The organism is bacterium, assembly GCA_030530825.1.
GTDB lineage: Bacteria > Patescibacteriota > Saccharimonadia > Saccharimonadales > Saccharimonadaceae > Nanogingivalis.
Genome location: JAUMUF010000002.1, coordinates 1 through 45,521 on the forward strand (window position 1 = coordinate 1; position 45,521 = coordinate 45,521).

Sequence of the window (45,521 nt, forward strand, 5' to 3'; positions counted from 1 at the left end):
TTGGATCAGCGGGTGCTGGATCTTGTGGTGCCGGTTTTGGATCAGCGGGTGCTGGTGAAGCATATTGATATATTACGCCACCATCATAAGAAGAGGTTGGTTTACCGTTAAAGTCCTCAACTGAAACTGTAGAGTTATTTGAAAGCTTGCGTTCAGTTTGATCGTTAAACCTTAAATAAATCCCCTCTAGTTCCCAGCCATCTATGTCAGGCGCTTTAACTATGTAAGGATTTTCAGAGGTTATCCAAAATTCTGAAGAGTACTCATTAAAATAAGTAATTGTTCCGTCACTATTGACTCCTTGAGCACCAGTAAGGATTGCCTTCCCTGACACCTCAGCCTTAACGACAGTTGCGCCAATAAAAGGCACTGTTGCAGGCAAGATTTGAGCCGCCCCAAGGAGAGCAACTGAAGCGAGAGCGATACCGAATTTTGCATATTTTTTAGCCATTTTAATTACCTTAACCTACCACATGGCAACGATAGGCCCTTTCTTTTAATAAAAAGACTCCCATCAAGACCACTAGCAGATAAAGATAAACTCATCTTCAACTGATAATGTTCTTGATAGGAGTCTGAAGTGAAGTGCGACATCTATCAACTGGCTTTTATATTATCACATTTTGGTTATTTTGTCAATAGTTTAATGGTATTTTATAAAATTTGAGCCAAATATTGTCCCGTCCAACTATCCTTAACTCCGGCAATCTTCTCTGGTGTACCTTGCGCGACAACTTGGCCCCCACCAGATCCGCCCTCTGGACCCATATCAATAATCCAGTCCGCAGACTTGATCACATCAAGATTATGCTCAATAATCACCATTGAGTTACCACCATCAACCAACTTGTTCAAAATCTCCAAAAGGCGCTTGGCATCAAGACCATGAAGCCCTGTGGTTGGCTCATCCAAAATATACATTGTTTTGCCGGTAGAAACTCGAGATAGTTCTGTCGCCAGTTTAATGCGTTGCGCTTCGCCACCAGAAAAAGTCGTGGCTGGCTGACCAAGCGTGATATAGCCAAGTCCAACATCAACGATAGTTTGAAGTTTGCGATGAATTGCAGGGATATTCTTGAAGAATTCCGCCGCCTGCTCTATTGTCATATCCAAAACATCCGAGATAGTTTTGCCCTTATACAGGATTTCGAGAGCCTCACGATTGTAGCGCTTGCCGTGACAGACATCACATTCAACATAAACATCAGGCAAGAAGTGCATTTCTATCTTTTTAACACCGTCGCCTTGGCAGGTCTCACATCGTCCACCCTTGACATTGAATGAAAACCGCCCCGCCTTATACCCACGGATATTAGCCTCAGGAGTAGAGGCAAACAACTCACGGATCTGAGTGAAGACGCCCGTGTAAGTTGCAGGGTTGGAGCGAGGTGTGCGACCGATGGCGGATTGATCGATGACGATGGCCTTGTCCAACTTTTCCATTCCAAGAATTTGGTCATGCTTGCCCGCCACATCTTGACTTCTGTTTTTCTTGGAAGAAAGTTCTTTGCTCAAAATCTCATTAACCAAAGTCGACTTGCCCGAGCCAGAAACACCCGAGACAACTGTCATTACACCCAAAGGAATTTCAACATCAATATCCTTAAGATTGTTCTCGCGCGCTCCGAGAATTGTGAGTTTTTCATCTTTTTGAATTTTGCGACGCTTTTTGGGTACAGGGATACTTTCTTCACCCGACAAGAATCTGCCCGTTGGAGAATCGGGGTTTTTAATAATCTCTTCTGGCGTGCCACTTGCCACAATTTGACCTCCGTGAGTACCAGCCTTAGGACCAACATCAATCACAAAGTCTGCCGCACGAATCGTATCCTCATCGTGTTCAACCACCAACACAGTATTGTTGAGATCGCGGAGATTTTTTAGTGTAGAGATAAGTTTGTCGTTATCCCTTTGATGAAGGCCAATCGATGGCTCGTCCAAAACATACAGCACGCCTTGAAGCCCCGAGCCAATCTGAGTAGCAAGGCGGATGCGCTGAGCCTCACCGCCACTGAGCGTATTGGCGGCACGGCCCAACTCAAGATAGTTAAGGCCAACATTCTTCATAAAATTGAGCCGAGAAGAAATTTCTCTAATAATCTGATGCGCGATGAACTTTTGCTGATCATTCAACTCAAAATTTTCGAAAAGATCAACTGCTTCTTCGATAGAAAGTTGGGTGATTTCGACAATGTTAAGTCCAGCCACCGTAACTGCGAGAGCCACAGGCTTAAGGCGTGCGCCGTGGCAAGTCTGACACTCACGGACGCGCATAAACCGCTCGATGTCTTTGCGCATAAACTCGCTGTCGGTTTCTTTATGGCGACGCTCCAGATTGGGAATTACGCCTTCAAAAACCACATTGAACTTCTGGCCGTTGGAAGTTCTAACTTCATACTTTTGATTGGTACCATAGAGAATGATGTCGATGGCTTCTTTAGATAATTCTTTAGTAGGAACTTTAGTCGAAAATCCGTGCTGACGGGCGATTTCTTCAAAATGCTTGATACGCCAAGATTTTTCATTGATGCGATTATATGGCCTAATTGCGCCCTCGCTGATGGTTAAATTGGGGCTAAGAACGAGATCAGGATCAATCTCCATACGCGTGCCGAGACCCGAGCAAGTTTCGCAGGCACCTTGAGGAGCGTTGAATGAAAAAAGTCGTGGCTCGAGTTCTGGAATGTTTTCTTCTGGGTGAAGATGGCAGGCGTAATTTTGGGAGTAAGACTTGACGGTGCCAGTTTGGTCGTCTAGAACTTCGATAAATCCTTTGCCAATTTCAAGCGCTTGCTCCACGCTTTGAGCAAGTCGGGTCTGAATTTCAGGACTCAAAACAAGACGATCAATCACAATCTCGATATCGTGCTTGATGTTTTTTTCAAGATCAGGAAATTCATCCAGCGCATAAATCACGCCATCAACCCGCGCGCGAGCAAAGCCAGCCCGAGAGAATTCATCTGGAATATGAGCAAATTCACCCTTTTTACTCTTGGCGATAGGCGCAAGCAAAATCAGGCGGGAGCCTTCTTCCATTTTCAAAATAGAGTCAACAATATCTTGCGGTGTGCGGCGCTTGACCGTTCTACCACAGATTGGACAATGTGGCGTGCCAATTCGCGCAAAAAGCAGGCGGAGATAATCGTAAATCTCAGTGACGGTGGCAACGGTGGAGCGCGGGTTTCGAGAAGTGGATTTTTGATCGATCGAAATCGCCGGACTCAATCCCGTGATACTATCGACATCCGGCTTATCCATCGTTCCCAAAAATTGGCGGGCGTAAGAGTTGAGACTCTCCATATAACGGCGCTGGCCCTCGGCGTAAATTGTGTCAAAGGCGAGGCTGGATTTGCCACTCCCAGAAAGCCCCGTAATCACCACCAATTTATCACGCGGGATTTTGATATCCACACCCTTCAGATTATGCTCGCGCGCGCCCTTTACCTCTAAAAACTCCGCCATTTTGCTCCATTTCGATTAAATTTGCTCCAGATATTATAGCATTTTTGAGCAGATTTTTCAATCACTTCAACTTTTATCCCAAATATGATAAAATAGATTTATGACTAAAAAAGGCTTTACCGCAATTGAAATCATCGTCGTGGCGATTTTTCTCGTAGTCGTGGGCGTGTTTTTTGTGATTCAAAAAGGCGACCTTCAGGACCGCTTCATCAACGAGAATAAAAAGTCGGCAATTAACGCGATTCACTTCAATCTTCAACATTTTTATAAGCAAAATGGCTTTTATCCGCGAGAAATTTCCGACAAAAATCTCACCGCCATCGACCCCAATCTCTTTACCGACCCAATGGGTAGAAAGTTGGGCGAGGCTGAAAGCGATTATCGCTACGAGTCAACCGATTGTGAAGGCGACAAGTGTAAAAATTACTCACTTCGTACCAAAATCTTGAATGAGAACGACTTCGTGAAAAGTTCAAAGCAATAGCAGAAAAATTCAATTTTCGAATTTTCCACAGGACTTGTCCAAGGACTTTTCGAAAATAAATTTTCTGCCAATAGACTTTCAAAAAACAGGGACCGCCAAATCCCTGTTTTTATATCAAGATTATTGAGACAGTCGCGCAGCCTCAGAGTAAATATTCTCTTCCAAGATGCGCTTGTTTTTGGCGGCCTCACAGACTTCGCCAACAATTTCTGCGAGTTTTGCGGGGCGACCAACCATCACAAAGGTATAGGTAGATTCTTCACCAACAGTCGAGAGTTTAAGCGTGCCGTAATTAAACATATGCTGAAAAACTCCCGTCTGCGTAAAACTGATGTCTTCAACGGATTCGAGATTAATAACTTGCTTCTTTCGATGAAACAGCCCACGCACAATCAATTGTATCGCCCGCTCGTTAGTGATAGTTAATTTATTAGAATTGTAAGTAGAATATCCAATCACGCCAGCCAAAATCGTCAAAAGACTAAGTGGCGCAAAAATCAACGACAAATTGCCCTTCATTGACGCAGTAAGGCCAAGATTATTGGGCGAAAACACCAACAAAATCCATGCACTCACTACCAGCACAAACATCGCCGCCGCACTCGCCACAATCGCATAAATACCAATCGCGTGGCGCGAGAGTGAAAGCACAACATACTCATCATCATCAACCGACACACTTGGATATTTTTTGAGCGAAGTTTCGCGCCTGCCGCGCAAAATCTCCATTGCCTGCTCCGCCTCAGGAGTCATTGTCTGCGACACAGCATTAAGCGCTTCGACAGCCCTTGGTACAGCACGCGGCACGACTTCCGCCTCCTGGACAGCCTCGGCGTTGATTTTTCGTTCAAATTCTTCTGCAAGATTACTCATTTTCCCATTCCTTTCCCATATGCTCGTAAGCCTTTTTAGTGATAACTCGTCCGCGTGGTGTGCGCTGAATAAATCCTATCTGCATTAAATATGGCTCATAAAAATCCTCAATTGTCGAAGTTTCATCACCTGTCAGCGCCGCTATCGTAGAGAGACCAACAGGTCGAGTCTGATAATTTTCAATTATGGCTTGGAGCAAATTTCTGTCAGCGGCGTCAAGTCCAAGATGATCGATTTCAAGAAGTTTAAGCGCTCTGGAAGCGGTTTCTTCATCTATAAAACCGTCAGTGTTAACATCCGCAAAGTCACGCACTCGCTTCAAAATCCTGTTAGCGATCCGAGGCGTTAGGCGAGCACGAGTAGAAAGAAGTTCTGCCGCACTCGGCGTAATCTGGCTCTCCAATATCCGCGCCGATCTCTCAATAATTTGCCCAATTTCTTCCGTCGTGTAAAACTCCAACCGATAAATATGCCCGAATCGATCCCTGAGTGGCGCCGCCAAACTCCCTGTCCGCGTAGTAGCGCCAATCACCGTAAACTTGGGTAAATCCAATCGCACACTTCGCGCGGCTGGGCCTTTACCAATAATAATATCAAGTTTGAAGTCCTCCATCGCCGAATACAGTATCTCTTCAACCGCCCTCGGCATCCTGTGGATTTCATCAATAAAAAGAATATCTCCAGATTGAAGATTGGTCAAAATCGAAGCCAGATCACCAGCCTTTTCGATCGCAGGACCAGATGTGATACGCAGCCCCGCCCCCATCTCCGAGGCAATTACGCCAGCCATCGTGGTCTTACCCAGCCCCGGCGGGCCATACAGCAAGATATGATCAAGCGGCTCATCACGCTTCTTGGCAGCCTCGATCGCAAGCGTAAGATTACGCTTCAAGCGCTCTTGTCCGACATATTCACCAAAAGTTTTAGGCCTGAGCGAAATTTCCACCTGCTCTTCTTGCGGCTCATCGTGAAGTTCAGCGTCCATAATTCTTTCTATCGCCATTGCTTCAATTATACCATATAATGGGCCGATTTTACACTTTTAGCAGTGTTTTTGAAAAAGTTAGAAGTTATTTCGAAGCGCCTGCATGATACGCTCTTCAGTAGAAAGATCCGCCGATACGGCTTGGAGCATTTGCGTGGCGTCATTCAAGGTATAGCCGAGAGCAATCAGCGCTTCCATTGCTTCATCCGAGCCAGTCGCAGTTGGCGCATCGGTCGCAGTATAAGCGGTCGCCAAGCCCACCTTATCTTTCAGATCAACAATCACGCGCTCGGCGGATTTTTTACCCACACCAGCGGCTTTTTGAATAAATTTAGAATTCTCATGAGCGATAGCGTTGCGGACCTGCTCGGCTTCTCCAAGGCTCATTATTGCTATGCCCGCCTTAGGACCAATACCTTGGACGGTGATTAGTAGTTCGAACAATTTCTTAGCCGCCAACGAAGAAAACCCAAACAACTCTTGGCTCTGCTCACGGATGTGGTGATAGGTGTAGAATTTTATACTTGAGTCAAGCGAAGCGGAGTCGTATTCTCCAGCCGGCACAATCACCTCGTAGCCCACACCATTAACATCAACAATCACGCTCCCTGCGAATTTTTCAACAATTTTACCTTGAATGTGTGCAATCATAGTGCTTATTTTAACATAATCTTATTCTAAGCGCAAATTCTTCAAAGGTGAACGGCGGGCATTAAGTAGAAGCGGTAAAAGGCTCGCCCCCAACCCCACGGCAAAAATCGGTAAGAAAGATAGAAGTATGACAGGCGTAAATTCTACAATTTTGAAAGTTTCAATATTTTTAAGCGAGAACATTGCTGAAATTTCTAAACTGGCAGATTCTTGGACATCTCCACTAATCCAGATTACGACAAGTAGAGACAAAATCGTCGCCAAAACTGTCACAATCAGCGAATAGATCGCAACATAAGCGATGTAAATCTGGGTAATCTCCAAACGAGAATAGCCAATCGCACGAAAGACGGCAGTTTCACGCCGAGAATCGACCATAATTCTATTTACAACAACATATATTATTATCGCTGTCAATACAGCAACTCCTGCAATTATCCAGTTCAAAACATTCTGCACAGAAGATTTGATTTCTGCAATAACGGTGGCATTATTGGGCATTTCTTGAACCGCCATCGAGAATTCTTTACCACAATAATTCTTTGCGCAATTTGTTTCTGATACAAATTTAGACAAATCTTGCGCATTAGAAAATTCGACCAAATGCATCTTATCAACTGCGACTTCTCCAAGATAACTATTTTTAATAGGGCTATTGACATTCGGTGGATTTATTATATCATGTATACGCTGATTGGTGTTTTGAGTAAGCGCATTTTGCGGAATCATAATGCCACCGCCCGCGCCAATAGTAGATGACAGCATCTGGTAAAACAGCCCTTCAAGTCCGCCGATGCTCGGAGTTCTTCCAGTCGGAAATAAACCAATCACGCGCAATTTAATAATCTGCTTATCCGGCGCAATGTATTCTGGCAACTTTTTCATCTCGGCGTCCTGCTTATCTTGAAGGATCTTCTCCTCACGCGTGCGAGTATCTTTAATTGCCTTTGAATCTCCACACGGAGTCTTGGCGATTTCATATTTAATTTTAGAGTCGGAACTTCGATTGGCGATAAACGCCCTTCTCATATTGTCGAAGTCAGCCTGATTATTACGCCAGCAAAATTCGAAGGCGTGCGAGTTGATTTTACTTCTCAATTTCTGGATGTATTCGTATTTCTGACGAGGTGGCGCAGAGTCAGCAATCGGTTTTTCGCCCAAAAGATGCGCCGCAAAATCATAATTCACAAGAGCCGGAACTTCGTCTTTCTCCAGAACATAATTGTCGTTGTAAAAGATCTTTGCTAATTCGTCATTCTGGAGACTCATCTGGGAGAAAAACGAGTCCGCTCTACCGCCAGAACCATTTTTGACGGATTCCGCCAGATTCTCCTTGGAATCTTTGACTTCAATCATTTTACCGCCAAGTGTGAGCGTTTTAGATTCAAAAACACTCTTGACGGGATATTGAGCGAGTTTTTTCTTGATAAAGTCTTCGCTAGTTTTAGGGAAATTTTGTCTTAAATATTCAGCCAAAACATTATTGGCAATTTTACTGGACAGATTGAGCGACTCCGTCTTTTCAAAACCGTCATCGTAGACTTCAATTGGGCTTTCTGCTGGATTGGGAATAAATTCTTCACCCTTTTTCCTGGCTTCTTGTGCTAGACAGCGGTTTTCTTCCGTGTAGAGATTCTTGGCTTTTGCCAAAATTTCTTGCGGCGGGTTGCTGATAATTTCAAAGGCTTTCTCGTTTTTATACGCCATCATCGCAATGTATCTACCGGATAGCCCGCGGGAAGTAACTTTTTCAAGGCTCTCGGTAGATTTTTCCAGCCCCAGATAAGCCGTAATCACAGCCGCACACAAAATCGCAATGAACACAACGCTTAATCCAAGACGCACTCGCCTAATCTTAAATTTAGTCAAAGCCAACAGGGCGGAATCTTTAATTTTCAACATTTTTCACCTTTCCGTCTTCAATTTCGATAATTCTGTCTGCTTTTTGCGCAACTCTCTCGTCGTGCGTTACCACAATCAGCGTCATCCCTGTTTGCTTTTGGATTTTTTGGAGAAGATCAATAATTTGGCTCGAATTTTTACTATCCAAATTTCCTGTCGGCTCATCTGCAAAGAGAATTTCAGGAGAATTTATTAGACTTCTCGCGATAGCCACGCGCTGGATTTGCCCGCCAGAAAGTTCTCGCGGATAAGCATTGGCGCGATCACTTAACCCAACCACGCTCGCCAACTTTTCTGCGCGGGGACTGCGGATCTTGCTCTTTATCCTCCGCGGGAGGGCGGCAACTTCGATATTCTGTCTCACGGTTAAAAACGGCTGAAGATAGAAAAACTGAAAGATAAAACCGATCTTTTTATTTCGAAATTTTGAAATTTTGCCGTCGCGAAGTCTGGAAATATTTTGCCCATCAACCAAAACCTCACCACTAGTGGACCTGTCGAGTCCGCTCAAGATATTAAGCAAAGTCGACTTTCCGCTTCCGCTCGCACCAGTTATCGCCAAAAATTCACCTCTTTTAATCTGAAGATCTTTAATATCAAGCACGGTATTTCGACCGTATTTTTTGGTTAAATTCTTTACAATAATTACCGAAGTCTCGCCCACCGTTTCCATAATTTTATTTTATCATAAACTTAATATTTTACAATCCGCGCGTCATATAAAAATGCGTGATCGCCGCCGCTAGCGCATCCGCCGCGTCATCTGGCTTGGGGGTTTGCTTGAGACCGAGTTGGGTTTTCACCATCTCCTGAACCTGCTTTTTGTCAGCAGAGCCGTAGCCGGTCAAAGTCTGCTTAATCTGATTGGGGGTATATTCAGAAACTGGAATCCGAGCAAGTTGCGCCGCCAAAATTGCCACTCCACGAGCCTGCGCCACAGAAATCGCAGTGGTGACATTCTTCGAAAAGAAGAGTTTTTCAATCGAAACTTCAGTCGGCTTAGTCTCGTCAATAATCTGATTGAGACCATTGAAAATCTCCTCCAGCCTAACCTCAATCGGCGTATGCGCCGGCGTAGAAATCACTCCGCCGGTAATCATCTTTAGTGGCTTTCCAATATGGCAATCCACCACACCAAAACCCAAAATTCCCGTTCCAGGATCAATGCCTAAAATTCTTCGTGTCATTTTTCCATTTTACCACTTTGGCTAATTTTTCTTAAACTTGGAGAAAAATCTGCCGATAGTCGCTCTAAAGTCCCCTATCAAAATCCCAATAATCGCCAAAATTACGAGAATTATCGCCCACCAGCCTGAGAATTTTTTGGAGTTTTCCACAGCGTTTTCCACAGTATCAGTTGCCGATAGGTTCTTAACGATCTTGCGACACCTGTTGGTTTCAGGATTGCGCTCATAGCCCTCTTTACAAGGGGCTGGCTCTTTGGTAGAAGTAGTAGCAATCTTCCGGCAACGGTTGGTTTCTGGGCTTCTATAATATCCCTCACGGCAAGGCGTTTGAGTAGCGACTCGGCTTGAAGACAATGTTGCTATTTTGCGACATCTACCAGTTTCTTCACTTCTGTAATAGCCAGGATTACAAGGGGTTAAGGTCGCAGTTAAATTCTGGATTTTTCGGCATCGATTAGTTTCCGGATTTCGCTCATATCCAATCTGACAATCAACTTCTGTTTTTGGAGTTTCGAGTTTTTTACATCTTCCCGTTTCCGGATTTCGAAAATACCCTATTTCACAAGGTTTTTCTTCTTTGTCAATAAACTTTTGCTTTTGACATTTATTTGAATTATTATCAAAATAGTATCCTTCTTGGCAAGTCTGCTCAATTTCTTCAATATTTTCCGCGCTAAAGGTAGAGGTTTTTACATTTTTCCAACCACTATCAAATTTAGCATATGGGACTTCTGGCTTCTGCTTATCATATTTAATACTTTCAATTTCTGCGCCACTCTCATCAAGTAGGAAAAATTCACCTGCAGTGGTTTTGGCTGGTTTGAGATTGGTTTCGCTAAATTTCAGCGCAAAATACTCACCCGATTTAAGAATTTTATCCGGTAAATCAAAAGGCTTTTTGGTGTTTTTGTAGGCAATTTTACAGTTTTCAAGATTGATTTTATGATCAGATTTATTTTGAATTTCGAAAAATCCGTCCGCAGAATTTATCAGCAATTCCGTAAATTGAAGCGCAAGACAAGAATCTTGATTCTCTTTTTCATTATCTTGCGATGGATTATTCTGGGTAGAGTCCTCCGTATCTGGATTATCTCCAGTTTTATCATCTTTTGGTGGAGTTACAGGATTTTGCGGATCTTTATCTTCTTTATTACCATCAATAGGTGGCGTAGCACTGGGTGGAGTAGACTCTTCTGTGCTATCTATCGGCGGAGTAGGAGTAGTTGGCGAAATTTGCGGGGTAGTTTTTTCTATGATTCCGCCCATATTAGGCGTCGAAATAGGCTCGCTAGAATCAATCAGCTCGAAGTCGTATTTCTTCTTCTCCATCCCAAGAGAAAATATATTAACGGCTATTTTATTGCCTTTAATATCCGTGGAATTCTTAGAAAGACCTGCTTTTTGACATTGAGCCCCGGATTCCGCACAAATAAAATTGGTTAATTTATCATTGATATTTAATTTTAGAATAGCCTTTTCACTAATATTGTTGCCGTCAAAATATCCATCCGCCAGACCGCTGCCACTTTGGCGGATTAAAATATGGCTTCCCCCTTGAAAAATAATATTTTCTGTAGAGAAAATCTCCTTATTGCCAGCGCCTTGGCTAATTGAAATTTTAGAGATTTCGGCGTCACTGCCACTGTTAAAAATCTCAATGAATTCCGCTCCATTCGTGGCATTCACTCTCGAAATAAAAAACTGCGACGAGCCAGAAGCCGCCGCAATATTCGAGAGGTGAACAAAAACAGTTGCGCAGATAACCGCCAAAGAAATTATTTTTTTGATAATTTTGTTCATTTTCGTCCCTCTTTTAATTTGTTTATGGTTAAATTTTAGCAGAAGCACCAAAATTTGTCAACGGCTTACGAACATTTTTCAAAACCACTTGCTTTGTTGGTGGCCCAGAAATCTTTGCACAATTTTTTATTTTCGCCATCAATCTGTACGGCAAAATCAGCAACTGGCAAATTTCCGTTCGAAATCTCAATCCTGCTCTCTACTCGCCTAAATTGATCATTGGCGCGCCCCGTACTATCAACCACTGGCTGAACGCCATCAAACGCCACCAACTGGCCACCGTCATAAAGCTCTACCTTAAAATTAGCCTTTTTATAAATTGGTGATAGCCTCAAATATGCCTCACTACCCGCCTTAATTTGAGTGCCAATATCAACCAAAACTTCGCAAGAATAGACGACCGATGATAAATCAGACCGACAAGTCACTCCGGTTGTATTATTCGTAGAATTAGCATCTCCCGTCCTTTTATTTTTAGGCAAACTATCCGAAGCAAGTCCAGATCGCACAGGATAGTACAGCCGTTCATCTATGCCGACACCATCATCAGAAAAGTTAGAATTCAAAACCTCAAAATTATGAGCGTCCGAGCTAAAGCCAAAGAATTGCGCCTTCATCAAAGCCGGCCTTTGACCCCACTCGCCAGACTTAAAATTAGGTTTATTGTTAACATTTCCATCTAAAAAAATACTATCCGAGTCTTTTCTAGTATGCCAACTAATTTTAACCTTATTAAAATCCGCCACCGATCTCAAGGGTATAATCTTAGACTCGCCAGAGTCAACTTCACCAAGAAAATCGAGACTATCTTTTTTAATCTTCAAACAAGTGTAGGCTTGGTTAAGTTCATTATTTCCATCAGACTGAATCAGGGTTTCACCAGTCTCAGCGCCAACCCCAACGCCTTCTGCGTAAAGTGCGTTGCAGGAGTTTGGCGAATTTTCCAAAGCACGACGCAATTTTTCACACTCGCTCGGCTCAGATCCAGCACCAAAACACTTGGATTGATACTTCGACATGAACCTTTTAGCATCTTCTACCCCCGCTTGAGCCGAGTCATATGCCGATTGCGATAAATCCTGAGTGCTCGCTCGCTCTTGATCTCTAACCATCAATCGCAAAAAACTTGCCGAAATAATCGCGATCAAAACAGTAGTCACGATCACAATAAACATCGAAACACCACCACGTCTAAAATTATTAAACTTTCTCATTTTAATACCTCACTGGTAATTCTTTATTATAGGTTGTCTTAAAATACGCATCCCCAACAAAATTCTTCAAACTCCACAGATACATATCTGGACGCTGATTATATATTTCCGCCGGAGCGTTGGAATTATTCTCACCAAAAGCCCGATAAGATTTAAGTTGGCCGGTCAAAACAGCCCCGTTGACAACTAATTTTCTACCACAATTCTCAATATTAACAAAATTTTCACTCGAAGCAAATCCATTAGAACAAGTAGAAGCACTATTTCTAGCAATCAACCACGCATCGATATTCTCTACTTCCGGAGAAATATGGATATTATTCGCCACAATTATTACTTGCTGGCCAACTTTGGAGTAATTTATATTCTTCGAAATCCTAATGCCGTCGCCATAAATTACAACTGTTTTTAGATTTTCAGGTATAGAAGCAGTCGTCAGATCATATTTTCCGGTGTATCTTTCAACGATAAGTCCGCGCGAAGGGTCTTCTTTTGCGGAACTGCCAAATTTGGATTCGATTTGATTAATGATCTGGCTGATTTGCTTGAAATTATTGGCGCCGAAATCACCTCGTCTTTTAGAGTTGTTCGAAAATGATAGATTGGTGCCTAAAACTGAGCCCTCCGAGCCGAATCGAGCAATCTCGCCGTTCGAAATTGCCTCATACTCAACCCAAGAGCCAAAATTTTGCCCATTTTTATTCACTCGACTCGTCTGAATTCCGCCTCGCGAGAAAATTCCGTTGTTCCAAATTTGGAGCTTGGGCTTTCTTACAACCAAGATACATATCGGCGAAGAATGTCGCCACAACACGGCATTCTTTTGCGTATTTTCATCCTGATTTTTAGTTAACTTGTACGGAGAAACAGACAACGCCACACAATATCGCTCGCCAACTTGCGCCGAAGCAGGCACTTCGGGGAATGGATTTTTGAAATCTTCGCCATTGTAATACTCGCTCTTACAATTGCGGGCACTTCCGTTATAAAACCTACTCGAATTATAAACGACGCATGTATCCGCATCACCAGAATCCTTCAACTCCTCTTTAGAAGTAGTAGGATTACCCTCGTTGTCTTTTGGGATTATCCAACTTGTAATTAGGTATTTAGTGTAATCTGGAGGATTGTCTCCATTCTCTTTATTTATAACACCAGAAATATCAACCTTCTCTTCTGGCTCGGCATAAATTTCACCGCCACACTTTTCACCTCCAGAGTTAACGCAAGGCTTGAGTTCATATTCGTAAGGGATATAAACACAGGCGGGAGCGCTGATTGCGCCATCACCCTCCGCTCTCTGGCCGTTTTTATTCGAAATGGACATATTTAAGTGGCCAGGTTTATAGAAAATCTGTGAACAAATACTTTTACCAACCTCAGAATTCTTAATTTTATAGCTATACTTTTCTGAAACGAATTCATTTAAATCCTGCTTAGATTTACCACTTTTAACGGCTTTATTATCAACTCTGATTTCCCAATCCACATCAGTGCCGACTTTATTTTCAATCTCAGACCAGACTTTATGCTCGAAGTTGATACTATCATTAGGCCGGGCAACTTGTTTATCGGCAGAAGTTTTTGACTCTCCCTGCCATTTTTTGGGCTCTTTGATATTAAAAGTAACGGGTAAATTAAAATCATCACAATGGAATTTACGACCACCAACATAATAATTAGCCGTCCTATTATAAGATTCCCTCTCTATTTGACCACCATATCCATTGGTATTGCCTGCATTACATAAATGTATACCCAAAGAAAGGGTCTTTTTGCCTGTACTATCCGTCAATCCATTCAAATCTACACTGACCCTAATAAAGGATCCATCATTAGCTGAATGCCTCGGATTAATAAAGCCCTTGCCGCTCACTCTGCCTCTTTCAATAAAACCGCCATTCTTGTTAGTTCTAGTCAAATGCAAGGTTGCTCTGTGCATGTCCAAGGCAGTAGTCGAAGGCTTAATATTAGTATAATGAACGCGGTAATTATCTTGGGAGCCATCCGGCGTATAACCAGTAACAAACATAGAAAAGGCCGCATAAATATCCACGCTCTGTTGGCCTTTTTCAACCTCTATGGCGTTAGGATAGTGGAAAGGGTTGGCATTACTCTGCGTAAACCACGCCCTTAAATATGTGTTGGAATTACAGCCTATAACATTATTCATATTAAATACACCCGGCCTATCCCATCCCATATGGCTTGGCTCAAACTTATCATCGATATGGTTAAAATGATAGTTGAGGCCAGCATAGCTACAACCCGCAATAGGATTAGCAACAGCATTAACCTCCCAAGAGTTTTTTGGGGCTCTATTTTTAGCTTTATACACCCCTTGAGAAGCTTTTACTTCTCCAACAGAAACAGTTAACCATATAATAAACAAAATAGCTAAAAATACCCAGCGGCGCATCTCTTACAAGCTCCTTAAGGTTTTTACGGGTATAATTCTCTCAATTCTACTATCAAATCCCGATAGCTTTAATAATTCTTCATATTTATCAATAAGGCGCCCAAATTCTTCTTTAGGTATATACTTAGTAGGCCCAAGTGTTACTGCGAATAAGATATTCAAACAGTTTATGTCTTCATCATAACCCTTCCTACTCTTTATCTCTTTAGCGAATTTAGAAATATTCTCGTTAGTAGATAGGTCTTGGTCATAGTTAATAATTTTATTAGCCTTAACCATATCGCCATCACCACAAACAGCAGTGTACTTAGCCTTGTTTTTTATTTCATATTTATCAAAAAATGCAAAACCGCCAACAATAATGAAAATGGTTAAAAATAAGATGCAGACAACTTTAAGCCATTTATATTTTTTAGATTTTTCTATTGATTGCATATTCCTCCCACTATTCATTAAGAATATTTTAACATAAGGGAAATAATTTTTCAACTAAAAACCACCCTTCTTGCGAAAGGTGGTTCTATCCAAATTTGGCTCCGGCAGCTGGGCTCGAACCAGCGACCTATTGGTTAACAGCCAACCGCTCTACCACTGAGCTATGCCGGAATACTTTTTCATTATACCGCACATTAACTCAAATTTCAAGACTTTTATTGATTTTTTGGCGGAATAGCCCTGACAAAGTTAATTTTTAGACCTGCACCAACAAAGCGCTCTTCGTAAGTAGTCATTACTTTATAGTTATCATTCAGATCACTCTCATGAAGATCAAAACTAAGTCGATCTATAGTCCAACCTTCCGCAACTAACTGCTCAAGACTCCATTGGAACAACTCCAAAGCATCAGTCTTAAAATAAAGCGCACCGCCCTCAGCGAGAAGTTGAGCATAAATCTTCAAAAAAGTCGGATGCGTCAAACGACGACCAGCGTTTCTGGAGCGAGGATAAGGATCTGGGAAAGTAATCCAAAGGTGTTTTACAGAGTTTCTATCAACAATTTCAAGAAGTTGGTCGCCACGCGCGCGCAAAAATCTGATATTTTTTACGCCGTCTTTTTCCGCTTGAATCGCACCCTTCACCAATCTATCAGCCTTGATATCTACCGCAAGAAATGTTTTAGATGGGTTTTTTAGCGCTAGTTTTTCTGAAAATAATCCCGTTCCAGCGCCAATTTCAAGATTAGTTATTTCACCACTTTTTTGCCATTCGTCAAACTCAAAACAAATCGAAGAGTTGTTGAACAGCGCAAATTTATATAGTTTTCGCTTACGAGTAATGATAAAATCGGCTGGGTTCAAAAACGCCATTATTCTGTCCTTTCCTTATTTTCATCTGTTAAGTTGAGAGTTTCGTCGCTCAAAGTTTTCTGGTCGAAGAAGTCGCCTTCGATTTTTTTCATTCTTTCGGAAAAGATTTTTTCGAATTCTGCCAACTTTTTCGAAGTCAAATTTCCATCCAGATTCCACTCTTCAGCAGTTTTTTTCTGCTTTTCCTCTTGAAGTTTTTCTCGCTTAGCCTGCTCACGCGCCTCTTGATAACTTGGCCGGCTCAGATCAAGTTGCGCTGCACCACTAAAATAGTACAACCAAAGGCTCGCCGATACGGCCAAAATTGCTAAAAATATCGCGCCAAAAACGAAAAACATCAATTTATTAGTCTTGAATTTTTCTTTAACTATGTTATAAAATCTCATCACTTAACTCCGCTCTTGAATTTATCGACGACTTCAAGATACTTCTTGGAAATCTCACCCAACTTCTTAGTATTGAAATTTAATTCTTCACGAAGATAGCGTAATCTTTCCAATTCTTTATAAAAATCGCTGTAATTTTTACTGCAATCTGTATCAATAGTTTTCATCAATTCTCGCTCGTATATCTGATAATTTTCTTTGAAAAAGTTAAAATTTTCAGAGAATTCAGCAGAGATTGCCACAAGTTCCGCCGCATTCATTTTATTTGAAACTGCAGCAAGATTCAATTTTTCCATTAAATTATTGGAGATATTCTCGTAGTTTTGCCCCAAATTAACACGCTTAAGAGCATCTGTTGATCGTAATTTCTTTAAGTGAGTTTTAATATTGGAGCATTCTAAACCAACTTTGTCAAGTTGCGTGGAAGTCGGAATCTTAGGCTCAAAAGCACGCTTCTCTGCCCAAGAAGTACCAGAAAACACCAATACGGCCAGCCCCATTATGACAACTCCAACCTTTAATCGCACGATTTTATTCTTCATCTTCCTTCGCCTGAATTTTAAGTTCATCCAATTGAGAACCTTCAACAAAACTTGGGCTACTCATCATCAAGTCAACGCCCGAACCATTCTTTGGGAATGCCACGACTTCACGAATATTGTCTTCATTCATCAAAATCATAAAGATTCGATCCAAGCCAAAGGCGCAACCCGCGTGCGGCGGCGCACCAAATTTGAAGGCATTAAGCATCGCGCCAAACTTTTCTTCAACATAATCTTTATCGTATCCAAGCACGCCAAACGCCTCATACATCACCTCTGGATTATGATTTCGAACAGCACCCGAGCAGATCTCATAACCGTTCATCACCATATCATATTGATCGGCGACAATGGCGAGTTTTTCGGCATCAGTTTTGGCGTTTCGAAGCGCCTCAACACCACCTTTTGGCATAGAGAAAGGATTATGACCAAAGTCAACTTTTTGATTTTTCTCGTCAAATTCATAAAACGGAAAATCAGTAATCCACGCGAGCGCAACGGTGTTTTCGTCCTTAAGATTGAAGTGCGAGGCAAATTCATTTCGAAGTCGACCAAGAACTTTATTGACCACCTCTCTCTTATCCGCACCAAAGAAAATTGCGTCGCCAGCCTGCGCACCAGTCTTATAAATTATGCCATCAATCTCACTTTCTGTCAAAAATTTAGCAATCGGCGATTTAGGCTCGCCATTTTCTTCAATAATAATATAAGCCAAACCACCTGCACCCTCGCTTTTGGCGATTTCAGTAAAGTTATCAATCTGTTTTCGACTGAGGCTTGCGCCATTTTCGACGCGGATCGCTTTGACAACCTCGGCGTTCTTGAAGACGCCAAACTCGGTCGAAGCAAGAACTTCACTCAAATCAATCAACTCCATACCAAAACGCAGGTCAGGCTTGTCTGAGCCATATCGCTCCATTGCTTCCATATAAGGGATGCGTGGGATTTCACTGGAAAGCAGTTCTTTGCCAGCAAAATTTTCAACCAAATCTTTGATCAAAACTTCCATTTCGCTTCGAATTTCTTCACCACTTTCTACAAAGGCTCGCTCCAAATCAAGTTGGTAAAAATCGCCATACAGCCTATCCGCACGAGGATCTTCATCTCGGAAGCAAGTCGCAATCTGGTAATACTTTTCAATTCCGCCCACCATCAAAAGTTGCTTGAACTGCTGTGGAGCCTGCGGCAAAGCGTAAAATTTGCCGGGATGAACGCGGCTTGGAATGAGGAAATCTCGCGCACCCTCGGGGCTAGAATTTGCCAAAATCGGTGTCGCCACCTCTGTAAAATCGTGGGCTTCCATAAATTTCCTAATTTCACGGTAAAATTCTGCCCGCCGACGAAGCATTTTGTTCATTTTAGGCCGTCGAAGGTCCAAGAATCTATATTTAAGCCGAAGTTCCTCGCCAGAAATATTCTCATCATCCACAGAAATCGGCAACGGAGCCGAAGTATTGAGCACTTCGAACTGCTCCACAATCATCTCGATAGCGCCTGTTTCGACGCGCGGATTCTTCAAATTCTCCGCCCGCTCAGCAATAACGCCCACCGCAGAGATGACAAATTCGTCCCGAGCCTTTTCAGCCAAGTCAAAGCCGGCCGTATCTGGAGAAATCACCAACTGTAAAATCCCGCCCGCATCGCGCAAATCAATAAATATAAGCCCTCCGTGGTCACGCCGAGCGTTTACCCAACCCTTTACTGTAATTTTTTCGCCGATTTTGCCGACGGTATCTTTGGTAAGTGTCCGCATATTTCTCCTAAAACTGTATAAAATTTATATTTTCAATCTGTCTATATTTTAGCATATTTTAAGATAAAAAGCGAATTTATTTCAGTCAACAATCTCTTATCTTCCGACACAACAAAAGGAGATTCCCGAAAATCTCCTTTTATACTTATAACTCAACTCGTATACCTAATACGCCATACTTTTGTTGCTTGTCTTGATCATAGAACTCGCTCAAAATCTCCAATAACTCCTTTTTGGTCATAGATCTATCTGCTAAAATATCAATTTCAAAATCACAAAAAAATTCTTCAAAAGATCTATATTTATTCAATCCGATAACGGTAGCGGAGAAGTTTTCTCCCAGACTATTAAAAAAACACAATATTATCCCCTAATTTTATCAACTGACGCTTTTCATCTGCGAGGCGTAATTCAATTCTTTTAGTGCCGTTTAAGATATAATTAAAATACCTGTCTTGAAGATTCATTTGGTGAATCATTCTTTTATCTTAGCACAAGATATAGGTAAAAACAATTTATAATCTAAAAAGCAACATCCATACTCAAAAGTCTACTATTGAATGGTTCTATTTGTTTTTAATCTTAGGCAAAAGTGTTTCCAGATGGAGCAGACCCAGATGTTGCCCCTTTTTATTTTTCACCACCGCGAATGTTTGGCTTGTGGCAAGGAGCGTTTCGAGCGAGTCAAGGACCGATTTGTCGGCTGAAAGGGTCAAAAATTCTCTTTCCATTACAGTCCGCACACGCTTAGAGTCCACAGAAATCTGCCCAATCTCAGACATTTTAACCACACCAAGCACTGCTTTGTTTTCTACATCCATTACTGGGAAAATCTCCCGCTTAGTTTTGAAAAGTTCATCAATTACAAGAGGCGTTAGCAGGTCCTTTTCATGAAGTATATCGAGTAGATCCAAGTTTTCTGCCCAATCTCCTACCCTTTCTTCGTGAAGTCTCGCAATCTGCTCCCACCAAATTGTCTCCTGCTCGGAGAGAATCTTCTTTTGCCCCCGCAAAAAGTCCAAGAGTTCCACCATAGAATGCGGTGTATAGGGCTTGGGCGCGGAAAGTTTGAGCAACTTTTTCTGCGTTTTTGGCTTCAAACTCATAAATACAGCGTAAATTTTGGGCGAAATTTCCTTAAAAATCTTTTTTGACACCCCTCTGGCAAAATCTGTCCGAGACAAAATAAATCCTGCCCCGATCAAACCAAAAACCACAAGGTTAGCATCCCAGAATTTCAGCATTCCAGCCACAATCAGCGCCAGTAAAATCGCCAATGCTGTCGCCAAAAATCCCCGTACACGGTTGAAAAGTGGCACCACTCGCTTCTTAATGAGCAATTTCTCGGCTCTTTTATCGCCTTCGCTGACGCGTCGGTTAATCTCGAATTCAGAAAATTCAACTTCTTTCTCCTTAATAGAAAGCACAAAGACCAGCACCAAATAAACAATTACGGCAAAAAATATCATAATTTTATTGTATCATACTGACCCCCTAAACACTACCTTTTTGTGCTTATTTGTGGTATAATTTGAAATGAACTAATTGAAAGGAGTTTATGGAGAAGAAAACTTTAATAATTTTTGCGGCGATTTTTGTTGGTTTTATGGGCTTGATGCTTTATTTTTCCAACCAAAATAAAATCGACCTAAGCAAATACGACCTCAATAAAATAATCTCAGCCGATAAAAATACTGGTGAGATCAAAGAACATATTTTCCAAAATGAAACCAAGAATCAAAAGGCTGTTTTGATCGAGTATGGAGATTATCAATGTCCATCATGTGCCACAATGAGCACTAAAATCAAGGCTTTAGCAGAAGAATATAAAGGTAAAATGACCGTTATCTTCCGCAATTTCCCGCTAGAAGGCCACCCAAACGCATTGAGCGCAGCAGCAGCGGCAGAAGCAGCAGGCCTTCAAGGAAAGTATGATCAAATGCACTCTCTTCTATTTGAAAAACAGAGCGAGTGGAGCCCAGCAACTATCAGCGAGCGAGGCAATTTTTATGAAAAATACGCCAAAGAAATCGGCCTTGATCTTGAAAAATTCAAAGAAGATATGAAGAGTGATGCTATAAACAAAAAAATCCGCTTCGATAAATTGACCGGAAAAGAACTCAAAGTTAACGCAACACCAACCTTGATTCTCAACGGACAAAAGTTGGATAGCAATACATATGGCGACGATTCCAAATTCCGTGAAGCAATTGAAAACGCCATCAAATAAACTTTAGCATTTTCAAACAAAATAAATAACCTCCCGAGAGAGGTTATTTTTTATTTTTCACCCTATTTATGTTCAATGTAGCGTTGCCATTCAGCAGGCACCACATCAACCTCAATCATTTTCTTCCTTGATGGAGGAAAATTGACTTTGATTGGCATTGGAATTCTCCTTTTTTAATGGAAACTTACGCGTTTCGACCTATTCTTTCTGTAATGAATTTTATTGTTTTAACGCAAGTCTGTTGTCTATTCTATCAAAAAAATTAGCAAAAGTCAAGAAGATATGCGATTTTTACGCGCACCTCCCAAAAAGCTTAAACGCCTTAATAACTATATTTTATCGTATTTTAAGCGCGAGCGCAATAGGTTTTTACTACTTTTTGAGATAATTTTGAGCGAATTTTTCTTCATATTCAGCCAATGTCCACTTTCTCCACTTGCCAGTTTCATTGTCTGAGATTATGACTTTTTAAGCGGGATTTTTTGCTCAATTAGCCAAGATTTCATTTTATCGAAGTTTTCTGCGCGGCAAACAAAGCCGTCATATCCCCATTCAAAGCACTTAATACCGATTCGATCGCCAGGCGTAATGCTGCCATTCAATTCAACAAAATCCTCAATCGCAAAATCAGGATAACCTAGAGCTTTCCCCAATAGAGTTGGTTTTTCGACGGGATTTTCCGCAAAGGTCATCTTCTGAGAAATATCAAATTTTCTCAAATCTTCAAAATTCCTAAATAGAAAAATTGTAGTGTAATAATCCGTAAAATCCTTCTTCCATTGTTTTTCAAACTTGGAATTTTTCTTCAAAAAAATCCTGACAGCCCAAAAAATAAATTTATCCGTCAAAGTATCGCTACTCAAAATATCGATAATCACCGATTCTCGCCTTCCTCTAAGGAATGCTACCAGAGTTTTTAGTTTGATTCTTGAAGATAATTTCATCTTACACCTTTCTTAAATATAGAAAAAGGCGAAGCAGGTTTCGCCTTATAGCTCATTTAAACGAAAGAAAATTTACCAGTCCTCGCATTGTGGGCATCCACCACCGCCGATATCTCCACTTTCAGGACATTCGTTATCATTACTAAATACAATAACATCAAACTTAGTCATTTTCTTCCTCCTTGTAAAGTACTCTCTAAAATCCGAGACGCCATTCTTGTGCTGGCTCCAGTAAATACTTCAACTTCCTTCTTAGTTAAAATACTACCCCTTGATATTATCACACTTCGCCCCCCCCTGTCAATAATCTTTAAGGTTTCATAAAGATCGCCAGCGTGGCTTCAACCTTTTTAGAAATGTTGTATTTTTTACACCATTCATCAACTGCTTTAGACGCGCCAGGTAGGGCGTGATTGCCGTAATCGTCCACCACAACAATCGCACCACTCTCGAGATTATTCCATATCAGTTCAAGCGGATCAAGAATCGAGCGATAATAATCACCGTCAAGAAAGGCAAAAGAAATCTTGGGCGGGATTTGACTTTTGTCAAGAGAGTTGAACCAGCCCTTGGTGATACGAGGCATTTTTTGAACACCAGACTTTCGAAGATTGGCGATAAGTTGCTTTTTAGTAGCGAGAAGTTCACCCTTTTTGAAGGCTTCACCGAGAGAGTTGACGTCTTCTTGAGATTTTTCTGGCAATCCCTCAAAGGAATCGTAAAGCCAGAGAGATTTTTCATTGCCCCACTTTTCAATTTCTTTCGCCAAAAAAACAGATGTCGTGCCAACAAAGCAGCCAAATTCAACCGCGTCACCCGTAATATCGCGAGTTTTGGCCAATTCCCGCAGAATCACCGCAATTTCTTTTTCATCAACTTGATCACTCAGTAATTTCATATTTACATTATATATTTTTTCAGGCAAAAATAAAACAGTCTCGATCTAAAACCGAGACTGTTTTGATAGATTTAAAATCTATCGTCCAATTCCCATAAAGAAAATCACAGCCAAAGAAATCGCCACAAAAACAGCCATAATTGGCAGAGTTCTCTTTACCCAAGCCTTGTAAGAAACTCCCGCTATTGAAAGTCCGGCCAAGAGTGAGGCAATTGTTGGTGCAATCATATTGAGCACACCGCTCGCAGTCGCAAATGCCACAACTGCAACTTCTTTAGAAGATCCAGCAAGTTCTGCAACCGGCGCAATAATTGGCATAGAAGCCGTCGCAAGACCAGAACTTGAAGGAATAATAAATGACATTGGAATGTAGAAAATATATGTCAAAACACCAACAAGCGGTTTTGGCACATTTTTTAGAGCCATTTCACCCCAATAAACAATGGTATCTTGAATTTGGCCCGCAGTCATAATCTCACCAATCGCTGCAGCGACAGCGATGATGAATGCAACACTCACCATATCAGAAACACCCGCAAGGAAAGAATCCGTCATAGTGGTATTTTCTTTCTTGAATTCTTCTCGATAGATAATACCCATCAAGAAAGCAGAAATCAAGAATAATGCAGAGATCTCATTAAAATACCAATCACCAAATGGCAAAGCGTGGCGGAAGCCAAACAACGCACCAATTCCAGGCAATTCTACAAAATAATTGTGAATATCTTGGAAGATATTGATGTTAAACTTACTCCAAGGAATAAGTGAAAGGATCATAATCGCAAATGTAACACCAAATACTCCAACGATGAACTTTCGCTCCAAAGTATATTTTGGCAAATTACCCATATCGAGCGCAGCAATCTTGGAAGATTTCAAGCCTTCTTCTTTGATTTTACCAGCCTTAACTTTGGCAGCATATCGCATCGTGAAGAAAATCGAAGCACCCAAAGTTAGCGCCAAAATCAATCCCTGAACTCCAATAATATTTCCTAAAGAAACATCCGCCGCCTTAGCAGCAACACCTGTTGAGAACGGGTTGATTGTTGAAGCTAAAACACCCGATCCAGCACCAAGCACAATCACCATAACAGATGTCATAGTATTGTAGCCAGCCGCCAACATAATTGGCACAACCAATGCATAAAAAGCCACAGCCTCTTCTTGCATACCGTAAGTCGTTCCACCAATTGCAAAAAGCGTCATCAGAATTGGAATCAACCACTTTTCTCGGCCTTTCATTTTAATCAAAAGTCCGCCGAGAGCAGCATCCAAAGCCTTGGTTTTCATCACAACACCAAGGAAGCCACCAAGAATCAACACGAACAATATCACATCGATACGGCTAATCATACCCTTAACTGGCGCCAAGAAGAAATCCCAAACACCTTGTCGAAGGTCGGTAGTTTCAGTGGTTTTTTCACCAGTAGTTTCGTCAACTTTTTCTGTAACTTGGACCTTTTCAATCTGTTTGTATGAGCCCTGAACGATCTTAGCGTTGTCACCTTCACCAACTCGCTCATATTGTCCGCTTGGAATAATCCAAGTCAAGCCAACAATCAAGGCGATAATCGCAAACAAAACGCTGAACGCATTTGGCGATTTGAAAACTTTTTTCTTTTTCGAAGGAGATTTTACAACCTTCGAAGGTTCTTTTTCAACCATTTCGTCTCCTATTATTTATTGATATTTTCCCACCCGCTGTTTTATCTTCTCGCTCGAAAAGATAAAATTACGGGCAGAAATGATGAAATGGGCGAAGAAATCTCCGCCCGTTTCAAATTACAGCGTAAGCGCCATAATCGCTTTAATTGTATGCATTCGGTTTTCGGCCTCATCGAAGACAATCGACGCCTCGCTCGAAAATACATCGTCCGTGACTTCCATCTCCGTAATGCCAAATTTTTCGTGCATTTCTTTCATGACCTTAGTGTCGAGATCGTGAAAGGCTGGTAAGCAGTGCATAAATTTGACATTTGGGTTACCAGTTGCTGCCATCAAACGGCGATTAACTTGGTATGGCTGGAGAAGTTTGATGCGTTCTTCGTATTTATCTTCTTCACCCATCGAAACCCAAACGTCCGTATAAATCACATCTGCACCATGAACAGCCGCAAAGACATCATCAGTGATAGTGATCTTGGCGCCAGTCTTGGTTGCTATCTCGCGACACTTTTCAATCAAAGAATCTTCTGGATGAAGGCCATTTGGCGCAGCGATACGAAAGTCAAGACCCATTTTTGCCGATCCAATCATCAAGGAGTTAGCCATATTGTTGCGACCATCGCCGACAAAGACCAATTTAACACCTTTGAGGCGGCCAAGATGCTCTTGAATTGTCAAAAAGTCAGCCAAAATCTGCGTTGGATGATATTGATCCGTCAAGCCATTCCAGACTGGAACACCAGCATGAGCGGCAAGTTCTTCAACGGTTTTATGCTCAAAGCCACGGAATTCGATACCGTCGAAACTTCGACCAAGAACTTTAGCAGTGTCAGCGATGGATTCTTTTTTACCCATCTGAATATCATCTTTGCCCAAAAATTCTGGGTGAATACCGAGATCTCGCGCCGCCACAGTGAAGGCGGTTCGAGTACGAGTTGAGGCCTTTTCGAAAAGCAAAGCAATCTGTTTGCCGTCGTGGATTTTGTGCGGAATGCCCGCCCGCTTCAAACGCTTGTATTCTGCCGCCACATCGAGCATAAAGCCGATTTCTTCTGGCGTGAAGTCAAGAAGCGTTAAGAAATTTCGATTTTTAAGATTGAAAGCCATTAAATTTCCTCCCTCCAAATTGGCATTGACATACAACGTGGACCTCCTCGGCCTCGACCGAGTTCGGCACCTTCAACCTCGATAACTTCAATGCCCGCTCGTCGAAGCGCCTCGTTAGTTACATAGTTACGGTCATAAGTCACCACTACGCCCGGCGCAATCGCCAAAGTGTTGGAGCCATCATTCCACTGCTCACGAGCGGCAGCAATTGGGTCGCCATCACCACAAGGGATAAGAATGGCTTCTTCGAGCCCCAAAACTTCTTCGAGAGTTTGCTTGAGGTTTTTCTTGTGAGTGATTTTTGGCTGTCCAGGAATGCCAGAATCTTCAAGAATATAAATATTAAGTTCGCCCTCACCTGTTAAAATCTCAGGATGAACGGTAAATTTGTTGCGGTCAATCATCGTGAAAACTGTGTCAAGGTGCATAAACGCACGAATCGCAGGAATTTCAATCGCTAAAATCTTCTTAAAATCTGAGAATTCAAAGAGTTTAGCAGCAGTTTTTTCAATCGCTTCAGCCGTAGTACGCTGAGAAACGCCGATCGCGAGAACTTCTTTGGAAAGAACAAGTTCATCACCACCCTCCATCGAGAATTTATTGTATCGATCAAACCAAATTGGCACTTCTTCACCAGTTTTAGTTGAAGCAAATCGTGGGTGATAACGGATGATATACTCCATAAATAGACTCTCGCGGCGGCGAGCAGCAAACTTCATCTTATTGATTGTGAGGCCATTACCAATCGCGGCGGCTGGGTCGCGCGTAAAGTAAAGATTTGGCATTGGGTCAAGAATAAATGGATAGTCATCTGCGAAGAAATTATTGAGATGAACTGTTTCTGTTTTGGCCTTAATTTCATCTTTTTTAACGCCGGCCATGATCTTTCGAACAAGTTCGAGCGGCTCAAAACTGCCCAAATAGCGCATCAAATCATGCGTAATTTCTCGCTCACCTTGCTTGGATGCGCGCACAATATCAGAGATGAAGCGCCATTTGATTTCATCATTATAAAGCGCCTCTGCAGCGAGTTGGTCAAGGTAAAGCACTTCTACACCGCGTTCGCGCAAAACCTCAGCAAATTTATCGTGCTCCTCTTGAGCCTTTTCAAGATATGGAATATCGTCAAAAAGCAATCGCTCCAAATAATCCGGCGTCAAACCTTCAAGTTCTTTACCTGGACGGTGTAAAATTACTGTTTTGAGATTTCCGATTTCACTGTTTACATTAATCGGCTTATCGTTCATTTTCCCTCCCATTAAGTTTATGCTTTCATTATAGCACTAAAATCCAATTTTAGCAAATATTTCTCACCTTGATTTATTGAGAATAATGTGTTATAATTAAATCACTTTGGAACATTAGAAAGGGGTGAAATTATGGCAATTTACACCGTTTCACACAAACATCTCGCAAAAACTGCCGAAATGAAAATCTCCATTAATCCCATAGCGGGATACGTGGAGAGGCGCCAGATGAACGCGATCTGTCTTGGATTCAAGCGGCTCACGGGATATAAAAAATATATCCATTACGGGGATTTGCGCTTCAAGGAGAAAAAAGCACCTCAAAACATCGAAGAAAAACCAGATATTGGTGGCGCCTGCGACAAAGATTGGTGCAATCATTGCCGTGTAGGCGATTATGAAAATTGCCCCAATCGCTATAATACCTAAACCCGCTTAGCTGGCGGGTTGTTTTTTGCTTTGGCGATTAGCCTACCAGCCGCCGCATATCCAGAGATTCTCTTTGAAATCGAAGCCTGATCATGAACCACAACTTGCGGAAATGGAAACTCGATGCCATTTTGGTCAAATGCCTTCTTCAGCATTCGCCTAAATTCACCCGTAATTGAATACTGCTCGCCCGCCTTAACGCGACCAAGACAATTGATCTCGATCTCACTTTCCTTGAACGCAGAAATCCGCACAAATCTAATCGGCTCAATAATAATTTTAGCAAATCTATCATCTTCTGCCATCTTTAAGCCAACCTCATTTATCACCTTTTCTAGATGATCTATATCCGTATCATACGCCACGCCGACCTTAAAATTGACATTGGCATATCTGAAGGACATATTGGTTGTAGCCTCGCTGGCACCATTTCTAATGCTATGGAGTTTACCTTCACGGTCACGAATCTGCGTAATCCTTAGCGACATGTTCTCCACCTTACCAGTCATCAGCCGACCGGCAATCTGAATTTCAATAATATCGCCCACACGATACTGATTTTCCAAAACGATAAAGAAGCCGGCCAAAATATCACGAATCGTATTTTGCGCACCAAAACCAATCAGCGCACCAATCAGCCCAGCCCCAGTCATCATCTTAGCAACATCAACGCCAATTTCACTCAAAAACAAAATAACCGCATAGATCCAAATCACAATATCGAGCGCAGTCTTGGTTATCCGAGAAAGCGTGCGTGAACGCTTTTGAAGATCTTCGCTCCGCTTATATCTGCCAATCCGCCTCTGATAATGAAACAAAACATCAATCACACGGTGCATCAACCAACTTGCAGTAATCGCAAGAATTATAACCACAGTCGCCTGAATCATATCCTGCTCAAAAAACCACTTTAAGAATTTTCCAATATCCATAAGATTATTTTACCATCTCCACGCAATAAGCGCAAGCATTTAGCGGATTTATTACTTAATTTTTATGCCAAAGGTTGAGCCTTTACCAATTTCACTCTTCACAAAAATCTCAAAATTATTCTTTTCTGCCAACTTTTTAGCGATCGCGAGACCTAAGCCGTGAGATTTATCTGCTTCGCCACGAGTTCTGGCAGAATCAACTCTACAAAACCGCTCAAAAATCCTGCTCTGATTCTCTTTCGAAATACCCTCGCCGTTATCTTCAACTTCGAAAATCGCAACTCTTCTATCTTTTTTACTTCGAATTTTTATAATTGAATTTTTATCAGAATATTTTATAGCATTATCTAAGAAAATTGTTAAAATCTGCCCAATTGCCAACCGATTGGATTTTATTTTACAGTCAAAATTAGATTTTTCAATCTTAATATTTTTCATCATTGCCTTATTTTTTAATTTTTCAACAACAGATTCAATAGCCACAGAAGAAGAAAATTCTTCAATCTTTACATCACTTTTGTCTACTTTTGTCAAATTAAGCAAATTTTCTGCCAAATTGGAGAGATTTTGGATTTCTGCCACATTTTTTTGCAAGATTTCTCGCGATTTTTGATCTGTTAATTTAGGCTTCCTCAGCGCAATCTGGTTAACCGCCAACATCGCCGCCAGAGGCGTCCTAATCTCGTGGCTTGCATCAGAAATAAACTGAGATTGGAGTTCAAAATTCTCCTCAATTGGGCGGAGAGTCCACCTAGCAAGCCCAAGACTGACAAATCCGCCCAGCACCAAAATCGCCAAATTCATCACGACAAGCGAAGAAATTATCTGTGCTTTGGCATATTCTTGCTGTTCTATCAAACGATTCTCAAAAAAAGAAAAAAATTCTTTCTCTCGAAGTTGGAATTCCGCCCCTTCTTGGTTACGCGGAGGCTTTTGCGACATATTTACTGAAAAAATTGCAAAAATTACAACCGAGAAAAAGATCGAAATCGCCATAATTACCGCTAAATAACTGGCCGAAAGTCGCAAAACCTGATTATTTTTCATTTGACAAATCCTCTATTTTATAGCCAAATCCAGAAACCGTGTGAATCAATTTTTTATCAAATGGCTTGTCGATTTTTCTTCTTAAAAACATCACAAAAATTTCAACATTGTTAGGTAAAATATCACTATCAAAATCCCAACAATGTGCGATAATATCATCTTTGGAGCGGACAGTGCCAGCATTTCTCATCAAGAATTCAAGTACAGTGTATTCTTTGGCCGTGAGTTTGATCGGACTACCCGCCCGCTCAACAGCCTTGGTAGCAGGATCGAGGGAAAGATCCGCCACGCGCAGAACTTCATCAATTTTATCTTTTGGCCGTCGAAGAAGCGCTCGAATCCGTGCCAAGAGAACTTCAAAATTAAACGGCTTAGCCAGATAATCATCCGCACCAAAGTCAAGTCCTGCCACCGTATCCTCAACCTCGGATTTGGCCGTCAACATCAAAATCGGCGTAGAATTACCGTCCTCGCGCAACTTTTTAACGACCTCAAATCCATCCATCTCAGGCATCATCACATCCATAATTATAGCGTCGTAATCGCTGGCTTGAGCCGTCAAATAGCCCTCTTGACCATCCTCAGCCACATCAACGGCATATTTCTCATCTTCAAGTCCCTCTTTTAGCGCCTCACGAATCGCCCTGTCATCTTCAACAATCAATAACTTCATAATTCTATTTTACGCTAAAACGGCTTTAATTTCGCTTTAAGTGTCTATAGCGCTTCAAAAATTGCTTCAATTTTACTTTGAAGTCTTTCAAAATCTCGAAATTCGGTTTCAATATCGTAAATCCGCCCGTTAAAAGACAAAATCCCCCTTCGAGAATGATAGTCTTGACTCGGAACACCATGCGCAACCATATTGCGGATATTCATCCATCGCTCAAAACTTTTATGGTCAAACGGAATGTTTTTTCTCTTTAGGATAGAAGTAAAAACTTTGATTTTATCGTTGAGTCGAAGTCTGCCAGCAAACATAAAATCCTCCATAAAAGCACTTTGCTTATCTGGAGAAACATAATACGCAGCAATAACTTGATTCATCCTTAACTCTACCGCATTAACTCGCTCCACAATCATTCCGATTTTGGCGTAATCAGTAAAATCTTGGTCTAAATATTTAGGATTATTTCTAAATACACTGCGACGAATTTTCCTAAAATGACGCGACATCAATACAACTTCCCAATATCATAATGCTCTTTAACCTGAAACGGCGTCAAAATTGTATCGTAAAGCGCCGCATTCCTGATAGATCCCGTAAAGTGAATTGGTCCATCAAATCGCGTATTGTCCGCATGCCGCCAGTTAGCAAGCCTACCGCAACCTATCTTCCAGTATCCAGTGGTATCTTCCGCCCTCGTCATCGAGGAACTATTAGCCACCAACTGACCGTCCAGATACAGGGAAGTTCCAGCAGTTGTAGAGAAAGAAACAATCACATGATGCCAATTATTGTCAGCGTAATTTCTGCCAGCTGGACTATTTATAAAAGTTATGCTTCCATAAAACAGCCCGAAGACAATTTGGCCGTTTTTGTCTATATATAAATTGCGGTCGTTTTTGCTGTCTCCAGTGAAGGGATCGTTGCCGAAACCCATAATTTTACCATTAGATTTTTTCGAAGTTTTAAACCAAGCTTCGAGCGAAAAATTAGTAGGACTTACTAAGCGGGCCGAGGAGTCAGCGATACAAGTATCTGCACCGTTAAAAACCAAAGGAGTTCCACCATCGCGAGAGCAGATATTCGAAGCTCTATCTACGGTAAAGTTTCCTCGAGGCTGTCCATTTCTGGCCCTACCTTGAGAGTCTGTCCCCGCGAGATTATTATGACTTGCCATAATCGAATTCATCTGATATGCAAAAGTAGGTTTAGGCTTAGCGTAGTGCGATTGAGTTGCTCCACATGTAAAATAACTGTTTGTCCGAGCTATATTCTGACTATTCGAAATTCTTGCTGTAAATGCCGCCAATGAAGATAGCTGGAGAACCAAAATCAAAACAGAAATAGCAATAATAGCTGCAAACAATATAAAATTTATCCGCTTTTCCTTGGCTATTTGATCGGGCGTAAGTTCATCCACATATCTTGAATCAGGAATATCCACCATTAAAGCCACGATTAACGGAATTAAGCACCATAGCGCAACCAAAACCATCCCCCAAAAACCAAGAGACGGTCGAGGGATATATACAAACCTCCCCTGATCATCAATTTCAGTCAAGTGGACGGTATTAGTTTCTCCAGCAAAAAATCGACCACCCTTTTCATCCCTTATCGGGAAAATGCCAGTATTAACAATCCGCATATTGGCGCCCTTTTCGGTATTAGGAGCATAGCCAAGCATTTGAACTCTCATCCAAGGGTTGAGTATAAAGGTCGCTATCATCACAACAACAGAATATCCTATCAACCTAATTGGCCAACGCCACGGCTCATCAATTCTCTTGATACAAGAAATGAGATAAACAATAATCAGGCCAATCGTCAATATTGGCAATGCACGCCAGATCCAGCCAATATACTTCCCAATGAATACAGCTGATCCGATAATATTATATTTCTCAACAGGCAAAGAATCAGCAAAATCATTCAAATCACCTTTTGTCTTAAATGTGCCATCACGATTTTCTTCAATAATCCTATGTGTATAAATTTTACCACTTCTATAAAAAGATATAATATCGTCTTTAGAATATTGATTTTTATCCTTAGAAATAACCAAAGAACCAACAGGAGCAGTCGTCCCCATACTTGGAGTTTCTATGAAGAAAAATCTATATCCCAAAAGGAAAGACCCCAACAATAATCCTACCATTAGCAAGACTACTGTTGAGATAAAAATTAAAGACTTCTTCCCTATGTTAAGCATATTTTATATTATAGCAAATTCACTCCTACGCACCAAATTGCCAAGTTATAGGTTGAGAAATTTGAAGTCCCTGATGGGTTGCGTCAGCAGAATTGTCAAGAGATACGGCAAAAGTTAAAGGAATCTCATCATTAGGATTGATTGTTTGCTTTCCGAGTTTTTCAAGCAGGTTAATGGTTTGAGCATCTTGGAATTGCTTAGCGGTGCCTTCAAAAATAGTAGTAGCGCCAGATTTTAGAACAACTTTAACCTTTTCGCAAAGAGTGTTTGTGCCAGCACCTGAATACGAAGCACCAGCAAAAGCAGAAGCCGAGCAAGCCTCTCCCTTAACAGTGAAAGCATTAGCAGGAATATCCCCTGTGTTAGAGATTTTAATTGTAGTTTCTTTAGCTGGCTTACCAGGAATTAGTGGCTCATTAGTGCCTCCATACTTATTGATAGTTCCACAAGTATGTGAATTTCCTGCCCCCAACTTACTCTCACAACTTACTTCACCAGAAGCTCCAGGGCCAGTTTCTTTCATCACCAAAGAGGCAGTTCTCGCAGTATTGACAGAGTTTTGGATTTGCGCAATAAGCCCAGCCATCGCAGGAGAGAGCGCAAAAACAAGCATCAAGCTCATAAAACCACCAACAAGCACCAAGCCAACGCGCTGTTTCTTAAAATAATAATTTTCTTTTCTTTCGTCCTTTTGACTCATAATTTTCTCCGTTAATTATATTTTCATAAGAATTATACCATAAAAACATAAGCGTGGTCAAGTTAGAGACCAGCAACAAAAATCAGATATAAAATCACAATATGAAGCGGATAAATTACATAAAAAAGCCATTTAAGATTGGCGCCTTTCCGTCCATTATATGCAAGCATAAAAATCACCGCCACAAACATCATCCCCTGCTGGAATGGCTCAATCGGACTTGTGGTCAAAAAATGCCAGCCAGAAAACATTAGCATAATTATCACAATCGCTAATTTCGAATTTCGAAAAATATAAAGTAGTATTCCCAAAATCACAAACCAAAAATGATATTCCAGGTAAAAAATCGACGGCAAAAATCCAGAGAGGATCTTTCCCTCCATTTCATCCCAATTCATCACTCGTAAAATAATCGCGTGAAGCAAGACTGACACGAAAGCCACTAGGAGAATTTTAAGAGATTTGCGCCAATTATTTTTGAGGTTTTCTAAAATCGAAATTCCGATCCCGATAAATAAAAAATTAAGAAAAATATTGTGTTGCGGGTAAAATTTAACCGTCTTTTCTTGCCAAAAATAAAGAAAAACAAGGTTAATAATGCTCATCAAAACACCAAAAAGATAGAGCCGAAAAAGTTGCAATCTTCTATTTTTTATATGATAATATCCCCAAATAAACGCAAAAATAAATAGCGGAAACGCCACGCGACCAATCAGACGAAGCATCGGCCCCCATTGTCCAAATTGATCGTAAAAATAATAACCAATATGGTCAATCAACATCGCAATTAGCGCGATGATTTTAATGGCGGATGTCGTCATTTTGACCTTCTGGACTTAATTTTTCTGAAATTTTTCCATTGACAAATTCTGCAAAATATTTCTTAAAATTGTCTTCTGAGAATTTTTTAGCCGTTTTTGAAATTTCTTTTTTATCAAAATTTATCTTTTCGAATTTCTTAATCGCTTCCTCAAGACTTTCGACTGTCTGCTCGTCAAAGAATACGCCGTTTTTGCCCTCAATAATATAATCGCGCGCCCCGCCCTGACTGAAAGCCACCACTGGAACGCCAGCACTCAACGCCTCAATAGGCGCAATTCCAAACGGCTCAAGGCTAGGAAAGACAAATCCGTGCGCCTCGGCCACAATTTGCGAGAGTTTTTCAGTGTCGTGAATCGGAGAAATAAATTCAATATTTGGCGAATTTTCAGCGAGATTTTTGAGTTTTTCATGCTCTGCTCCAGTTCCGACAAGTTTTAATTTTACACCATTTTTCTTAAAAACTTCAACTGCTAAATCAAGCCTTTTCCAATTAACTTGACGAGATGTAGAGATAAAGTAATCGCCCGTCTCGGAAGAAATTTCAAACTTCTCCGCATCAACTGGCGGAAAGATGATTTGCGATTCTCTACCATAATATTTAGCAATTTCATCTTGAGAATAAGTAGAATTAGCAACTAAAAAGTCTGGCCTTTGCGCAAATTTATAGTCTAAATTTCTAAGCGGCTTAACTAAAAGTTTGAAAAAAAATCTCACCAAAAAATTCAACTTGCCAAAACCTGGGTTCTTGACATAATCGTCAAACATTGCCCAATAGTATTGGGTTGGTGGACCTTGAAGATATGAAACATGAAGTTGGTCATTTCTCGTTTTTATCGCCTTACTTTCTGCGCAACAGATCGAAATCACGACATCATATTCAGATAAGTCCAATCTCGAAAAATAAATCGCCCTAAATACGCCCAAAAACTTTCTGAGTCTGGGTGAGAAAAAATTAACCCAACCCGTCCTAATATCCTTATCCTCAAACCACTTGACTTCTTTCTCAGAATATTGCGAAGTAAAAATAGGCGCATCCGGAAAAATCTCGCTCACCGCCAAAACAACTTTTTCCGCCCCGCCATAAGTTGTCAACCAATCTGTTACGATGGCGATTTTGGGCTGATTTTTCTCTGGCATTATTTTGCCCCTCTTCGAAAAATCACGCTCGCCACGGTCTTAAATAAAATCTGAATGTCGAGCAAAATCGACCAGTTTTGGACATAATAAACGTCCAATCTGCGCCTCTCATCGAAAGAAATATCTCGCCTGCCCGACACCTGCGCTAGTCCCGTCACGCCCGACTTAACTGCCAAAATTACATCCTTTTTCTTGTATTGGTTGATTTCTTGCGGAATCAAAGCGCGCGGCCCCACAAGAGAAATCTCACCTTTCAAAACATTAAAGAGTTGCGGCAACTCATCCAAAGAGGTTTTGCGAAGGAGCGCGCCAATCTTAGTCACGCGCGGATCATCATCCAATTGGTCACCGTTTTCACGATATTTTTTAGCAAGTTCTGGCTTGCCCATTTTTTCGAATGCTTCTTCTGGTGTAAGACCATCAAATTCTGCCTTTTGTGAACGGAATTTATAGATATAAAATTCTCGATTAAACCTCGTCAAACGCACCTGGCGGAAGAAGATCGAATCCTTTGGCGAAAAAATCTTCATCAAAATTGCTATCAATAACATAATTGGAGAAAAAATCAATAGCGTCACGAGACTTATAGAAAAATCCATAAAACGCTTCCAAACGCGACCAATTCCAAAAAGTTTAGTTACTTTAATATCAATAATTGGCAGTCCGCCGACGATCTCAACGGTATTGAGTGACGACAAAAGCCTATCTTGCTGAGGTACAAACATATAACTGAGGTGTTTTTCGATAGCAAAATTGTAAATTTCTTCACTTCTAACATTATCGGTGTGAATTATAATTTCTGGTCGAAATTTTGAAACCGCCTCACGAAAAGTAGAAAAATGGCGCGGGCAATTTTTAATCGGCAAAAATTCTGGCCTTGAAACCATCCCCAAAACGTCGTATCCGTAGTCGATATTTGTCGCAAAAAACTCCGCCAACTCTGTCGCGCGAACATTATTGCCCACAAGCAAAACTTTATGGCGCCCAATTCCACCACGAATAAGTAGTCGATTGACAACTCGAACAATTTCTCGCCCCGCAATCATCAAGATAAAATTAATCGCGATAAAATAAATAGGAATAATTCGAACCGGGAAAATTTCTTCACCGGAAAAATAACTAAATGCAATCAACGCCATCACATTAAAGATCGACGCCAAGAAGATTCTACCATATTCCTTGGGACGATAAAGAAAGATCGCGCGATCATACAGGCCGGAAACGCGGTTGACGATCAGCCAGAGCGGCACAAAACTAACCGCCAAAATCAAAAAATTAAAGGTATGCGCCTCGAAATAAAATGGTCGACTGTCAATATTTACCCGAAAATAATACGCTAGCGCCAACGCTGATACAACAGACGCGACATCGGATATTGTTAGCGCAATTCTAAGAAAAACAGATTTATCGTATTTCATTACATCTATATTTTACCATTTTTTCGCAAAATTAAAAAGCACTCTTTTCGAGTGCTTAAACCGTTGGAGTTATTCTCCAAGCAGGCGAAGGAGATATTTACCATACTCATTTTTCTTGAGTGGCTGAGCCAGTTTTCGAACATCTTCCGCCGAAATCCAGCCCTTTCGAAATGCAATTTCTTCAAGATTGGCAACTTGCAGATTTTGCATTCGCTGAACAGTCTCGATATATTGCGATGCTTCGAGAAGGCTTTCGTGCGTGCCTGTGTCGAGCCAAGCAAACCCGCGAGCCATAATTTCGACCGAAAGTTTACCTTTTTCGAGATAAACTTTGTTAATATCAGTAATTTCAAGTTCGCCTCGAGCGCTTGGTTTGATATTTTTAGCAATCTCTACAACATCATTGTCATAAAAATATAGACCTGTGACCGCATAATTCGATTTTGGATTTTGCGGCTTTTCTTCGACAGAAATAGCTCGCATATCTTTATCGAATTCCACCACACCAAACCGCTCCGGATCTTTGACGTGATATCCAAACACTGTCGCACCATCTTGTCGCGCAGCCGCTCGAGCAAGCATATCGCTCAAGCCATTACCGTAGTAAATATTATCGCCGAGAATCAAACAAACGTTATCATCGCCGATAAATTCTTCGCCAATAATAAATGCTTGCGCCAATCCGTCAGGACTAGGCTGCTTGGCGTAAGATAAATTTATCCCCCAATCAGATCCGTCACCAAGAAGTTCCTGAAATCTTGGTAGATCCTGCGGAGTAGAAATTATTAAAATTTCACGAATCCCCGCAAGCATCAGAGTTGAAAGCGGATAATAAATCATCGGCTTATCATAAATCGGCATCAATTGTTTCGAAGCCGCACGAGTCAACGGATAGAGACGAGTCCCAGACCCGCCAGCAAGAATAATACCTTTTAACATAGCATTATTTCCTTTCTTAAAAGTTATAATAGAAAATCTATTTAATAATACTATACAATATTTCTTGCTTATAATCAATATTAATAATTAAAAGATTATTTTTTAATCCGAAGGAATTCTTTAATTCGATTCACTTGTCGAAGAGGCAATTGATGGAGTAAAATACTTGAGATGTATCTGTTCGAAACAACTTTACTTTTTTGGATTTTATGGCGCTTATGTAAAGATTTTGGAAGTAACAGTAGACTTTGACCCAAGCCCTTCAAAGCGAATTTCAGACCGCCTTTTGGAATTTGGTAAAAAATAAACGCTGTATAAACTAGCATAAATTTTGGCAACATCCAAACAATCATCGGAAACGGCACATTCTTCCAGAAAACTTGCGGAAGATTTTTGAAAACCTGATTAATTGTAAAACCAGGTATCTTTGAACTAGTCGCAGAATGCTTATGTAACACAACAGCAGATTTTTCATACCAAATTTTATAACCAGCCAACTGCATGCGCCAGTCGATATCAACATCTTCATTATAGGCGAAAAAATCTTCATCAAAAAGCCCAATATGCTTAAAAACCTCTGTAAGATATAGAGTCGCTCCACCTGTTGCGCCAAAAACCAGTCCGCTTTCTGGTGCGTTTTGTTTTGGCTCGTTTTCGTTTCGAAGTGCCGGAATCCCCCAGGTCGAAAATTCATCGCCCGCATCGTCAATAAATTCACCGGTCTTATCAAGCATTAAACTTGTAACTGCGCCAATTTCAGGCGAATTTTCGAAAGCCTTTTCGAGATTTTCAAGCCAATTAGGCTCAGCAATCGTGTCGTTATTGAGTAACGCTACCGCATCAAAATTATTTTCAATCGCCCACTTAATGCCAATATTAACCCCACCAGTAAAGCCAGTGTTCTTTTCTTCTAAATGAAAATGTAGATTTTTATGCTTAATCTTTGAGAGTTCTTCTACAGACTCATCACCAGAGCCATTGTCAATCAAAAAAATCTCAAAATTTTTATATGTCTGATCAAAAAGCGCGGCTAAACATTTTTTTGTATCACGCCAACCTTTATAGTTCAAAATAACTACTGCTATCTTACTTTTCATAAACTTCCACAATATCTTTTATTTTATTATTCCAATCGAATTCTTCTGCTGTTTTTCTCGCTGTACAAGATATATCTTTTAACAACATAGGGTCTTGGGTTAATTTATCGATTTTATTCACCGCCCCTTCAATATCGCCAGAGGCATAAACCAAGCAATTCTCTCCGTCAACCGCATATGTTGCGTTGCCTTCATTTTTAGCCAATACAACAGCCCCACCTGTAGCCATCATCTCAAGAGGTGGCAAAGAAAAACTTTCAGCCACAGAACTTTTAATAAGAATGTCGTGATTGGAATATATTTCCGCAACTCCTTCTGGAGAGATTTTAGTGAAAATATTATCAAAATCATACCAATCTTTATGCTCGCCATTGTAAGTTAGGTATGAAATCTCAATTTTGTCGCGATCAAGTTTTTTTACGATCTCAAAAGATTCATCAACCTTTTTATTTTCAGCAGAGCAATTACCTTCGATGAGGATTTTAATCTTTTTACCTAAAACTCTTTTTTTGAATTTAAACTTAGAAAGATCAATTCCGTTAAGTATAAGGTCAGATTCTCTGCCAAAATCTTCCTTCAGCCAATCTTGGCACCACTTAGAAACAGTCAATATTTCTATATTTTTATCAGCATAGGTCTGGGATACTTCGCCCCTTAGTTTGTCATTTTCTGGGTAAAAACCAACTTCATAACCCTGAATGAGATACTTCTTTTTACTATTTCTGTTTCGAAGTCGGGGATAATTTTTAACAAAATTATTACTGGACCAAAAAGTAGCAATCATTTTGTCAAAAGTCATATCAAGGTTAACTTTATCGGACAATCTTGATGAGTTTATTCTAAATATATCAAAGTTTTTATCGTCTTCAAGATTAGCATCGACCCATTTATCCTTTTTAGAATACGGCAAACTTTCTACTGCGTAAACAATTTTGCCCGCATTTCTTAGGGTCTCCATATGCTTTTTAATTACGATGTTTCCGCCTGAAATATCAGCAAGGCTAACTGCGCTAAAACAATAAACTTCTGGAGTGATTTTTTCGATAAAATTTCTTAATTTAGTCGCATTTTTACCTATTGTCTGGTAATTTTTTATAACAAAATTATACGCAGAATCGGCGATATTAAGTCTAAGATTATCATCGTCTATCAATTGTTTTATAGATTTATACCATTCTTCAGTATTGTTTGCGGGCAAAATTCCTGTTTCTCCATTTTTAATAGAATCACGAAAGGATCCCATATCGCTAGCAACCACCGGCACTTTAACCAATGCAGCTTCCATCCATTTAATCTCACTTTTTGCTCTATTAAACAAACTATCAATCAAAGGAGAAAGAATAATATCACATTTTCTAAGTTCAAACGGCAAATCCCTCCAATCTACATATGGCGTAAATATAAGCCTATCTTCATATCCAGTGAATTCCTTTGGCGCATCAATTCTTCCTGCTAACTTAACACGGACCCTTTCATCTTCATCCATGATCTTGGTTAAGGCAGGCGCAATCATCTGAAAATCCTCATTGTGAGTAGATGTTCCTGAGAAATATCCTACAATAATCTTGGTTGGATCTTTTTCAACTTCAGAAATTGCTTTATTAGAAAAATAAATCATCTCTTGGCTGGCAGCATTTCTGTCTATAAAAACTTCTTTGAAATTAGGATATTTTGAAAATTCCTCTGCTATCTGATTGGTTGTAGCAACGGCATAGTCGCAATGCTCCATAATTTTCTTATATCTCTTAACTCCGTCATCATAAAGATCTCTATCCTCTTTGTTTAGAGCCTGAACGGTAGGTATTTCGTCAGTATATTTAGTGTCTATAACCAAATCATCAACCGTATAGACCAATGCCTTATTGCGTTTTTTTGCCTCCTCAAAGAATTTTTCAAAACCATTCATCCACGGGCAACGATAAAAAATAAAAGTATTATAAAATTTAGCATGCTCCGGCTTTAATTTATGATAATAAATTTTATCCACTGTCAATCCAGCCGAGGTAATTTCCTCAATCATATGATCCGCTCTATATCTATCCAATAGAGGCTCGTCTATTGATACAATCAAGACGTCCTTAGCATTATCCGTGAACGAAATTGGTGTAACCCTTTTCTTGATCGCAATTTTTGCCTGAAAAACAAACTCTCTCAATCCCCCATTCCTTAAAATAAAAGAGACTGTTTTGAGTTTAGATTCTATATATACCAAAAACTTTTTCATTGTGATCTACCTCTTCAATTTATTCTTAATGCCAATAATTTTATTTCTTAATTTTATAAAAATTGAATCTTCATATTCTGCTAATTTTATTTCAAGACTGCTTATGCTTGAATGTAGTTTTTTATTTTCATCAGCCAAAATATGATTTGTTGTATACATTTGACAATCTTTTTCTAAAAGAGAATTTATTACGCTGAGCCTATTGCTTTTAGATATTTTATCAGAATATGACAACTGCGTATTTAATAGTTTTTTATATCTTTGTTCTATTTTACTATAGTCTTCAGGGTGAGAGTCGGAATTTTGATTTATTCTATATACAGTAGTTATATCTTGAAGATGCGTAAGTTTAGTTCTGAGAAATAATTCTAATTGTATATTGAACGTGTCATCAATAGCGTCATCTGGTAGAGTCTTATTTATGTCTCTCATTAAATCAGCCTCAACAAGCCATGTTGATGCCATAGTAAATCCAAGAGTAGTCAGCATCTCATCAAAATCTTTTGGTAAATTAATGAAACCTGAGGCAAAACTCTTTTCGCAAATCGTATCGCCTTTCTCATTTATTGTTTTAAAGTCTGAATTACACCATTTAGAATCGTCATCTTTCTCCAGCAAATCAACTTGCTTCTGGAGTTTATATTTGTCAATCCAAAAGTCATCTCCGTCGCATCGAGCAATATATTTACCTTTCGCCTCTTGACAAATCTTCTTCCAAGTTTTTGTGATGCCCATATTTTGCTTATTTTCAAATAGCCTAATTTTTTTAGGATATTTTCTAGCATAATCCCTCAATATATCTATAGAATTGTCTGTTGATTTATCATCGATAAGTATAATTTCAAAATTAAACTCGGTGATCTGCATCAAAAATCCTTCGATGGCTTCTTTGATCCACTCACCTTTATTGAAATTGGTACATATAACTGAAACGAGAGGTTTTTTCATTATCGCAAAACCTTTCTCGCGATTTTTGCAAGTAATCTTTTTGATGCTCTTAAGAAATTTTTCAGCGAGCCTCTAAATGACTTCAATATTTCAATCTCACTTTCCAAGTTTCTGGTATGAACATTAAAACCAGCGATGGACTCCTCTAGTTTCTTCAAATGTTTTTTGGTGTAAGAAATTTTCCAAAGCATAAAATCTTCGTAATCATATTCAAGAATTGCAAGCATTTGGTTGTAGTCGTCTTCATGCAACATTTTAACAGTTTTGTCAATATTTAATTTTGGCCAAAGATCGTTTTTTATATAATCAAAAACATCCCTGTGATCAGATTTTGAATTTTCAGTCGCATAAAAAGTAAAGTACGAGTGCTGAACTACCCCAGCCCGAAAAGCCTCGTGAATTTTTTTATTCTTCGGAAAATTCTCTTTTATGAATTTATCGATCTCCAATAAAGCCTTTCCAAAATCGAATTTTTTATTAGACATAGTTTTGGTAGCAGAAGAGTAATTGTCTATTCTATAAAAATAAACATCTTGATTTATGGCCTGTATTTTTTTAGACAAAAGCAAAGATTTCACAACAAAAACTAAATCCTCGCCCATCCTTATGTCTAGAGGGAATTGTATTTTATTTTTTACTATAAATTCTCTTCGATATAATTTGGACATAGGCATATTTAAACCATCCCAAAAACGCAGAATTTCAACTTCAGAAGAATTATCGATATTAAAAATTCTGTCAGTAGGTATGAAAGGATTATAATATGTATTCAGCGAATCACCATCTCTAAAAATTACTCTGGCGCTCAATACATCAACTTCATCTTTAAGTTGCGATACCATTTTTTCAATCCCATCACCCACTAAAGAATCATCAGAATCAACTAGAGTGAAGTATTCTCCACTAGATTTCGAAATTGCAACATTTCGAGCATTAGAAACTCCTCCATTTTCGATATGGAAAACTTTAATTCTTGAGTCTCTAGATGCATATTCATCACATATTTTACCGGATTGGTCAGTAGATCCGTCATTTATAATAATTACTTCAATCTTAAAATATGATTGGTTAATGACAGAGTCAAGACATTCTTCCAAGTATTTTTCAGCGTTATAAACTGGTATAATTACAGAAATTAGTGGCTTAGACTTATACCAATCGACCAAGCCATCACTATTTTTTTCTATAGCAACCTTTAACATTTCAGCATAAAAGTCATTGCGTCCAGTCTTTTTTAATGAATAATCAATTTCACTAGAATATCTTCTCAACACTTCAATCGAGTTAGAAAAATCATCACTATTTTTCAATAACGTATCTCGCAATACAAAATATCCAATACACCCCATAAAACTATTAAATATTTCTGCTTTATATTCGGAAAAATATTCAAGTCTTTTATCTGCAAGATTGGCAAAAAAATCACTTCTGGTAATCTTCTCGCCATTGTAGTGATTAACATATGGCTTTTCTTTATAGTTTGCCGTAATAGAATTTGGGTTTTTTCTGTAAAAATATAATTTCTGGTCGACTATAGAAATCTTATGCGCGGCGGCATAAAACATTATAGACATAAATTCATCTTCATTGATTTTATAATTCGAAACACTCCAATCTACTTCTTCTAAAATGCTCCTTCTAAAAATCTTACCCCAAGCAGTTTGTGGAAAAATATTTTTCGAACTAAAATCCTCTCGAATCCATCGAGGTATAAATTCATCTCTTTTCCAGTACAAAGTTTTTTTATTTTTAATATCAGATTTTGGCTTTTTGTCCGTAAAATAAGTATATCCACCAACTGCAATATCACTATCTTCAATATCTTCTAAAAGTCTATCTATAAAATTTAGGTGTAAAATATCATCAGAATCAACAAACGTAATATACTCACCCCTAGAAGCCTTAAACCCAGTCTCACGAGCACCATTCAAGCCCTTATTTTTTTGCCTAATAAGTCTAATTCGCTCATCTTTTTCAATAAAACTTTCAACAATCTTGTAAGATTCATCTGGAGAGCCGTCATCAACGACTATAATTTCAATATTTTTATATGTTTGGTTTACAACACTTTCAAGACAATCTTTAATATATTTTTCTACATTATAAACGGGTATAATTACAGATACGAGACTACTTAGATGATTCATATTTATTATTATACCATACTTCCATAAAAATCAATATTTGACACTTATATTAAGTTTATGTTAAAATTGTCTTAGGAGAAACACTTATGAAAATACAAAACACTCAAAAACCAAACAAAAAAATCATTATTACTACTTTAATTATCGTATTAGTTGCCGTCGGTGCTTTCGGCTTCATGATATTAAACAATCAAAAAAATGAAAGCCCTTCAAAAACACAAACCACCACTTCAGAAAAAAATGAAAATAAAACCGAATCATCAAAAGATTCAACAAAAGAAAAAAAGACTGAAGAATCTCAAACCAAGACTGAGAGTAAACCCCTAACTTCAAATTCTGACACCCCTAAACCTCCAGAAGTAAATACTTCAACTCAAAAGACAACCTTCGTCGTAAATTCAAATTTTCAGATTGAAGACGGAAAATTAAGGCTATCTGCAATTATAGATGCTCTATATGTAGACGAAGGAACTTGTCAATTTATTCTAACCCACTCAAATGGTTCACAAAAAATATATGACACCACAATTTTGCCAAGCCCACAACATAAGCACTGTTCTGCAAAAGAAATTCCTCTTTCAGAACTAGGTCAATCTGGCGACTGGACTTTCAAAGCAAAATATGAGAATACCAAATTAAATTATGAAGGAGTATCAAGTGATAAAAAATTCAAAATTGAATTATAGAATACTGACTTTTTGCGGTATTATATCGCTGATTGCCGGTTTCTTCACGATATCTTTTATTGAAAATTTGAATTCCAAGGCCGTCAGAGCCACCGATTTTAACCCTGGCCGAATTATCGATGATGAAGTTTTCTATAATAAAGATGCCATGAACGTTCAACAGATCCAAGACTGGCTCAATCAGCAAATTGGCCATTGCGATGTTTGGGGAACACAACCAGCAACAGACTGGGGTCGTGGAGATATTACACGGGCACAGTTTGCCCAGCAGAAGTGGGGGGTTGGTGCTCCTTTTGTGTGTCTAAATCATTATCATGAAAACCCAGAAACTCGTGAAACATCTTATGAAAAAGGAGGTGGATGGTTTCAAGGCGGAATTTCTGCTGCACAGATAATCTACAATGCCGCCCAAAAATATGGAATAAATCCACAAGTACTCCTAGTTCTTCTAAAGAAAGAATCTTCTGGTCCACTTACCAATGATAAATGGCCACTTAAAAATCAATATAAATATGCTATGGGATATGCCTGCCCAGATAGTGGTCCTGGATATTCTGCCGCCTGCTCAGAATCAAAATCAGGTTTCTATAAACAGATGGATCTTGCTGCTTGGCAATTAGATTATTATAAAAAGAACCATATGTATGGTGGCTATTCCTTAAGGCTCGGCTGGAATGATATTCAATATTCTCCAGATCCAGCATGCGGAACCAAAAGAGTTAATATAGAAAACGTCGCAACTCTAAGTCTATACATCTACACACCCTACACACCAAATGATGGTGCGCTTGCTAACTGGCCAGGAACTTCACACTGTGGAGCATATGGAAACAGAAATTTCTTTATGTTCTTTAATCAGTTATTTGGATCAACTTATTCCAATAAATCACGCTTTAATGTTTCCGGAAAAATATTCGATCGCTACCAACAACTTGGCGGAGAAAATGGTAAATTGGGTCGTCCTGCAGGAGAAGAGCAAAAAATATCAGACGGATCATATCAGCAATTCGAAAAAGGCTTCATCATTGGAACTGGCAGAACTGGATACTGGGAGTCTATGGGC

General features: G+C 40.0%; 42 protein-coding genes and 1 tRNA gene. 5 read left to right on the forward strand and 38 right to left on the reverse strand.

The window, feature by feature from the left end:
- Both Q4A21_03125 and uvrA read right to left on the reverse strand, forming a co-directional pair.
- Positions 1–451 (reverse strand): hypothetical protein (locus Q4A21_03125; protein ID MDO4902512.1); only part of this gene is annotated, 451 nt, incomplete at its 3' end.
- A gap of 203 nt (positions 452–654) precedes the next feature.
- Entirely contained in the window at positions 655–3,462 is a 2,808-nt protein-coding gene (uvrA, locus tag Q4A21_03130) for an excinuclease ABC subunit UvrA (protein MDO4902513.1), read from the reverse strand.
- A 100-nt stretch (positions 3,463–3,562) separates the two neighbouring features.
- On the opposite strand from uvrA, the gene Q4A21_03135 reads away from it, so the two are divergent.
- Positions 3,563–3,946 (forward strand): hypothetical protein, encoded by a 384-nt coding sequence (locus tag Q4A21_03135; protein ID MDO4902514.1) that lies wholly within the window; start codon positions 3,563–3,565, stop codon positions 3,944–3,946.
- A 120-nt stretch (positions 3,947–4,066) separates the two neighbouring features.
- On the opposite strand, the gene Q4A21_03140 is transcribed toward Q4A21_03135, so the two are convergent.
- The 17 genes from Q4A21_03140 to Q4A21_03220 form a co-directional block, all read right to left on the reverse strand.
- Positions 4,067–4,819: a PH domain-containing protein gene (locus Q4A21_03140; GenBank protein MDO4902515.1), complete on the reverse strand. Its 753-nt coding sequence runs from the start codon at positions 4,817–4,819 to the stop codon at positions 4,067–4,069.
- On the reverse strand, positions 4,812–5,804 hold the full coding sequence (ruvB, locus tag Q4A21_03145) for a Holliday junction branch migration DNA helicase RuvB (protein ID MDO4902516.1): 993 nt from the start codon (positions 5,802–5,804) through the stop codon (positions 4,812–4,814). Before ruvB ends, Q4A21_03140 begins: the two co-directional genes overlap by 8 nt.
- Before the next feature lie 78 nt (positions 5,805–5,882).
- Positions 5,883–6,455, reverse strand: coding sequence for a Holliday junction branch migration protein RuvA (gene ruvA, locus Q4A21_03150; GenBank protein ID MDO4902517.1), 573 nt, complete (start codon positions 6,453–6,455; stop codon positions 5,883–5,885).
- Positions 6,456–6,476: 21 nt separating this feature from the next.
- The gene (locus tag Q4A21_03155; GenBank protein MDO4902518.1) at positions 6,477–8,357 is read right to left on the reverse strand and encodes an ABC transporter permease; all 1,881 of its coding nucleotides are present in this window, start codon (positions 8,355–8,357) and stop codon (positions 6,477–6,479) included.
- Positions 8,344–9,030 (reverse strand): ABC transporter ATP-binding protein, encoded by a 687-nt coding sequence (locus Q4A21_03160; protein MDO4902519.1) that lies wholly within the window; start codon positions 9,028–9,030, stop codon positions 8,344–8,346. The genes Q4A21_03155 and Q4A21_03160 overlap by 14 nt, the downstream gene beginning before the upstream one ends.
- A 28-nt stretch (positions 9,031–9,058) precedes the next feature.
- Positions 9,059–9,544, reverse strand: a complete 486-nt coding sequence (gene ruvC, locus Q4A21_03165) for a crossover junction endodeoxyribonuclease RuvC (GenBank protein ID MDO4902520.1) — start codon at positions 9,542–9,544, stop codon at positions 9,059–9,061.
- 21 nt (positions 9,545–9,565) lie between these two features.
- Complete coding sequence (locus tag Q4A21_03170; protein MDO4902521.1) at positions 9,566–11,344, reverse strand: hypothetical protein; 1,779 nt, start codon at positions 11,342–11,344, stop codon at positions 9,566–9,568.
- A gap of 65 nt (positions 11,345–11,409) precedes the next feature.
- Positions 11,410–12,558, reverse strand: coding sequence for a hypothetical protein (locus tag Q4A21_03175; GenBank protein MDO4902522.1), 1,149 nt, complete (start codon positions 12,556–12,558; stop codon positions 11,410–11,412).
- A gap of 1 nt (position 12,559) precedes the next feature.
- Entirely contained in the window at positions 12,560–14,977 is a 2,418-nt protein-coding gene (locus Q4A21_03180) for a hypothetical protein (protein ID MDO4902523.1), read from the reverse strand.
- A 3-nt stretch (positions 14,978–14,980) separates the two neighbouring features.
- Entirely contained in the window at positions 14,981–15,430 is a 450-nt protein-coding gene (locus Q4A21_03185) for a hypothetical protein (GenBank protein ID MDO4902524.1), read from the reverse strand.
- 78 nt (positions 15,431–15,508) lie between these two features.
- Positions 15,509–15,583 (reverse strand) — tRNA-Asn (locus Q4A21_03190).
- Between the two features lie 44 nt (positions 15,584–15,627).
- The gene (trmB, locus tag Q4A21_03195) at positions 15,628–16,284 is read right to left on the reverse strand and encodes a tRNA (guanosine(46)-N7)-methyltransferase TrmB (protein ID MDO4902525.1); all 657 of its coding nucleotides are present in this window, start codon (positions 16,282–16,284) and stop codon (positions 15,628–15,630) included.
- On the reverse strand, positions 16,284–16,670 hold the full coding sequence (locus Q4A21_03200) for a hypothetical protein (protein MDO4902526.1): 387 nt from the start codon (positions 16,668–16,670) through the stop codon (positions 16,284–16,286). Before Q4A21_03200 ends, trmB begins: the two co-directional genes overlap by 1 nt.
- Entirely contained in the window at positions 16,670–17,212 is a 543-nt protein-coding gene (locus tag Q4A21_03205; GenBank protein ID MDO4902527.1) for a hypothetical protein, read from the reverse strand. Before Q4A21_03205 ends, Q4A21_03200 begins: the two co-directional genes overlap by 1 nt.
- Positions 17,202–18,965: an aspartate--tRNA ligase gene (aspS, locus tag Q4A21_03210; protein MDO4902528.1), complete on the reverse strand. Its 1,764-nt coding sequence runs from the start codon at positions 18,963–18,965 to the stop codon at positions 17,202–17,204. The genes Q4A21_03205 and aspS overlap by 11 nt, the downstream gene beginning before the upstream one ends.
- A gap of 145 nt (positions 18,966–19,110) precedes the next feature.
- Positions 19,111–19,326 (reverse strand): hypothetical protein, encoded by a 216-nt coding sequence (locus Q4A21_03215; protein MDO4902529.1) that lies wholly within the window; start codon positions 19,324–19,326, stop codon positions 19,111–19,113.
- Positions 19,327–19,531: 205 nt separating this feature from the next.
- Positions 19,532–20,434, reverse strand: a complete 903-nt coding sequence (locus Q4A21_03220) for a hypothetical protein (protein MDO4902530.1) — start codon at positions 20,432–20,434, stop codon at positions 19,532–19,534.
- An 89-nt stretch (positions 20,435–20,523) separates the two neighbouring features.
- Here Q4A21_03220 and Q4A21_03225 point away from each other — a divergent pair, with 89 nt between their 5' ends.
- Entirely contained in the window at positions 20,524–21,195 is a 672-nt protein-coding gene (locus Q4A21_03225; GenBank protein ID MDO4902531.1) for a thioredoxin domain-containing protein, read from the forward strand.
- A 458-nt stretch (positions 21,196–21,653) separates the two neighbouring features.
- Here Q4A21_03225 and Q4A21_03230 read toward each other — a convergent pair whose 3' ends face one another.
- The 5 genes from Q4A21_03230 to arcA form a co-directional block, all read right to left on the reverse strand.
- Entirely contained in the window at positions 21,654–22,139 is a 486-nt protein-coding gene (locus Q4A21_03230) for a hypothetical protein (protein MDO4902532.1), read from the reverse strand.
- Between the two features lie 310 nt (positions 22,140–22,449).
- Positions 22,450–23,037 carry a TylF/MycF/NovP-related O-methyltransferase gene (locus Q4A21_03235; GenBank protein ID MDO4902533.1) on the reverse strand — a complete coding sequence of 196 codons (588 nt, stop codon included), beginning with the start codon at positions 23,035–23,037 and terminating at the stop codon, positions 22,450–22,452.
- Positions 23,038–23,115: 78 nt separating this feature from the next.
- Entirely contained in the window at positions 23,116–24,702 is a 1,587-nt protein-coding gene (locus Q4A21_03240) for a YfcC family protein (GenBank protein MDO4902534.1), read from the reverse strand.
- A 117-nt stretch (positions 24,703–24,819) separates the two neighbouring features.
- Positions 24,820–25,809, reverse strand: coding sequence for an ornithine carbamoyltransferase (gene argF / locus Q4A21_03245; protein ID MDO4902535.1), 990 nt, complete (start codon positions 25,807–25,809; stop codon positions 24,820–24,822).
- Complete coding sequence (arcA, locus tag Q4A21_03250; protein MDO4902536.1) at positions 25,809–27,056, reverse strand: arginine deiminase; 1,248 nt, start codon at positions 27,054–27,056, stop codon at positions 25,809–25,811. The genes argF and arcA overlap by 1 nt, the downstream gene beginning before the upstream one ends.
- Positions 27,057–27,188: 132 nt before the next feature.
- On the opposite strand from arcA, the gene Q4A21_03255 reads away from it, so the two are divergent.
- Positions 27,189–27,485, forward strand: coding sequence for a hypothetical protein (locus Q4A21_03255; GenBank protein ID MDO4902537.1), 297 nt, complete (start codon positions 27,189–27,191; stop codon positions 27,483–27,485).
- Here the strand turns inward: Q4A21_03255 and Q4A21_03260 are convergent.
- The 14 genes from Q4A21_03260 to Q4A21_03325 all read right to left on the reverse strand — a co-directional run bounded on the left by Q4A21_03260 (position 27,482) and on the right by Q4A21_03325 (position 43,772).
- Positions 27,482–28,417 carry a mechanosensitive ion channel family protein gene (locus Q4A21_03260; GenBank protein ID MDO4902538.1) on the reverse strand — a complete coding sequence of 312 codons (936 nt, stop codon included), beginning with the start codon at positions 28,415–28,417 and terminating at the stop codon, positions 27,482–27,484. The genes Q4A21_03255 and Q4A21_03260 overlap by 4 nt on opposite strands.
- A gap of 51 nt (positions 28,418–28,468) precedes the next feature.
- The gene (locus tag Q4A21_03265; GenBank protein MDO4902539.1) at positions 28,469–29,464 is read right to left on the reverse strand and encodes a HAMP domain-containing sensor histidine kinase; all 996 of its coding nucleotides are present in this window, start codon (positions 29,462–29,464) and stop codon (positions 28,469–28,471) included.
- Positions 29,454–30,137: a response regulator transcription factor gene (locus tag Q4A21_03270; protein ID MDO4902540.1), complete on the reverse strand. Its 684-nt coding sequence runs from the start codon at positions 30,135–30,137 to the stop codon at positions 29,454–29,456. Before Q4A21_03270 ends, Q4A21_03265 begins: the two co-directional genes overlap by 11 nt.
- Positions 30,138–30,181: 44 nt before the next feature.
- Entirely contained in the window at positions 30,182–30,640 is a 459-nt protein-coding gene (locus Q4A21_03275) for a hypothetical protein (GenBank protein ID MDO4902541.1), read from the reverse strand.
- Positions 30,640–32,340, reverse strand: a complete 1,701-nt coding sequence (locus tag Q4A21_03280; protein MDO4902542.1) for a LamG-like jellyroll fold domain-containing protein — start codon at positions 32,338–32,340, stop codon at positions 30,640–30,642. The genes Q4A21_03275 and Q4A21_03280 overlap by 1 nt, the downstream gene beginning before the upstream one ends.
- A 25-nt stretch (positions 32,341–32,365) precedes the next feature.
- The gene (locus Q4A21_03285; protein ID MDO4902543.1) at positions 32,366–33,040 is read right to left on the reverse strand and encodes a hypothetical protein; all 675 of its coding nucleotides are present in this window, start codon (positions 33,038–33,040) and stop codon (positions 32,366–32,368) included.
- A 62-nt stretch (positions 33,041–33,102) separates the two neighbouring features.
- Entirely contained in the window at positions 33,103–33,861 is a 759-nt protein-coding gene (locus tag Q4A21_03290) for a TraX family protein (protein MDO4902544.1), read from the reverse strand.
- On the reverse strand, positions 33,842–34,999 hold the full coding sequence (locus Q4A21_03295; GenBank protein MDO4902545.1) for a glycosyltransferase: 1,158 nt from the start codon (positions 34,997–34,999) through the stop codon (positions 33,842–33,844). The genes Q4A21_03290 and Q4A21_03295 overlap by 20 nt, the downstream gene beginning before the upstream one ends.
- Positions 34,999–36,417 (reverse strand): sugar transferase, encoded by a 1,419-nt coding sequence (locus tag Q4A21_03300; protein ID MDO4902546.1) that lies wholly within the window; start codon positions 36,415–36,417, stop codon positions 34,999–35,001. The genes Q4A21_03295 and Q4A21_03300 overlap by 1 nt, the downstream gene beginning before the upstream one ends.
- A gap of 69 nt (positions 36,418–36,486) precedes the next feature.
- The gene (gene rfbA, locus Q4A21_03305) at positions 36,487–37,356 is read right to left on the reverse strand and encodes a glucose-1-phosphate thymidylyltransferase RfbA (GenBank protein MDO4902547.1); all 870 of its coding nucleotides are present in this window, start codon (positions 37,354–37,356) and stop codon (positions 36,487–36,489) included.
- 95 nt (positions 37,357–37,451) lie between these two features.
- Positions 37,452–38,453: a glycosyltransferase family 2 protein gene (locus Q4A21_03310; protein MDO4902548.1), complete on the reverse strand. Its 1,002-nt coding sequence runs from the start codon at positions 38,451–38,453 to the stop codon at positions 37,452–37,454.
- Positions 38,443–40,677, reverse strand: coding sequence for a glycosyltransferase (locus Q4A21_03315; protein ID MDO4902549.1), 2,235 nt, complete (start codon positions 40,675–40,677; stop codon positions 38,443–38,445). Before Q4A21_03315 ends, Q4A21_03310 begins: the two co-directional genes overlap by 11 nt.
- A gap of 6 nt (positions 40,678–40,683) precedes the next feature.
- Positions 40,684–41,625, reverse strand: coding sequence for a glycosyltransferase (locus tag Q4A21_03320; protein ID MDO4902550.1), 942 nt, complete (start codon positions 41,623–41,625; stop codon positions 40,684–40,686).
- Positions 41,625–43,772 carry a glycosyltransferase gene (locus Q4A21_03325; GenBank protein MDO4902551.1) on the reverse strand — a complete coding sequence of 716 codons (2,148 nt, stop codon included), beginning with the start codon at positions 43,770–43,772 and terminating at the stop codon, positions 41,625–41,627. Before Q4A21_03325 ends, Q4A21_03320 begins: the two co-directional genes overlap by 1 nt.
- Before the next feature lie 86 nt (positions 43,773–43,858).
- Here Q4A21_03325 and Q4A21_03330 point away from each other — a divergent pair, with 86 nt between their 5' ends.
- Positions 43,859–44,458 (forward strand): hypothetical protein, encoded by a 600-nt coding sequence (locus Q4A21_03330; GenBank protein ID MDO4902552.1) that lies wholly within the window; start codon positions 43,859–43,861, stop codon positions 44,456–44,458.
- Positions 44,430–45,521: hypothetical protein (locus Q4A21_03335; GenBank protein ID MDO4902553.1), on the forward strand; the 1,092-nt coding region annotated here is incomplete at its 3' end. The genes Q4A21_03330 and Q4A21_03335, both read left to right, overlap by 29 nt.

What these genes read in the sequence shown, in the direction of transcription:
- uvrA (MDO4902513.1), bottom strand. Translation starts at nt 3,462, where the DNA reads ATGGCGGAGTTTTTAGAGGTAAAGGGCGCGCGCGAGCATAATCTGAAG.
- Q4A21_03140 (MDO4902515.1), bottom strand. Translation starts at nt 4,819, where the DNA reads ATGAGTAATCTTGCAGAAGAATTTGAACGAAAAATCAACGCCGAGGCT.
- Q4A21_03175 (MDO4902522.1), bottom strand. Translation starts at nt 12,558, where the DNA reads ATGAGAAAGTTTAATAATTTTAGACGTGGTGGTGTTTCGATGTTTATT.
- ruvC (MDO4902520.1), bottom strand. Translation starts at nt 9,544, where the DNA reads ATGACACGAAGAATTTTAGGCATTGATCCTGGAACGGGAATTTTGGGT.
- Q4A21_03310 (MDO4902548.1), bottom strand. Translation starts at nt 38,453, where the DNA reads ATGAAAAGTAAGATAGCAGTAGTTATTTTGAACTATAAAGGTTGGCGT.
- argF (MDO4902535.1), bottom strand. Translation starts at nt 25,809, where the DNA reads ATGGCTTTCAATCTTAAAAATCGAAATTTCTTAACGCTTCTTGACTTC.
- Q4A21_03330 (MDO4902552.1), top strand. Translation starts at nt 43,859, where the DNA reads ATGAAAATACAAAACACTCAAAAACCAAACAAAAAAATCATTATTACT.
- Q4A21_03295 (MDO4902545.1), bottom strand. Translation starts at nt 34,999, where the DNA reads ATGCCAGAGAAAAATCAGCCCAAAATCGCCATCGTAACAGATTGGTTG.
- Q4A21_03320 (MDO4902550.1), bottom strand. Translation starts at nt 41,625, where the DNA reads ATGAAAAAACCTCTCGTTTCAGTTATATGTACCAATTTCAATAAAGGT.
- Q4A21_03160 (MDO4902519.1), bottom strand. Translation starts at nt 9,030, where the DNA reads ATGGAAACGGTGGGCGAGACTTCGGTAATTATTGTAAAGAATTTAACC.
- Q4A21_03180 (MDO4902523.1), bottom strand. Translation starts at nt 14,977, where the DNA reads ATGCGCCGCTGGGTATTTTTAGCTATTTTGTTTATTATATGGTTAACT.
- Q4A21_03285 (MDO4902543.1), bottom strand. Translation starts at nt 33,040, where the DNA reads ATGAGTCAAAAGGACGAAAGAAAAGAAAATTATTATTTTAAGAAACAG.
- ruvA (MDO4902517.1), bottom strand. Translation starts at nt 6,455, where the DNA reads ATGATTGCACACATTCAAGGTAAAATTGTTGAAAAATTCGCAGGGAGC.
- Q4A21_03270 (MDO4902540.1), bottom strand. Translation starts at nt 30,137, where the DNA reads ATGAAGTTATTGATTGTTGAAGATGACAGGGCGATTCGTGAGGCGCTA.
- Q4A21_03205 (MDO4902527.1), bottom strand. Translation starts at nt 17,212, where the DNA reads ATGAAGAATAAAATCGTGCGATTAAAGGTTGGAGTTGTCATAATGGGG.
- Q4A21_03135 (MDO4902514.1), top strand. Translation starts at nt 3,563, where the DNA reads ATGACTAAAAAAGGCTTTACCGCAATTGAAATCATCGTCGTGGCGATT.
- Q4A21_03220 (MDO4902530.1), bottom strand. Translation starts at nt 20,434, where the DNA reads ATGATATTTTTTGCCGTAATTGTTTATTTGGTGCTGGTCTTTGTGCTT.
- Q4A21_03315 (MDO4902549.1), bottom strand. Translation starts at nt 40,677, where the DNA reads ATGAAAAAGTTTTTGGTATATATAGAATCTAAACTCAAAACAGTCTCT.
- arcA (MDO4902536.1), bottom strand. Translation starts at nt 27,056, where the DNA reads ATGAACGATAAGCCGATTAATGTAAACAGTGAAATCGGAAATCTCAAA.
- Q4A21_03255 (MDO4902537.1), top strand. Translation starts at nt 27,189, where the DNA reads ATGGCAATTTACACCGTTTCACACAAACATCTCGCAAAAACTGCCGAA.
- Q4A21_03225 (MDO4902531.1), top strand. Translation starts at nt 20,524, where the DNA reads ATGGAGAAGAAAACTTTAATAATTTTTGCGGCGATTTTTGTTGGTTTT.
- rfbA (MDO4902547.1), bottom strand. Translation starts at nt 37,356, where the DNA reads ATGTTAAAAGGTATTATTCTTGCTGGCGGGTCTGGGACTCGTCTCTAT.
- trmB (MDO4902525.1), bottom strand. Translation starts at nt 16,284, where the DNA reads ATGGCGTTTTTGAACCCAGCCGATTTTATCATTACTCGTAAGCGAAAA.
- Q4A21_03265 (MDO4902539.1), bottom strand. Translation starts at nt 29,464, where the DNA reads ATGAAAAATAATCAGGTTTTGCGACTTTCGGCCAGTTATTTAGCGGTA.
- Q4A21_03275 (MDO4902541.1), bottom strand. Translation starts at nt 30,640, where the DNA reads ATGTCGCGTCATTTTAGGAAAATTCGTCGCAGTGTATTTAGAAATAAT.
- Q4A21_03200 (MDO4902526.1), bottom strand. Translation starts at nt 16,670, where the DNA reads ATGAGATTTTATAACATAGTTAAAGAAAAATTCAAGACTAATAAATTG.
- Q4A21_03280 (MDO4902542.1), bottom strand. Translation starts at nt 32,340, where the DNA reads ATGCTTAACATAGGGAAGAAGTCTTTAATTTTTATCTCAACAGTAGTC.
- Q4A21_03325 (MDO4902551.1), bottom strand. Translation starts at nt 43,772, where the DNA reads ATGAATCATCTAAGTAGTCTCGTATCTGTAATTATACCCGTTTATAAT.
- Q4A21_03300 (MDO4902546.1), bottom strand. Translation starts at nt 36,417, where the DNA reads ATGAAATACGATAAATCTGTTTTTCTTAGAATTGCGCTAACAATATCC.
- Q4A21_03170 (MDO4902521.1), bottom strand. Translation starts at nt 11,344, where the DNA reads ATGAACAAAATTATCAAAAAAATAATTTCTTTGGCGGTTATCTGCGCA.
- ruvB (MDO4902516.1), bottom strand. Translation starts at nt 5,804, where the DNA reads ATGGACGCTGAACTTCACGATGAGCCGCAAGAAGAGCAGGTGGAAATT.
- Q4A21_03235 (MDO4902533.1), bottom strand. Translation starts at nt 23,037, where the DNA reads ATGAAATTACTGAGTGATCAAGTTGATGAAAAAGAAATTGCGGTGATT.
- Q4A21_03155 (MDO4902518.1), bottom strand. Translation starts at nt 8,357, where the DNA reads ATGTTGAAAATTAAAGATTCCGCCCTGTTGGCTTTGACTAAATTTAAG.
- Q4A21_03230 (MDO4902532.1), bottom strand. Translation starts at nt 22,139, where the DNA reads ATGAAATTATCTTCAAGAATCAAACTAAAAACTCTGGTAGCATTCCTT.
- Q4A21_03290 (MDO4902544.1), bottom strand. Translation starts at nt 33,861, where the DNA reads ATGACGACATCCGCCATTAAAATCATCGCGCTAATTGCGATGTTGATT.
- Q4A21_03185 (MDO4902524.1), bottom strand. Translation starts at nt 15,430, where the DNA reads ATGAATAGTGGGAGGAATATGCAATCAATAGAAAAATCTAAAAAATAT.
- aspS (MDO4902528.1), bottom strand. Translation starts at nt 18,965, where the DNA reads ATGCGGACACTTACCAAAGATACCGTCGGCAAAATCGGCGAAAAAATT.
- Q4A21_03260 (MDO4902538.1), bottom strand. Translation starts at nt 28,417, where the DNA reads ATGGATATTGGAAAATTCTTAAAGTGGTTTTTTGAGCAGGATATGATT.
- Q4A21_03240 (MDO4902534.1), bottom strand. Translation starts at nt 24,702, where the DNA reads ATGGTTGAAAAAGAACCTTCGAAGGTTGTAAAATCTCCTTCGAAAAAG.